This is a genomic window from Salegentibacter salarius, from assembly GCF_900168265.1.
Classification (GTDB): domain Bacteria; phylum Bacteroidota; class Bacteroidia; order Flavobacteriales; family Flavobacteriaceae; genus Salegentibacter; species Salegentibacter salarius.
In genome coordinates, this window is sequence record NZ_FVZF01000024.1 from 1 (window position 1) to 57,671 (window position 57,671).

The 57,671-nt window shown below is 37.2% G+C and carries 52 protein-coding genes and 1 other RNA gene; 17 read left to right on the top strand and 36 right to left on the bottom strand.

Annotation, left to right across the window (positions count from 1 at the left end; genetic code table 11):
• Positions 1–350: transposase (locus tag B5440_RS12435; RefSeq protein ID WP_200805511.1), on the top strand; the 350-nt coding region annotated here is incomplete at its 5' end.
• A 93-nt stretch (positions 351–443) separates the two neighbouring features.
• Here the strand turns inward: B5440_RS12435 and B5440_RS15505 are convergent.
• The 5 genes from B5440_RS15505 to B5440_RS12455 all read right to left on the bottom strand — a co-directional run bounded on the left by B5440_RS15505 (position 444) and on the right by B5440_RS12455 (position 5,440).
• Positions 444–701, bottom strand: coding sequence for a hypothetical protein (locus tag B5440_RS15505; RefSeq protein ID WP_141728127.1), 258 nt, complete (start codon positions 699–701; stop codon positions 444–446).
• A gap of 63 nt (positions 702–764) precedes the next feature.
• Complete coding sequence (locus B5440_RS12440) at positions 765–1,079, bottom strand: hypothetical protein (RefSeq protein WP_070054133.1); 315 nt, start codon at positions 1,077–1,079, stop codon at positions 765–767.
• A gap of 228 nt (positions 1,080–1,307) precedes the next feature.
• Entirely contained in the window at positions 1,308–2,657 is a 1,350-nt protein-coding gene (locus B5440_RS12445) for a M28 family metallopeptidase (protein WP_070054134.1), read from the bottom strand.
• A 141-nt stretch (positions 2,658–2,798) separates the two neighbouring features.
• Positions 2,799–3,086, bottom strand: a complete 288-nt coding sequence (locus B5440_RS12450) for a YtxH domain-containing protein (protein WP_070054136.1) — start codon at positions 3,084–3,086, stop codon at positions 2,799–2,801.
• 140 nt (positions 3,087–3,226) lie between these two features.
• Positions 3,227–5,440, bottom strand: coding sequence for a bifunctional alpha,alpha-trehalose-phosphate synthase (UDP-forming)/trehalose-phosphatase (locus B5440_RS12455; RefSeq protein ID WP_070054138.1), 2,214 nt, complete (start codon positions 5,438–5,440; stop codon positions 3,227–3,229).
• 96 nt (positions 5,441–5,536) lie between these two features.
• Between B5440_RS12455 and B5440_RS12460 the strand changes: the two genes are divergently transcribed.
• Positions 5,537–7,336, top strand: a complete 1,800-nt coding sequence (locus B5440_RS12460; RefSeq protein ID WP_070054139.1) for a glycoside hydrolase family 15 protein — start codon at positions 5,537–5,539, stop codon at positions 7,334–7,336.
• Here B5440_RS12460 and B5440_RS12465 read toward each other — a convergent pair.
• The 12 genes from B5440_RS12465 to B5440_RS12520 form a co-directional block, all read right to left on the bottom strand.
• Positions 7,333–8,373, bottom strand: a complete 1,041-nt coding sequence (locus B5440_RS12465; protein WP_070054140.1) for a mechanosensitive ion channel family protein — start codon at positions 8,371–8,373, stop codon at positions 7,333–7,335. The two genes, B5440_RS12460 and B5440_RS12465, sit on opposite strands and share 4 nt — an antisense overlap.
• A 7-nt stretch (positions 8,374–8,380) precedes the next feature.
• A complete protein-coding gene (locus B5440_RS12470) occupies positions 8,381–10,153 on the bottom strand; it encodes a mechanosensitive ion channel family protein (RefSeq protein ID WP_070054141.1) in 1,773 nt (590 codons plus the stop codon).
• 115 nt (positions 10,154–10,268) lie between these two features.
• Positions 10,269–12,083, bottom strand: a complete 1,815-nt coding sequence (locus B5440_RS12475; protein WP_070054143.1) for an acyl-CoA dehydrogenase family protein — start codon at positions 12,081–12,083, stop codon at positions 10,269–10,271.
• Positions 12,084–12,149: 66 nt separating this feature from the next.
• On the bottom strand, positions 12,150–12,509 hold the full coding sequence (locus B5440_RS12480) for a four helix bundle protein (RefSeq protein ID WP_070054144.1): 360 nt from the start codon (positions 12,507–12,509) through the stop codon (positions 12,150–12,152).
• A 33-nt stretch (positions 12,510–12,542) separates the two neighbouring features.
• The gene (locus B5440_RS12485; protein WP_070054145.1) at positions 12,543–13,736 is read right to left on the bottom strand and encodes an acetyl-CoA C-acyltransferase; all 1,194 of its coding nucleotides are present in this window, start codon (positions 13,734–13,736) and stop codon (positions 12,543–12,545) included.
• A gap of 39 nt (positions 13,737–13,775) precedes the next feature.
• Positions 13,776–14,129, bottom strand: a complete 354-nt coding sequence (locus tag B5440_RS12490; RefSeq protein WP_070054146.1) for a four helix bundle protein — start codon at positions 14,127–14,129, stop codon at positions 13,776–13,778.
• A 29-nt stretch (positions 14,130–14,158) separates the two neighbouring features.
• Positions 14,159–16,567: a 3-hydroxyacyl-CoA dehydrogenase/enoyl-CoA hydratase family protein gene (locus B5440_RS12495; protein WP_070054147.1), complete on the bottom strand. Its 2,409-nt coding sequence runs from the start codon at positions 16,565–16,567 to the stop codon at positions 14,159–14,161.
• Between the two features lie 86 nt (positions 16,568–16,653).
• Positions 16,654–17,106, bottom strand: coding sequence for a MarR family winged helix-turn-helix transcriptional regulator (locus tag B5440_RS12500; protein ID WP_070054148.1), 453 nt, complete (start codon positions 17,104–17,106; stop codon positions 16,654–16,656).
• Between the two features lie 161 nt (positions 17,107–17,267).
• Positions 17,268–19,049, bottom strand: a complete 1,782-nt coding sequence (locus B5440_RS12505) for an AMP-dependent synthetase/ligase (RefSeq protein WP_070054150.1) — start codon at positions 19,047–19,049, stop codon at positions 17,268–17,270.
• A gap of 249 nt (positions 19,050–19,298) precedes the next feature.
• Positions 19,299–22,976 (bottom strand): phosphoribosylformylglycinamidine synthase, encoded by a 3,678-nt coding sequence (gene purL / locus B5440_RS12510; protein ID WP_070054151.1) that lies wholly within the window; start codon positions 22,974–22,976, stop codon positions 19,299–19,301.
• 308 nt (positions 22,977–23,284) lie between these two features.
• The gene (locus B5440_RS12515) at positions 23,285–23,854 is read right to left on the bottom strand and encodes a lamin tail domain-containing protein (RefSeq protein ID WP_141728128.1); all 570 of its coding nucleotides are present in this window, start codon (positions 23,852–23,854) and stop codon (positions 23,285–23,287) included.
• Between the two features lie 73 nt (positions 23,855–23,927).
• Positions 23,928–25,145, bottom strand: a complete 1,218-nt coding sequence (locus tag B5440_RS12520; RefSeq protein ID WP_070054153.1) for an RsmB/NOP family class I SAM-dependent RNA methyltransferase — start codon at positions 25,143–25,145, stop codon at positions 23,928–23,930.
• 180 nt (positions 25,146–25,325) lie between these two features.
• Between B5440_RS12520 and B5440_RS12525 the strand changes: the two genes are divergently transcribed.
• Complete coding sequence (locus B5440_RS12525; protein WP_070054155.1) at positions 25,326–26,390, top strand: WD40/YVTN/BNR-like repeat-containing protein; 1,065 nt, start codon at positions 25,326–25,328, stop codon at positions 26,388–26,390.
• A 109-nt stretch (positions 26,391–26,499) separates the two neighbouring features.
• Here B5440_RS12525 and B5440_RS12530 read toward each other — a convergent pair whose 3' ends face one another.
• Genes B5440_RS12530 through B5440_RS12540 form a run of 3 tightly spaced genes read right to left on the bottom strand, consistent with a single transcriptional unit; the run spans position 26,500 to position 28,050 of the window.
• On the bottom strand, positions 26,500–26,949 hold the full coding sequence (locus tag B5440_RS12530) for a hypothetical protein (RefSeq protein ID WP_070054185.1): 450 nt from the start codon (positions 26,947–26,949) through the stop codon (positions 26,500–26,502).
• A 1-nt stretch (position 26,950) separates the two neighbouring features.
• The gene (locus tag B5440_RS12535; protein ID WP_070054156.1) at positions 26,951–27,472 is read right to left on the bottom strand and encodes a hypothetical protein; all 522 of its coding nucleotides are present in this window, start codon (positions 27,470–27,472) and stop codon (positions 26,951–26,953) included.
• A 32-nt stretch (positions 27,473–27,504) separates the two neighbouring features.
• A complete protein-coding gene (locus B5440_RS12540) occupies positions 27,505–28,050 on the bottom strand; it encodes an RNA polymerase sigma factor (protein WP_070054186.1) in 546 nt (181 codons plus the stop codon).
• A gap of 426 nt (positions 28,051–28,476) precedes the next feature.
• Here B5440_RS12540 and B5440_RS12545 point away from each other — a divergent pair, with 426 nt between their 5' ends.
• Positions 28,477–28,830 carry a hypothetical protein gene (locus B5440_RS12545; RefSeq protein WP_070054158.1) on the top strand — a complete coding sequence of 118 codons (354 nt, stop codon included), beginning with the start codon at positions 28,477–28,479 and terminating at the stop codon, positions 28,828–28,830.
• 68 nt (positions 28,831–28,898) lie between these two features.
• Here B5440_RS12545 and B5440_RS12550 read toward each other — a convergent pair whose 3' ends face one another.
• The 4 genes from B5440_RS12550 to B5440_RS12565 are packed head-to-tail and all read right to left on the bottom strand — an operon-like array spanning position 28,899 to position 34,014.
• The gene (locus B5440_RS12550; protein WP_070054159.1) at positions 28,899–30,728 is read right to left on the bottom strand and encodes an ABC transporter ATP-binding protein; all 1,830 of its coding nucleotides are present in this window, start codon (positions 30,726–30,728) and stop codon (positions 28,899–28,901) included.
• 12 nt (positions 30,729–30,740) lie between these two features.
• Positions 30,741–32,471: a phospho-sugar mutase gene (locus B5440_RS12555; protein WP_070054160.1), complete on the bottom strand. Its 1,731-nt coding sequence runs from the start codon at positions 32,469–32,471 to the stop codon at positions 30,741–30,743.
• 48 nt (positions 32,472–32,519) lie between these two features.
• Complete coding sequence (locus B5440_RS12560; protein WP_070054161.1) at positions 32,520–33,479, bottom strand: glycosyltransferase family 2 protein; 960 nt, start codon at positions 33,477–33,479, stop codon at positions 32,520–32,522.
• A gap of 4 nt (positions 33,480–33,483) precedes the next feature.
• Positions 33,484–34,014: a DUF4199 domain-containing protein gene (locus B5440_RS12565; RefSeq protein ID WP_070054162.1), complete on the bottom strand. Its 531-nt coding sequence runs from the start codon at positions 34,012–34,014 to the stop codon at positions 33,484–33,486.
• 148 nt (positions 34,015–34,162) lie between these two features.
• Here B5440_RS12565 and B5440_RS12570 point away from each other — a divergent pair, with 148 nt between their 5' ends.
• The gene (locus B5440_RS12570; protein ID WP_037314972.1) at positions 34,163–34,414 is read left to right on the top strand and encodes a type B 50S ribosomal protein L31; all 252 of its coding nucleotides are present in this window, start codon (positions 34,163–34,165) and stop codon (positions 34,412–34,414) included.
• A gap of 254 nt (positions 34,415–34,668) precedes the next feature.
• Positions 34,669–35,841, top strand: a complete 1,173-nt coding sequence (locus B5440_RS12575) for a GlmU family protein (RefSeq protein ID WP_070054163.1) — start codon at positions 34,669–34,671, stop codon at positions 35,839–35,841.
• Positions 35,842–36,042: 201 nt separating this feature from the next.
• Here B5440_RS12575 and B5440_RS12580 read toward each other — a convergent pair whose 3' ends face one another.
• Positions 36,043–37,737 carry a M23 family metallopeptidase gene (locus tag B5440_RS12580; protein ID WP_070054164.1) on the bottom strand — a complete coding sequence of 565 codons (1,695 nt, stop codon included), beginning with the start codon at positions 37,735–37,737 and terminating at the stop codon, positions 36,043–36,045.
• Positions 37,738–37,921: 184 nt separating this feature from the next.
• On the opposite strand from B5440_RS12580, the gene B5440_RS12585 reads away from it, so the two are divergent.
• From B5440_RS12585 to rny, 4 genes are all read left to right on the top strand, one after another.
• Complete coding sequence (locus tag B5440_RS12585; RefSeq protein WP_070054165.1) at positions 37,922–38,212, top strand: DUF4164 family protein; 291 nt, start codon at positions 37,922–37,924, stop codon at positions 38,210–38,212.
• A 5-nt stretch (positions 38,213–38,217) separates the two neighbouring features.
• Positions 38,218–38,511 carry a cell division protein ZapA gene (locus B5440_RS12590; RefSeq protein WP_057480773.1) on the top strand — a complete coding sequence of 98 codons (294 nt, stop codon included), beginning with the start codon at positions 38,218–38,220 and terminating at the stop codon, positions 38,509–38,511.
• Between the two features lie 52 nt (positions 38,512–38,563).
• Positions 38,564–38,671: non-coding RNA, 6S RNA (ssrS, locus tag B5440_RS12595), on the top strand.
• A gap of 50 nt (positions 38,672–38,721) precedes the next feature.
• Positions 38,722–40,284, top strand: a complete 1,563-nt coding sequence (gene rny, locus B5440_RS12600) for a ribonuclease Y (RefSeq protein WP_070054166.1) — start codon at positions 38,722–38,724, stop codon at positions 40,282–40,284.
• Positions 40,285–40,424: 140 nt separating this feature from the next.
• Here rny and B5440_RS12605 read toward each other — a convergent pair whose 3' ends face one another.
• Together B5440_RS12605 and xerD are read right to left on the bottom strand one after the other, a co-directional pair.
• Positions 40,425–41,387 (bottom strand): aldo/keto reductase, encoded by a 963-nt coding sequence (locus tag B5440_RS12605; protein ID WP_070054167.1) that lies wholly within the window; start codon positions 41,385–41,387, stop codon positions 40,425–40,427.
• A gap of 125 nt (positions 41,388–41,512) precedes the next feature.
• Positions 41,513–42,409, bottom strand: coding sequence for a site-specific tyrosine recombinase XerD (gene xerD / locus B5440_RS12610; RefSeq protein ID WP_070054168.1), 897 nt, complete (start codon positions 42,407–42,409; stop codon positions 41,513–41,515).
• 116 nt (positions 42,410–42,525) lie between these two features.
• Here xerD and B5440_RS12615 point away from each other — a divergent pair, with 116 nt between their 5' ends.
• From B5440_RS12615 to B5440_RS12630, 4 genes are all read left to right on the top strand, one after another.
• A complete protein-coding gene (locus B5440_RS12615; RefSeq protein WP_070054169.1) occupies positions 42,526–43,131 on the top strand; it encodes a porin family protein in 606 nt (201 codons plus the stop codon).
• A gap of 146 nt (positions 43,132–43,277) precedes the next feature.
• A complete protein-coding gene (locus B5440_RS12620; RefSeq protein WP_070054170.1) occupies positions 43,278–43,772 on the top strand; it encodes a hypothetical protein in 495 nt (164 codons plus the stop codon).
• A 138-nt stretch (positions 43,773–43,910) separates the two neighbouring features.
• Complete coding sequence (gene aroQ, locus B5440_RS12625) at positions 43,911–44,333, top strand: type II 3-dehydroquinate dehydratase (RefSeq protein ID WP_070054171.1); 423 nt, start codon at positions 43,911–43,913, stop codon at positions 44,331–44,333.
• Positions 44,334–44,429: 96 nt separating this feature from the next.
• Positions 44,430–45,155 (top strand): Dph6-related ATP pyrophosphatase, encoded by a 726-nt coding sequence (locus B5440_RS12630; RefSeq protein WP_070054172.1) that lies wholly within the window; start codon positions 44,430–44,432, stop codon positions 45,153–45,155.
• A gap of 153 nt (positions 45,156–45,308) precedes the next feature.
• Here the strand turns inward: B5440_RS12630 and lpdA are convergent, their stop codons facing one another.
• The 5 genes from lpdA to B5440_RS12655 all read right to left on the bottom strand — a co-directional run bounded on the left by lpdA (position 45,309) and on the right by B5440_RS12655 (position 49,421).
• Complete coding sequence (gene lpdA / locus B5440_RS12635; protein WP_070054173.1) at positions 45,309–46,700, bottom strand: dihydrolipoyl dehydrogenase; 1,392 nt, start codon at positions 46,698–46,700, stop codon at positions 45,309–45,311.
• 241 nt (positions 46,701–46,941) lie between these two features.
• On the bottom strand, positions 46,942–47,508 hold the full coding sequence (locus B5440_RS12640; RefSeq protein WP_070054174.1) for a collagen-like triple helix repeat-containing protein: 567 nt from the start codon (positions 47,506–47,508) through the stop codon (positions 46,942–46,944).
• Between the two features lie 19 nt (positions 47,509–47,527).
• Entirely contained in the window at positions 47,528–47,920 is a 393-nt protein-coding gene (gene msrB, locus B5440_RS12645; protein WP_070054187.1) for a peptide-methionine (R)-S-oxide reductase MsrB, read from the bottom strand.
• 37 nt (positions 47,921–47,957) lie between these two features.
• Entirely contained in the window at positions 47,958–48,452 is a 495-nt protein-coding gene (gene msrB, locus B5440_RS12650) for a peptide-methionine (R)-S-oxide reductase MsrB (RefSeq protein WP_070054175.1), read from the bottom strand.
• Positions 48,453–48,551: 99 nt separating this feature from the next.
• On the bottom strand, positions 48,552–49,421 hold the full coding sequence (locus B5440_RS12655; RefSeq protein ID WP_070054176.1) for an alpha/beta fold hydrolase: 870 nt from the start codon (positions 49,419–49,421) through the stop codon (positions 48,552–48,554).
• A 192-nt stretch (positions 49,422–49,613) separates the two neighbouring features.
• Here B5440_RS12655 and B5440_RS12660 point away from each other — a divergent pair, with 192 nt between their 5' ends.
• Entirely contained in the window at positions 49,614–50,435 is an 822-nt protein-coding gene (locus B5440_RS12660; protein WP_070054177.1) for a M48 family metallopeptidase, read from the top strand.
• A gap of 82 nt (positions 50,436–50,517) precedes the next feature.
• Positions 50,518–51,855 carry an MFS transporter gene (locus tag B5440_RS12665; RefSeq protein WP_070054178.1) on the top strand — a complete coding sequence of 446 codons (1,338 nt, stop codon included), beginning with the start codon at positions 50,518–50,520 and terminating at the stop codon, positions 51,853–51,855.
• 21 nt (positions 51,856–51,876) lie between these two features.
• Here the strand turns inward: B5440_RS12665 and B5440_RS12670 are convergent, their stop codons facing one another.
• The 4 genes from B5440_RS12670 to B5440_RS12685 all read right to left on the bottom strand — a co-directional run bounded on the left by B5440_RS12670 (position 51,877) and on the right by B5440_RS12685 (position 54,943).
• Positions 51,877–52,629 carry a head GIN domain-containing protein gene (locus B5440_RS12670; RefSeq protein WP_070054179.1) on the bottom strand — a complete coding sequence of 251 codons (753 nt, stop codon included), beginning with the start codon at positions 52,627–52,629 and terminating at the stop codon, positions 51,877–51,879.
• Positions 52,630–52,658: 29 nt separating this feature from the next.
• Positions 52,659–53,744, bottom strand: coding sequence for a hypothetical protein (locus B5440_RS12675; protein ID WP_070054180.1), 1,086 nt, complete (start codon positions 53,742–53,744; stop codon positions 52,659–52,661).
• Positions 53,728–54,294: a hypothetical protein gene (locus B5440_RS12680; protein WP_070054181.1), complete on the bottom strand. Its 567-nt coding sequence runs from the start codon at positions 54,292–54,294 to the stop codon at positions 53,728–53,730. The genes B5440_RS12675 and B5440_RS12680 overlap by 17 nt, the downstream gene beginning before the upstream one ends.
• Positions 54,295–54,364: 70 nt before the next feature.
• Positions 54,365–54,943, bottom strand: coding sequence for an RNA polymerase sigma factor (locus tag B5440_RS12685; protein ID WP_070054182.1), 579 nt, complete (start codon positions 54,941–54,943; stop codon positions 54,365–54,367).
• A gap of 217 nt (positions 54,944–55,160) precedes the next feature.
• Here B5440_RS12685 and lon point away from each other — a divergent pair, with 217 nt between their 5' ends.
• Positions 55,161–57,611 (top strand): endopeptidase La, encoded by a 2,451-nt coding sequence (gene lon, locus B5440_RS12690; RefSeq protein WP_070054183.1) that lies wholly within the window; start codon positions 55,161–55,163, stop codon positions 57,609–57,611.
• Positions 57,612–57,671: the final 60 nt, after the last annotated feature.

Here is a 57,671-nt window from a genome sequence, read left to right on the forward strand (position 1 = left end):
CTGTGGTCATTGAAAGCTGGCAGCGTAACTGGGAGCAGTTATCCCAGTATTTTCAGTACACCCAACCCATTAGAAAGATCATTTACACCACCAATGCCGTGGAGGGCTTCCATCGTCAGATCAGGAAAGTTACCAAGACCAAAGGAGCATTTACCAGTGATATGTCCCTGCTTAAACTAGTCTATCTAGTGACAAAGAATATTGAGAAGAAATGGACCGCCCCATTACATAATTGGAGCCTTACGATTCAGCAATTTTATATTAAATTTGGAGACCGTATACCACTGGAAATAAACGCAAATTCCTCTGGGGCTAGCCCCAGAGGAATTGAAACATCAGACAGAGTTTAATTTACAGACCCGTTCAGCTTTCTTTAGTAGATTAAAAAAGACCCTGGAATAATTTTAATTTCAGAGTCTTTTTAACCGTCTTTGTTGGTGTAGCTATTGTCTCCAAAATGTACTTTGAAATTCCTCTTCTTTTGGATCGATATCCTCAGTTAAATCTGCAAACAATTTATCCAATTCAGAACTGTGGTAATTTGTTCCTTCTAGCTCCTTTTTTGTTTCCATCAAAATTCTCGTGTTTATTAAAAAGTTGAAGAAATGAATAAAAGATTGTACTAAAATTATGTCCTCTGTAGGATTAAAATCCTTAATAGATAATTTTTGGTCTTGTCTTAAATATGGATAATATTTCAATAACTCTTTTTTCGGAAACAGACGATTGTGCTTAATGGAATTTGATATTAAACGTAATCTGTCTCAGTCCTGAAATAGCTTTTTCTTATTTTTTGTATCAATTCCAATTTTCTCCAGGTCTTTATAGTTTGTCCGATTTAAAATATTATAATGACCTAAAATTTCATTTTCGTAATTCTCGATTTTATGATAAAAACCAACATAAAACAAAAGAGTTATTTCGTCAGATAGGGAATGTTTAGGTTTTTCCAGAACTTCATTAACTACATCCAACAATTCTTTTTCAGCTGGGGTATGTTCTTTTTTGAGTTTAGAACTGTAGAAATTTTCAGTTACTGAGAAAATCTTATCAATGTAAATTTCTTTGAATAAATCCAATTCAAAAATTATGGATTTAGTTCATATTTTTAATTGAACTAATTCGGTAAGCGATTCGAAAATTTTTTGTCCAATTTCTTCTCCAAATTTATCAGTTAACTCTTTTTCTAATTTTATGTAGTCCGATAGAAATTTGATCAACATTTTTTCTTAAATCTTTTTGATAATTACAACCAACTTTTGCTAAAGAGTATAGATATTTCTTCGTTCTCTTCGCTATTTTTTGTTCTACCTAAACACTCCTGAAGGAAAAACTACTACACTTTCGTTGCCGTCTTTTCCTACGGCTGCAACACCAAAAAAGTAATTGTCTATAACAATGCCTTCTAGCGTAAATTCATTTACATTTCCTACAAAACGGGAGTATTGCCATTGTGCCTCGGTGGTTTCTCTCCAGTAAATCTTATAACCGGCAATATCGCCTTCAACTTTATCCCATCTTAGTTTTGCTGAAGGTTCTACAATTCCACCTATTTCAACATTTTTTGGAGCAGGAGGTGCCCAGGCGAGACTCGCCATGTTTATAGCGTTTACCGCCGTAAGTTTTTCAGCATAATCAAAATTCACACCTTCTAATACATCGCCATATTCAATGCCATCTTCAGTGCGAATATCCTGGTGTTGTCGGTTATAATTTTCGTGAGCTTCCATAATCCTAATTCCTGCAAAGCCAAGGTCGTTAAAAGGACGATGGTGCCCACCGCGACCAAACCTATCTAAACGATAGATCATCATCGGGTTCATTTCTGGCATATAAGTTTCCGTAGTTTTATGAACATAGCGAGCAAGCTGACGCGAAATACCATCTACTTCACCGCCGTAAAACCTACGCATAGTTCGTTCTCTTTCGGTTTCATTTGGTGGAACCGGTTCGGAGAATATTCTGAAAGTACGGTTGTCAATTACGCCATCTACTCCCTCAATATTTCCAATCATATCATTATTTAAAACGCCTATGATTTCCCAATTGTTTTCTTTAGCATATTCGGCCAGTCCTTTTCCTCCAAAAAGACCTTGTTCTTCTCCAGAAAGTCCAACATAGACCACGCTGCTTTCAAACTCATATTGAGATAAAACCCTGGCAGCTTCCATAGCACCAGCCATACCGCTGGCATTATCGTTTGCGCCGGGAGCATCGGTTTCAAAATCCATCGTGTTGCTGGCGCGAGAATCTATATCGCCACTCATAATTATATATCGGTTAGGATACTTGGTTCCTTTTTGAACGGCTACAACATTCACTACCCAGGCATCGTGTGGAATCCGCTCCCCATCTTCTGTAGTTACAAAGTCTTTTTGATAAAAAACATCAAGACAATTATCGCAGTTTTTAGAAAGATAATCGAATTCAGATTTTATCCATCGTCGGGCTGCACCTATTCCACGGGTATCAGAGACTGTGTCGCTAAAGGTATTCCTTGTGCCAAAACCTGTAAGTTTGCGTATATCGGCTTCAATACTATCTGCTGAAACTTTGTCGATTATTTCATAGATACGCTGATCTGTTTGTGCATTTGTTTGTTGAAAAATTAATCCTGAAAAAAGGAGTAGGGCAAGAGTGGATATATTTTTAAGCATATAAAAATGTGGTTTAAGCTTCTAAAATACCTAAAGTTTCTGTGATATTACAAATAATTGCGGTTTTGATAAGATTCTAAACAAAAAAATCCCGACAATTATGCCGAGATTTTTATATTGTATTCTAATTAAAATTAGAATTTAGCTTGCTTTCATATTATGGATTTCAGCTTTTGCTTCGTGAGCTTTTTGGTCAGCTTTTGAATTAGAAAGACTGGCTTTAGTCTTATTTTTCAGGGCATCAACTTTATGACTTAGAGAGTCAGAAAATTCATTGAATTTTCCTTTAGTCCCTTCTAAAGCCTCATTGCTTGAATCTGAAATCGCCTTTCTCGTATCTGCACCTTTTTTAGGAGCAAATAATAATCCTACTGCTGCTCCTGCAACTGCTCCTGATATTAATCCTAATAACATTTTTCCTGATTTCATCGATCTAAGTTTTTTTAGTTTTGGTTCGTAATATTGTTTAATGTAAAATTAGATGATAATGGAGTCTCTGCCATATTTTTGGAGTTAAGTTATACATAAACTTTACTGAAAAATGTCAAGGATTTTAACACTTTCAGGTCTTAAGAATTTTCAGCGAAATCTTTTAAAATATCCCTAACTTTAGAAGTGTCTTCTATATAATAGCGGGCACTGGTTTTCTTCATCCCAACTTTAACGGTGAAAGACTCTTCAGGGAGTTCTTCAAACATATATTCATCTGTCCAGTCATCACCAATAGCAAAAATAAAATCGTAATCTTTGCCTACCAGTTTTTTATTGGAAGCCTTTCCTTTATTCACTCCGCTACTTTTTATTTCCAGTACCTTATTTCCTTCAAGAACGCTAAGTCCGCGATTTGAGATCAATTCCTTTAAAACATTAGAAAGCTCATTGGCCCTGATTTCCCCAAGTTCGGGATCGGCTTTTCTGTAATGCCAGGCCAGGGAATAATTCTTGTCTTCTATAAAAGTACCGGGCGTTCTATCAACAAAGGTTTCAATTACCGGTCTCACCGCGCTCATCCAATCGTTATTCACATTTTCAGAAAGCTCCCATTCACTATCTTTTTGGCGCATCCAAACCCCGTGTTCAGAAATAAGTTCTACAGGAATTTCCTGCCACCAGGAACCAAGGGTGTCTTTATCCCTACCGCTAATAAGAACTACATCTGTATTTGCTGATTGATTTAATTTGTGAACTAAATCTATTAATTCCTGGTCTGGTTTTGCTTTTTCGGGTTTATCAGTGAAATTCACCAGTGTTCCGTCATAATCAAGGAATAGAATTCTGTTCTTCGCATTTTTAAATTTCTCTAAAATCTCTCCTGAAACTTTAGAGGAAATTCTAGTGGCTTTAAAGGCATCACGATCCTGACTTGTATTATGTAGGGCTTTCATAAAATCATTTGCCCATTTTTCTACGCTATAGCGTTTTAGTCGCTTCTGAAGCGTTTTATTACGTTGTTGTTGCTCTTCTACCGGCATTTCTATAGCCTGGATCAAAGTTTGTGAAATTTGCTCGAAATTATTCGGATTGATAATTAAAGCTTCATTCATTTCGTGTGCTGCACCGGCCATTTCACTTAAAATAAGTACTCCGGTTTGATTTATTCTGGTTGCTACGAATTCTTTGGCAACCAGGTTCATCCCGTCCCTAATTGGTGTTAACAAGGCGATATCGCAACTTGTATAAAGGTCAATTAGGTTTTCAAAAGGCATAGAGCGGTAAAAATACCAGATAGGCGTCCAGCTTACGGTAGAGAACTTACCGTTTATTCTTCCTACCAGTTCATCTATTTCCCTTTTTAATCGTTGATACTGCGGAACGTTAGATCTTGATGGTACGGCAAGCATCACCAATCTTACTTTTTCAATAAATTCTGGATGGTTATCAAGAAAATATTCAAAAGCACGAATTCGGTTGGCGATTCCTTTAGTATAATCTAAACGGTCTATGCTTAATATAAGTTTCGCTTCAGGCGTGTCATTCGAATGGTGATCAAGCCTGCGCTGTAATTCGGTACGCTGTTCTTCGGTATTTTTAAAATGATTTTGAGCGGCATCTTCAAACTTAGTGTAATCTATTCCCATTGGGAAAGAATCTACTTTTACAATACGCTCCGGAAGGGTGATTTCATTAAAATTCACCTGGTGACGTAAAATACGACTCACAGAACTTAAAAAGTGTCTTTCATAATCGTAGGTGTGGAAACCAATTAGATCGGCTCCAAGCACTCCTTTTAAAACTTCATCACGCCAGGGTAGGGTTCTAAAAACTTCGTAAGACGGAAAAGGTATGTGATTAAAGAAACCAATAATTGCTTCTGGTTGTTGTTCCCTAATCATATTTGGAACTAAAAGCAGCTGATAATCGTGCACCCAAATATGATCTCCATCTTCATAATGTTTAAGGACTTCATCGGCATATTTTTTATTTACACTTTTATAGGTTTCCCAGTGATCTTTATCGGCTTCGGTATATTCCATAAAATAATGGAAGAGTGGCCAGATAGTACGATTACTGAATCCATAATAAAATCCTTCAATTTCTTCTTCGCTAAGATTTACAGCAACACAATCTTCTTTTCGGGCCTTTTCTTTAACATCTTCTAAAAGATTTTCAGGAATTTCCTCTTCGGTAAGTCCGCTCCAACCAATCCAGATACTATCACCATCCTTATGGAATGATTTTAAGCCAGTTGCAAGTCCGCCTACACTTGGTGTGACTTCCAGATTATTGTTTTCTAAGCTAATTTGTAATGGTAAACGGTTGGAAATTATTATTGTCTTACTCATAATTATATGTGAATGCTGTTGTTGCGAAATTGATTTTTATTAAATTTCCGAAAATCATTTTACACGACAAGCCTTTTTAAAGAATTTTAAGAGTATATGGATAATTTAGATTACGGGATTATAGGGAATTGCAAGAGTGCTGCGTTAATTTCAAAAACAGGTTCGCTGGAATGGTGTTGTTTGCCAAATTTTAATTCGGCAGCGGTTTTTGCAAAACTTCTGGATGAAAAACGCGGAGGAAGTTTTGAATTTATTTTAGACGATTCCTATAAAATTACCCAGGAATATCTTTGGGAAACCAATATTTTAAATACCCTGTTTGATGATGGTGAAAATTCATTCCAGGTTATAGATTTTATGCCACGGTACGAACGGGAAGATAGTACGTACTACGCTCCGCCAGATGTAATTAGATTTATAAGGTTAATTAGTGGGAAGCCTAAATTTAAGGTTAAATACGATCCTCGTTTAGATTTTGCAAGGGAAAAAACATATAGTGAACATAAAGGGAATTACATAAAGAGTTTTACAAACGAAGGTAAATACGATTCGCTTTTTCTCTATTCCAGTTTAGACCTAAATGACGTTTTAGAACAAAATGAAATTGAATTAACCGGAAACGCATATTTTCTGCTCGGTTATCACGAAAAGCTCATCACTCAATCTTTAGATCGTTCTTATTTAAAATTTCAGCGTACCAAGACGTATTGGATGAATTGGAGCGCGAAAACTACCCGTTATACCCATTATGAAAAGGAAATAATGCGTAGCGCCCTGGTTTTAAAATGTCTTAGTTACAAGAAATCGGGTGCAGTTTTAGCAGCGGCAACCACTTCTTTGCCAGAAACTATTGGGGAAGAACGAAACTGGGACTATCGTTTTTGCTGGATTCGCGATGCTTCTATGGTAATTAAAGTAATGGCAGGGCTTGGCCATATAAAATCTGCTAAAGATTTTCTTCAATTTATTATTGATATAATCCCTGATAAAGATGAGAAAATCCAGATTATGTACGGTATTAATGGTGAAAAAGAACTCACCGAGCATATTTTAGACCATTTATCAGGGTATAAAGGTTCCCATCCCGTGAGAACCGGAAATGCCGCGTATATCCAAAAGCAAAACGATATCTATGGAATTTTGATGGAGGTGATCTATCAGCAATTCAATCAGTTTGAAACTTCTTTGGAAAATTCTGAAGAACTTTGGACAGTAGTGCGCGGAATTGTAAAAATCGTAGAAGAAAACTGGCAAAAACCAGATAAGGGAATTTGGGAGTTACGTACCGAAGACCGACACTTCGTATTTTCAAAGCTATTATGCTGGGTGGCGATAGACCGTGCCATAAAGATTGGAGAAGTTTTAAGAATGGGTATTAATGATACGCATTGGAAATCTTTACGTGCAGAAATTTATAACGACATTTATAAAAATGGCTGGAACGAAGAAGTTCAGGCTTATACCCAGTATTACGGTTCTAAAGATTTAGACGCTTCAACTTTATTAATGGAGCAATATGGATTTATTGAGGCTAAAGATCCGAGGTTTGTGAGCACCGTTCAGGCAACTGAAAGAGAATTGTGCAAAGACGGATTAATGTATCGTTATAAGAATAAGGATGATTTTGGTGAACCAACTTCTTCTTTTACTATTTGTACGTTTTGGTTAATCGATAGTCTTTTCAAAATAGGGGAGAAGAAGAAGGCAAAACAAATGTTCGACCAGCTGCTTTCTTATAGTAATCATTTAGGTTTATTTAGTGAAGATATAGACTTTGAAACCAAGAGATTGTTGGGTAATTTTCCGCAGGCATATTCACATTTAGCTTTGATAGAAACCGCTGCTAATTTTAGTATAGGAACAACTTCAGAAGAAAGCTGGCTTAGCGAATTCTAAGTTTTCGATTCATTGATCGTAACGCGGCTTTTAGGGAGACTCTCGGGATAATTCTCTTTGAGGAAATCTATAAGTTTCTCCCTAATAAATACGCGTAGATCAAAAGCCGTGGGAGAATCTTTGGCGCTCACCAAAATCCTTATTTCCATAGCTCTATCGGTAGCATCAGTAACCTGTACTACTTTGGCTTGTTTATCCCAAAGTGGAGTGATTTCAAGCAACCTGTCCAGTTCTTCCCTAATCTTATCTACCGGCACGGTGTAATCTGTATAGAGAAAAACCGTCCCTAAAAGATCGGCCGAATTTTTGGTCCAGTTTTGAAATGGAGTTTCAATAAAATAGGTAGACGGCACTACCAGTCTTCTTTTATCCCATACTTTTATTACCACATAAGTGAGTGTAATTTCTTCGATCCAGCCCCATTCGCCTTCAACAATTACTGCGTCCTGTAACCTTATAGGTTGAGTAAAAGCAATTTGAATTCCCGCAAGTAAAGTTCCAATAGCTTTTTGGGCCGAAAATCCTATAATAATTCCCGCGATTCCTGCTGAAGTTAAAACGCTTACCCCTACAGAGCGTATACTTTCAAAACTCATTAAAGCAATGCCTATTGCAAGAATTATAATGATAAAAATGATAATATTTTCCAGGATATTAAACTGTGTATAGATTTTCCTGGCCTTTAAATTATCTGAAGTATTCACATCATACTTCTTCAACATTCGGTTTTTTAAAATCTTAAGTGTTAGAATAATCAGCCAGGTGGCGCTTAGGATTAGCCCCAGGGTGCTAATTGGTTGAAGAATGTTGTAAGTATATTCATATATAAAAATCTTGCTTAGCAGGGCGACTTTTAAAATTAACGCAGCCAGAAAAATTAAAAGTGGAATCCAAACCCTCTGTGCGAAATTCACCGGCAAGATGTTTTTTGGATCTTTACCTATTTTCTTTAGAATATAAAAAGCTATTACGAAGCTTACAAGAAGTGTAATTACACCAGCAAAAATATACCTGAACAATAAAGGGTCTGAGGTCATAAATAAATTATTTATCCGACTTTTCTATGTTTTCGGGATTAAAATGAGGTTCTTTTAATTCTACCCTGGAGCGCGTAAAATAAATACCTTCTTCCAATTCTTTAATATATGCCACCATTTGCTCCCTTAATTTACAATGAAGTTCCCAGGCAATAACGCCGGTACGGGCACTACAAATAGCCCTTAATTTCAAGGATTTTTCGGTCATTTCTGTAACCTGCAGCATTGGTGGATGTTCCTCATCCCATTCTTCAGAATTTTCAAGCAATTCTTTAAATTTCACCCTCAGTTTGTCTACATCTACTCTATAATCTACATAAAGTTCAATTTCATTTATAGAATGAGGACTCGTGATAGAAAGATTCTCAAAAGTTTCAGAAATCACCGTTTTTAAAGGGACAATTAGCCTTCTAAGATCCCAGGTTCTTACAATCATATAAGTAAAGCGTATATCTTCAACATAACCCCAACGATCACCAATAATAACCGTATCGCCAATTCTCGCAGGTTTTGTTAGTGCAATCTGGACTCCTGCAATGATGTTACCCAAAGTGCTTTGGGCAGCTATACCTAAAATTATGGTAGCCAGACCTGCGGAAGCCAACATGGAAACCCCTAATTTTTCTAAAGATCTGAATTGAGAAAAGATAATTGATGTACCAATAATCACCACGGTAAAGGTTAGAATTCTTCTGGCAACAGATAAATAAGTAAAAAGCTGACGAGATTCATGGCTGTTTTCCGAAGTGACATCGCCAATTTTATGCTCGGCAACATAACGCATGGCAAAATCTAAGATTCGCATAAAAAACCAGGTACCGGATGCAATTACAATAGCCAGTAAAATAGCATAAATGGTACTTGAGTAAGCACCGGAATAAGAAATAAGTTCGTTAAGACTAATATAGAAAAACAAGACTCCGGAAGCTAAAGCAGCCGGGATACCCAATCTTTTAGATAAAGCCATAATTATTGGCCTATCAAATGACTGCGCGATTCTTCTTATTAAAAGAATAACTACTTTTCCAAGAATGTAGGAAACTATAAGAAGCAAAAATGTTAGGACCGGCTTCCAAAGGGGTACTGTGCCTACTCTTGCCTGGGACCAGGTTGGCATATGCCGATCTAAAAATGTTGGCCCGTAAACCTGGTATAGCTCTTCGGTATTCTCTACGGTATTTGCAGAAATTAACCAAAAAGCTCCATAATCCTGGTATTTTACTCTTTGTAACCTAAAAATTATATCACGATTTTTTATTTGAGTTTCCCCAAAAACCACGCTTCTTCTTGCCTCTCCTGCTACCGCCTGGTTGGTAGTGGTTCTAATATCTACCTGGCCATCTGGACGGTCTGGCAAACCATCCCAATTAATCGCCACCCGTTGATCCATCACAAAATATAATTTCTGCGCAATATTAATCGCCTCTTTCTCTGTGATATTGTCAGGAAACAAGTTGAAGTTTAATGCATAGGCGGCTTCTTTAAAATTTTTATTTCTACAACTAATCACAAAATGCTCTAGCGTAGCCTGAGGCGTTTGTAAATTAAATTTATTAGGCGCTAAGCCTAATGGATTATTCAACCGAGTAAGCTGGTAATAAGCTTTATTATAATCTTTTAAGCTATTTGGAAGATAGTTAGACTGGTTTGGTTCATCTATTTTTTCTTCTGAAGGAAGCGTATCTTCAGTACTTATTGAATCTTGTTGAAAAGCAAGAACCGAAAGGGGAAGCAAAAATATGCTGAAACTTAAAAATAACAATCTCATTTGGTTGGTCATACCTAATTATTGAAGTCTTTTCTAAAATTTTTGATTGGAATAATTTTAAAATTAAGGAATAAAAAAAGACCGTCTAAATTTGACGGCCTTTTTTAAAAGAGATTTATCAGAATTTTTAGAAACAATATTTATTTTCTGAAGTAAGTTTTTCAGCAATAGTGTTTCTTAACTCTACCACATTTGGCATTCTGTCGTATTTGGTGAAACGCTTAAGTCCCATTAGCATCATACGTTGCTCATCACCTTCAGCAAAAGAAGCAATTCCCTCTTTTGCTTTCTGATTTACGGTATCTACAGCGTGGTATAGATATAATTTAGCCATTGCGATCTGCTCTTTTTGGGCATCGTCACCAAAACGTTTTACATTCTTTTCAGCTCTTAGAATTCCAGATTCAGCCATATAAGCTTCAATAAGAATATCTGAAGCAGCTAAAAGTAATTGCTGGTGTTCTTCCAGATCCTGGCCAAATTTTTGAACTGCACTTCCTGCTACCATCAAGAAAACTTTTTTCAGTTTCTTAATCATATCCTTTTCTTCAGCGAATAATTCGTTGAAATCTGGCTTGTCCATAGAAGGGATTCCGGTAAGTTCTTCGCCCACAGCCTGCGCGGGCCCTAAAAGATCTACGTGACCTTTCATCGCCTTCTTTATCAACATTCCAACGGCTAACATTCGGTTAATCTCGTTGGTACCTTCGTAAATTCTGGCAATTCTGGCATCTCTCCATGCAGATTCCATAGGGGTATCTGCTGAAAAGCCCATACCACCTAATACCTGAATACCTTCATCACTACAATTCTGAACATCCTCAGAGCAGGCAACTTTAAGAATAGAGCATTCTATTGCATATTCTTCAAAAGTCTTTAATTCTGCATCAGAATGTGACTCTCCTGCTTCCTGACGAAGGTTAATTCTGTCTTCAATATTCTTTGCTGCACGGTAACTTGCTGCTTCCCCAACCCAGGCTGAGGTAGCCATTTCTGCAAGTTTCAATTTAATTGCACCAAACTTTGCAATTGGCGTTTTAAACTGAACCCGATCATTCGCGTATTTCACGGCAACATCGGTCACTCTTCGCTGGGCTTCCAGAGAAGCTGCGGCAAGTTTAATTCGTCCAACGTTTAAAGCATTCATCGCGATTTTGAAACCATTTCCTCTTTCTGAAAGCATATTTTCAGCAGGTATCACGGTATCATTAAAAAATACCTGTCGGGTAGAGGAAGCGTGGATTCCCAGTTTCTTTTCTTCTTCCCCAAAGGTGATACCATTAGGGTTTTCCTTATCGTATTCCACGATAAATCCGGTAATATTTTTATCGTCCTGAATACGTGCAAAAACGATAAAAACGCTAGCAAATCCCGCATTGGAGATCCACATCTTTTGTCCGTTTATTTTGTAACTTTTTCCGTCTTCGGTAAGCTCAGCTTTTGTTTTTCCTGAATTGGCATCACTTCCGGCTCCCGGTTCGGTAAGGCAATAAGCGCCAAACCACTCTCCCGTAGCTAACTTCGGGACATATTTTTTGCGTTGCTCTTCATTTCCGTAAAGTAAGATTGGTAAAGTTCCAATTCCCGTATGTGCTCCAAATGCAGTGGCGATAGAGCCGGTAGCTCCGGAAATATAATCGCAAACCAGCATTGTAGAAACGAAGCCCATTCCAAGTCCGTCATATTTTTCTGGTACGGCGACTCCCAAAAAGCCAAGTTCCCCGGCTTTGCCCATTACTTCTTCGGTAAGTGCATAATTTTTCTTTTCAAATTCTTCCTTTTTCGGCCAGATTTCACGATCTACAAATTCCTTAACCGAATCACGCATCATTTTTTGCTCCTCAGTAAAATCTTCAGGAGTAAATATATCTTCTGCTTTGGTTTCCTTAACAAGGAATTGCCCACCCCGTAGAAGTTCTTTTTTATTTTCTGTTGTTTCCATTATTCTGTTGTTATTTTTAATTTTCTTAGGATAAGAATATAGAGAAGAGAAAAAAGAAAATAGACTTTATAATCCGTTTTGAAAGCCCATTGTCATTTTTTGAAATTCTTCTATTTTCTCTTCTAAACTTTCTAATTTTTCCTGATTAATATATTTTCTATGCTTAGCTACTAATAATTGAGTTCCTAGTTCAAATGAAGAGCCTAAAGAAATGTCTAAAAAATGGCTGAAAGATTTATCTGTTCTCGCAGAACCTTCCGCAATATTGCTCGGCATTGAAATCGAACATCTACTTATTTGAGAGCTAAGATCATATTTTTCATAAGCTGGAAAGTCGATAAGTATATCTGAAACTTCATTGGAAATTTCTAAACCAAGTTTCCAAATCTTGAGATTCTTATAATTATGTCTTCTCCGGGCACTCATTTTTTCTCTTCTCTCTACTCTTTGTTCTTTTATCTAAGAAAGAAATTCATAGATCCCCGCAGCTCCCTGTCCGGTTCCTACACACATGGTTACCATGGCGTATTTATCTTTTAGATTGCGTTTACGCATTTCATCAAAGATCTGCACCGAAAGTTTAGCTCCTGTACAGCCCAGTGGGTGGCCCATAGAAATAGCACCTCCATTTGGGTTTAAGGTTTCGGGGTTCAAGCCAAGTTCTCTAATCACGGCCAGAGATTGTGAAGCAAAGGCCTCGTTAAGTTCTATAAGCTGCATGTCATCTTGCTTTAATCCAGCTTGTTTTAAAGCTTTCGGAATTGCGTGAACCGGTCCTATACCCATAATTTTAGGATCTACACCTACCGGTGCATAGCTTACCATTCTGGCGATTGGTTCTAGATTAAATTCTTTTACCATTTCTTCACTCATCACCATTACAAAGGCAGCACCATCACTCATTTGTGACGAATTACCAGCAGTCACACTTCCACCTTCGGCAAAAACAGGTCTTAATTTCCCTAAAACTTCTTTAGAAGTATCGGCACGCGGACCCTCATCTTTGTTTACGGTATAAGTTTTAGTCTGTTTTTTCCCGTCTTTTCCAACAAAAGTTTCCTCAACATCTATCGGTGCGATCTGGTCCTGAAAACGATCTTCTTCCTGAGCTTTCAACGCTTTTTGATGGGAATTAAAGGCAAATTCATCCTGGTCTTCCCGGGAAACCTTGTATTTCTCGGCGACTGCTTCAGCGGTAAGTCCCATTCCCCAGTAATAATCTTCGTTGCCTTCTTTAGCGGCATTGTAATTAGGAACTGGTTTGTAACCGCCCATTGGGATATAGCTCATACTTTCTGCTCCACCGGCGATAATACAGTCGGCCATTCCACTTTGAATTTTAGCCGAAGCAATCGCGATAGTTTCGAGTCCTGAAGCGCAATAACGGTTAACCGTCATTCCTGGAACCTTATCGGTGTCTAAACTCATTAGTGAGATTAAACGCCCAACGTTAAGGCCTTGCTCTGCTTCTGGCATCGCATTCCCTACAATTACATCATCGATCCTGGTTTTATCAAAATCGGGTAATTGCTTCATCATATATTCTATGGTTTCGGCAGCCAGATCATCTGGACGCTTAAACCTGAACACACCACGGGGAGCTTTCCCCACGGCTGTTCTGTATGCTTTTACTATGTATGCTGTCTTGTTCATTTTTTAGATTTTAGATGTTAGATGTGAGATAATAGAAATTCAAGATGAAAACTTTTTTATCAAAGTATAATTCATTTTCTGAATTTCTATCAAATCATCAATAACAGGTTGAATTTTATCTTCGGAAATTAAATTGAGACGATATGATAGAATTAACTGAGTGCATAACTCATTTGAAGAACCATTTGCAATACCAAGAAAGTTTTTAAATTCTCCATTGGTATTTCTTCCTGCTCCTTCAGCAATATTAGAAGCAATTGAAATTGCACTTCTTCGAATCTGACTAGTAAGACCATATTTTTCTTCTGAAGGAAATTTAGAAGAAATAACATAGACCTCTTTTGCAATGTCCATCGCTTTTTGCCAAATTTTAAGATTTTGAAAATTATGCATCACTTAATTTTATGTCTAATATCTCAACTCTAATTTCTTAATGGTTTCCCTTTCTTCAACATATGCTGAAGTCTTTCCAGGGTTTTGCGTTCTCCGGTTAGGGAAAGGAAAGCTTCTCTTTCCAGGTCTAACAGGTATTGTTCGCTTACCATTTGTGGTTCAGATAGATCACCTCCAGCCATTACATAGGCTAGTTTGTTGGCGATTTTCTTATCGTGATCGCTAATGTATTTCCCGGCGTTCATTTGGTCGGTTCCTACTAAGAAAGCTCCTAAAGCTTGTTTTCCAAGAACTTTAATATCTTTTCGAGCAATTGGTTTAGTGTATCCATTCTCAGCCATCAGTAAAGCGTGTTTCTTGGCGATAGTGAGTTGTCTTTCCTGGTTTACTACCACGATATCTTTTCCTTTTTGAAGAAGGTTTAAATCGAATGCTTCGTGTGCAGAGGTAGAGACTTTGGCCATTCCAATAGTTAAGAAATGTTCCCTTAATCTATTTAATTCTACATCGTCTTTTTCAAAAGTATCAGCTGCACGAACGGTCATTTCTTTAGAACCACCACCGCCGGGAATTACACCAACGCCAAATTCAACCAGACCCATATACGTTTCGGCTGCTGCCACAACTTTATCGGCGTGAAGTGAAAGTTCACATCCACCACCTAAAGTCATGGAGTGAGGTGCAGCTACCGTTGGAATAGAAGAGTAGCGCATACGCATCATCGTATCCTGGAAATATTTAATCGCCATATTAAGCTCTTCATATTCCTGCTCTACGGCCATCATAAAGATCATCCCAATGTTTGCACCAACAGAAAAGTTCTTTCCGTTATTCGCAATTACTAATCCCTGGTAATCTTTTTCAGCCATATCTATGGCTTTGTTGATGCCGTCTAGAACATCACCACCAATGGCGTTCATTTTACTGCGGAATTCTACATTCAGGATTCCATCGCCTAGATCTTCAACTACAACCCCGCTGTTGCTGAAAACTTCTTTTGATTCGCGAATATTATCTAAAATGATAAACGCATCCTGACCAGGAATTTTCGTGTAATCTTTTTTCTGAATATCGTAATAATAGGTATTTCCTTCTTTTACAGTGTAAAAAGAATCTTTACCATTTTCCAACATCTCGTTCACCCAGGCCGCCGGTTCTTTACCTTCGGCTTTCATCATTTCAACACCTTTCTTTACGCCTAGCGCATCCCACATTTGAAATGGGCCGTGCTCCCAACCAAATCCGGCTTTTACGCCATCATCGATTTTATAAAGTTCGTCTGAAATTTCTGGAATTCGGTTAGAAACATAAGCGAATAATGCTGCAAAGTTCTTACGGTAGAATTTACCGGCTTTTCCTTTATCACCTACTAAAACTTCATAGCGGTCTTCAAGTTTATCTATAGTTTTGGTTTGTTCCAATACATCGAATTTCGCGCTTTTTCTATCGCGATATTCCATTTTATCTAAGTCTAAAGACTTGATTTCGCTGGAGCCATCCTCTTTTTTTATTTTTTTGTAAAATCCGGTATTGTTTGTCTTGCTACCCAGCCATTGATTATCCATCATGGTCTGGATAAAATCTGGTAGAGCAAAAAGATCGTTCGCTTCATCGTCTGGAACACCTTTATGAAGCCCATTGGCTACGTGTACCAAAGTATCTAAACCAACTACATCTACAGTACGGAAAGTAGCCGATTTTTGACGGCCAATAACCGGCCCCGTCAGTTTGTCTACTTCCTCTATGGTCATATCCATATCTTTAACCATATGGAATAGGCTCATAATGCTGAAAATACCAATTCTGTTCCCAATAAAAGCCGGAGTGTCTTTAGCTAATACCGATTTCTTACCAAGGTATTTTTCGCCGTATTCATTTAGGAAATCCAGAACTTCCGGTTTTGTATCTGGTCCCGGGATAATTTCAAATAACTTCAGGTAACGAGGCGGATTAAAAAAGTGAGTTCCGCAGAAATGTTGCTGAAAATCTTCACTTCTTCCTTCATTCATCTGTTGAATAGGAATTCCCGAAGTATTAGAAGTTATAAGTGTTCCTTTTTTACGATGTTTTTCCAGTTTTTCAAACACCTGCTGCTTGATATCCAGGCGTTCTACTACTACCTCAATAATCCAATCTGCTTCAGAAACCTTAGAAATATCATCTTCCATATTTCCGGTTTCTATACGATTGGCAAAATCTTTATGGTAAATAGGAGAGGGCTTAGATTTTAAAGAAGCTTGCAAAGATTCGTTTACCAGGCGGTCTCTTACTTGTTTATCTTCTAAAGTGAGACCTTTTTTCTTTTCTTTCTCGTTGAGTTCCCGCGGGACGATATCCAGCAAGAGAACCTCTACGCCAATATTGGCGAAGTGGCAGGCAATACCGCTACCCATAATTCCGGAGCCGATTACTGCTACTTTGTTAATTCTTCTCTTCATAATTGTTATCTGGTTTTACTATAAGGTTTTCGATTCTAAATAAAACTTTACCGATTTTGAAGTCAGTAAGGTCTATTACTTATTATTTACTTTAATTTAATCTCTTCTTTGTAAATTTTCTTTTCTGAAATAAGATTCAGGATTGTATTGGCTACTTCTATAAAGGTTTTTAGATCTTCTTCTGATACGTTTTCCTTTACAGCATCATCAAAGCGCAACACCACTTTTTTGGAATATTCACGCATTTCTCTTCCAAAATCGGTTAAATATATAAGTACGCTTCGGCCATCTTTTGGATTTTTTTTCCGAAGAATTAATTCTTTATCTTCCATCGTTTTAAGGATTCTGGATAAGCTCGTGGCTTCCATTCCCATTTTGGGGCCAAGGGAGGTAGAAGGAGTTCCGTTTTCAGGATCTATACTTAATAGTGCAAAACCGGTAGACATTGTACTCCCAGCCTTACCAGCTTCTTCATTATACATTTTCGAGACCGCCATCCAGGTGGCCCTTAATACATAATCAATTGTTTTTTCCTTCATTCTTGAATGTTGATTCTCAAAGTTAAGAAAAATATATTATGCACGCATAATAAAATAGAATAAATAATGAGAGCTTTATATTTATTACCTGAATTTATAAGAATTGCATAAAAAAACCCTCCATAGTGAAGGGTTTTAACTTTAATTTTAAATTATTGAGATTAAATAGGTCTGTAGATTTTCTCGTATAACTTTTTATAGCGATCTTTTATATTTCTTCTCTTTAGCTTCATAGTAGGAGTGAGGTGGCCTTCTTCAATTCCCCAAACTTCGCCGGTAAGCTCTATTACTTTTATACGTTCCCACTTACCGAATTTCTCGTTGTAAAAATCTACCTCTTCCTGAATACGTTCTTTAACCTGGGTATTTTCGGCAATAGCCTTTTCAGAACCATCGCCTATATCAATATTTTTACGTCTGGCCCATTCCTCAACAAACTCGAAATTTGGCTGAATAAGTGCTGCTGGCATTTTTTCGCCATCTCCAATTACCATAATTTGTTCGATAAAACGTGATTGCTTCATCGTATTCTCAATAATTTGAGGAGCTACATATTTTCCACCTGAAGTTTTAAACATTTCCTTTTTACGATCGGTGATCTTTAAAAATCCGTCCTTATCTAATTCTCCAATATCGCCGGTATGGAAAAATTGATCTCCGTTTAAAACATCTTTAGTTTTTTCTGGCTCTTTATAGTAACCAAGCATTACATTGGGTCCTTTTGCAAGGATTTCACCGTCTTCTGCAATTTTTACTGTTACATTATCTATAGGTCTTCCTACCGTTCCAATTCGGAAACCTTTATCTCTTTGGTCATTTACCGCAATCACGGGAGAAGTCTCTGTTAATCCGTAACCTTCCATCACAGGAATATCGGCTGCAGCAAAAACACGTGCCAAACGCGGCTGTAATGCAGCGGAGCCTGAAACTATCAGCTCAATATTTCCACCTAAAGCTTCTTTCCATTTCGAGAAAATAAGTTTTCTGGCAAGTTTAAGTCGGGTTTCATACCACCATCCGTTTGCACCGTATGGTTCATATTCTAATCCGAGTTCAACCGCCCAGAAAAATAATTTCTGTTTAATGCCTCCAACAGTAGAACCTTTAGCTATAATTTTGTCGTAAACTTTCTCTAAAAGTCTTGGAACTGCAGTAATTACGTGTGGTTTTACTTCTTTAAGGTTGTCACTAATTTTATCTATAGATTCAGCAAAATGAATGGAAACCGAATAATACTGATATAAATAAAGTATCATGCGCTCAAATACGTGGCAAACGGGTAAAAAGCTAAGTGCAACATACGTTCCTCTTTCGAAAGGAACACGCTTAGAGCTATCTATTACATTACTCACAAGGTTATTGTGAGAAAGCATCACACCCTTAGGCCTTCCTGTAGTTCCCGAAGTATAGATTAAAGTAGCAAGATCGTCTGGCTTAACAGCTTTCTTAAGTTGTTCAACTTCATCCTGGTTACTTTTATCATCTCCCAGTTCCAAAACTTCAGTCCAGTTTTTTGAACCTTCTATTTCATCAAAAGTATATACCTCTCTAAGTTTGGTGTCTTGTTTAATTGAATTTAGTTTGTCCAGCACCTCTTTATCTGAAACAAAACAGAATACTGCTTCACTGTGATCAAGAACATACTGATAATCTTCTTCAGAAATTGTAGGGTATATTGGTACGGTTTGCGCCCCGGTTTGCAATACCCCAATATCCATAATATTCCATTCAGTTCGATTACTGGTTGAAATTATGGCGATTTTATCATTTGGTTTTATGCCCAGTCGTAATAATCCCCGGCTTACGGCATTTGCCCTGTCTATATATTCCTGAGTAGAAATAGCCTTCCAGGTACCATTATATTTAGTGACTAAAGCTTTTTCTAAAGCGTGTTTTTCCAGCTGAAAATATGGGAAATCAAATAGTCTTGTTGGTTTATCCATTTAGGTGTAGAATTATTATATGCTTTGCAAAATAGCAAATTTGTAACCTATTTCAAATTGAAATATTAAAATAAACGTAGATATATTAATAAGTATATAAATTGTTTGACAAATGAAAGTAATAAAATAGAAATGAAGGTCCTTATGAATGTTGATTTATTAATTTGACAATCACCTTGTTAATTCAGAAATTAAAACGCCCGATAAAAAATATTATCGGGCGTTTTAATATAAATATTGTTGAAGATTTTATTTTTTCTCCAGCCACTTTCTGGCATTTACAAAAGCCTCCAGCCACGGGCTCACTTTGTCATCTTTCCTGTCTTTAGGATAATATGCCCAGTTCCACGGGAAAGTAGAACGTTCTAAATGCGGCATCATTACCAAATGTCTTCCGGAATCATCGGTTAACATCGCGGTGTTGTGATTGGAGCCGTTAGGATTAGCCGGATATTTATCATAACCGTATTCCCCAACAATATTATAATGCTCTTTTTTATAAGGAAAGCTAAATTTCCCTTCGCCGTGTGCTGCCCAGATTCCGAGTTTACTTCCGGCAAGTGAGCCAAGCATCACAGAATTGTTCTCTTTTATTTCTACCGAAGTAAAATTACACTCAAACTTATGAGAAGCGTTATGAAGCATTTTTGGCTTTTCTTCATCGTCAGGATTTATTAATCCTAATTCTACGAATAGCTGACAACCATTACAAACGCCCAGAGACAAAGTATCTTTTTTACTAAAGAAATTGTCAAGAGCGGTTTTTGCCTTTTCATTATATAAAAATGCACCGGCCCAACCTTTGGCACTTCCTAAAACATCCGAATTTGAGAAACCACCAACAGCGGCGATAAACCTAATATCTTCCAGGGTTTCCCTGCCCGAGATCAAATCGGTCATATGCACATCTTTCACATCAAAACCTGCCAGATGCATTGCCCTGGCCATTTCGCGTTCAGAATTAGAACCTTTTTCCCTAATAATCGCTGCTTTAATTCTTTTGCCCGACTTCTCGACTCCGCTCGAAGTGACAGGAAGTTTTCCCGTAAAATTCTTTGGAAATTTAAATTCTAGCGGCTGATTCTTATAATTATTGAATCGCTCTGTGGCTCTATCTACACCACTTTGTTTTTGATCTAAAAGGAAAGAAGTTTTATACCAAACATCACGTAATTCAGAAATATTGAAATTGAGGTTTTCTGAACCGTTTTTAATTTGCAGTTCGTTTCCTTCAGTAACCTTTCCTATTTTAAAGAATTCAATCTTATTATCGCTCAGTACTTTTTCAGCAGTATCGTCTTTTGCCTGGAAAACAATTCCGCAGTTTTCATTAAAAAGCAATTTAACGCTGTCTTTTTCATTTAACGCTGAAAGGTCTAAATCTGCGCCAAGATTATTATCGGCAAAACACATTTCTAAAAGCGTGGTAATTAATCCGCCTGAAGCCACATCGTGCCCGGCAAGAATCAAATCCTGTTTTATTAAGCCCTGGATGTTATAAAAAGCATCAGCAAATTTCCTATCATCTTTTATCGTAGGTACTTCTTTTCCAACCTTGTTTAAGATTTGCGCAAAAGAAGAACCCCCAAGTTTGAAATTGTCTTGCGAAAGATTGATGTAATAAATGTCTCCTCCATTTTTCTGTAAAACAGGTTCTACTACTTTAGTAATATCATCACAATGCCCGGCTGCAGATATTATTACCGTTCCCGGTGAAAGCACTTCGCCATCTTTATAGCGTTGCTTCATAGAAAGTGAATCTTTCCCGGTAGGAACATTTATTCCCAGGGAGATCGCGAAATCTGAAACCCCTTGCACAGCTTCATAAAGCCTGGTATCTTCACCTTCATTATTGCACGGCCACATCCAGTTTGCTGAAAGCGAAACAGATTTTAAACCTTTTTCCAGCGGCGCCCAAATAATATTGGAAAGCGCCTCGCCAATTGAATTTTTAGAACCCGCAACAGGATCAACTAATGCCGAAACCGGGGAATGACCAATTGAGGTTGCCACACCTTCTTTCCCGTTATAATCCAGCGCCATAACACCGCAATTGTTTAGCGGAAGCTGCAATGGTCCTGCGGTTTGCTGTTTTGCAACGCGCCCGGTCACACAACGGTCTACTTTGTTTGTCAACCAATCTTTACAAGCCACAGCTTCAAGCTGTAAGACTTGCGTTAAATAATCTTTTATATTTTCTGAAGAATAAACTACATCTTCATAATTTCGATTAACCGATTTATCTTCCATTATGGTCTTTGGTGAACTTCCAAACATATCAGAAAGTTCCAGATCCATAGGTTTTTGTTTAGATTTAGAGCCTTCAAAAGTAAACCTGTGATCGCCGGTTACATCGCCAACCTGGTAAATAGGGGAGCGTTCGCGTTCTGAAATCCTTCTTAATATTTCATAGTTTTCACCGCCAATTACCAAGCCCATTCTTTCCTGGGATTCGTTTCCTATTATTTCTTTTGCTGAAAGAGTAGGATCACCAACAGGTAATTTATCCAAATCTATTTTTCCGCCGGTTTCTTCAACGAGTTCGCTAAGGCAGTTTAAATGCCCGCCGGCACCGTGATCGTGAATAGAAACAATAAGATTTTCTTCGCTTTCTACCATGCCGCGCACCGCATTAGAAGCACGTTTTTGCATTTCGGGGTTGGCTCTTTGGATAGCGTTTAATTCAATACCGCTACCAAATTCCCCGGTATCTGCGGAAGAAACTGCGGCACCGCCCATTCCAATCCGGTAGTTTTCACCACCAAGAATCACGATTTTATCGTCTTTCTTCGGAATATCTTTTTGTGCCTGGTTCGCTTTGCCATAACCAATTCCACCGGCCAGCATAATTACTTTATCGTAGCCTAAACTTCTTTGATGCTCTGAATGCTCAAAAGTCAATACAGAACCAGAAATTAAGGGTTGCCCGAATTTATTTCCAAAATCTGAAGCTCCGTTAGAGGCTTTGATCAAAATATCCATCGGGGTTTGATAAAGCCATTCGCGTTCTTTCATCCCGTTTTCCCATTTTCGGTCTTTATCAAGTCGGGAATAAGATGTCATATAAACCGCGGTTCCGGCTAAAGGCAAAGAACCTTTTCCACCGGCAAGTCGGTCGCGAATTTCACCACCGCTCCCGGTTGCAGCGCCATTAAATGGTTCTACCGTGGTGGGGAAATTATGGGTTTCGGCTTTTATAGAAATAACCGAATCAAAATCTTTGTTTTCGTAAAATTCAGGAACGTCTGGAAGTTTTGGAGCAAATTGTTGCACTCGTGGTCCGTTAATAAAAGCCACATTATCTTTATATGCCGAAACGATCTCGTTCGGATTTTCTTCCGAAGTTTTCCTGATCATTTTAAACAATGAGCTTGGTTTTTCTTCTCCGTCAATCACAAAAGTGCCATTGAAGATCTTGTGCCGACAATGTTCAGAATTTACCTGGGAGAAACCAAAAACTTCAGAATCAGTGAGTTTTCGGCCTAATTTATCGGCTAATCCCTGTAAATAAGCAACCTCTTCTACATTAAGTGCGAGACCTTCCTGTTGGTTGTATGCTGCGATATCATCAATTTCAATGATCGGCTCGGGATTAATATGAATATCAAAAATATCCTGGTCTAAACCTTCATATTTCTGGGAAAGCATCGGGTCAAAATCGTGATAATTCTTATCTATTCGCAAGAATTCCTCAATCCTGATAATTCCGTGGATGCCCATATGCTCGGTAATTTCTACCGCGTTGGTGCTCCAGGGCGTGATCATTGCGGCACGGGGCCCAACAAAAAAATCTGCCAGAGCAGATTTGTTGATTTGTTGTGTATTGCCAAAAAGCCAGTTTAATTTTGTGATGTCTTGAGCCGTAAGATTGGTATGCGTTTCTACCGCAAAAACCTTGGTGGCCTGGTCTCCAAAGAAAAGGATCATTCTATGTTGTTTTGTGTTGTTCGAGAAAGCACAAATTTAGGTTTTTTAAAGGAAATATTTCAGGAAGTTAATACAGAAAATATTGTGAGGGTTTTGCCACGAATTCACGAATACTTTTAATCTTTTGAGTTATTTGTAAAGACCGGAAAAATATGCACTGACTTCTTACAAGGTCAAAAAAAGACCTTGCAGGAAAAATGCACCAATAAAAGATTCGTGTATTCGTGGCAACTTGTTTTTAAGAAATATCCTAATTTCCTTCTGATATTGATATCCAAAAACCTATTAGAAAAGAGAATAAAATAACTTTAATAGCTACCCAGGCCATCTACAGTATTCATTTCGAAGATTTCCCATTCTTCGAAATTGTATTCAATAGAAGGTTCAGTTATAGATTTTTTCTTTCGTAGCGTTTGATCTTTGGCAAAATCTACGGAATTGTTATGTGTTCCAATTATATCTATTAATTCTCCATCTTTAAAAAGCCCTACAGGATCGTTGCCGTTAAAATCTAAGGGCGCACCGGTTTTTAATTGATTGGATTTAGAAGTGATTTCAGAAATATCTGCAGACTCATTAGCGATAACGAAAGTTGAATTGTGAGCTATATTACCTTGAAGTATAACCTCTCCCATCCAGTCGCCTGCGCCATTGGATTGTTTTTTAATTGAGTAAGCTTCAGCTTCCAGATCGATATTTTCTCCGGTAAGATTTACAATTTCCAATGCTTTATTGAAGGAGGTGCCCTCAATATATTCTGAAAAGAAGATTTCAGTAGAAAAATTATTTTCTGGAGGAAGTTCTTCAGAGACCGAAGACTCATCTTCGGAACAGGAATAAATAAGTATAGAAAGGAGTATAAAGTAGTATTTTTTCATCAGAATCAATTTCAGGGAAAATAACAGGATTCCACCTAAAATTGATTCGATCAAAAAATTTGGGTATAAACCCCTAAGCCTTTTTCTCTAAAAGTGCCATATAGAAACCATCAAAACCGGTTTCAGAAGAAAGTATTTTTTGTTCTTTAACCAATTTGAAATTTTTTCCTTCTTCGGTGTTCTTTAGGAAATTTTCTACTTGTTTCTCGTTTTCAGAAGGTAAGACCGAACAGGTTGCGTAAACCATTTTTCCTCCCGGTTTTACAATACGAGAGTAAGTTTCAATTATTTCGGCCTGGGTTTTTATAAGCCTGTCAATAAATTCAGGTTGCAATTTCCATTTAGCATCTGGATTTCTGCTTAATACTCCGAGTCCGCTACAAGGGGAATCTATAAGTACGCGATCTGCAGTTCCATAAAGTTTTTTGATCACTTTTGTAGAATCAATTGCACGCGGATCTATATTGTGAGCACCTGCACGTTTTGCACGGCGTTTAAGTTCTTTAAGTTTATTTCCGTAGATATCGGTAGCGATAATCTGGCCTTTGTTTTCCATTAAAGCAGCCAGGTGAAGCGTTTTTCCGCCGGCCCCGGCGCAAGTATCTACAACGCGCATTCCGGGTTCTACTTCAAGAAATTCTGCTACCAGTTGGGAAGATGCATCCTGAACTTCAAAAAAGCCATTCTTAAAAGCCTGGGTTCTAAAAACATTTCCACGTTCTTCCAGTTTTAAAGCGCTTTTGTATCCTTTTAGGGGTTCAGAAATTATTTCTTCATCTTTTAGCACACTACGTAATTTGTCTTTAGTAGTTTTAAGTGTATTGGCTCTCAATATTACCGGTGCTTGCAAGTTTAGCGCTGCAATCTCTTTTTCCCAAACTTTTTCACCAAGTTCTCTTACTCCAAGCTCATCCATCCAATCTGGAATAGATTCGCGGTATTTTCTAATTTTACTTAAACTATCAAATTTCCCTTTAATTCTTCGGGTAGGAGTGCCTTCAAATTGTGGCCAGTCTGGTAAGGTAATTCCTCGCAAGGTAGCCCAAACGGTAAATAATCGAAATAAATTTTCGCGATCAAACGGTTCTTTTACTTCAGCAATTTCAGCATAAAGTCTTTTCCAACGAACAATATCGTAAACGGTTTCGGCAATAAAACTACGATCTCTCGAGCCCCAACGCTTATCACGTTTTAGGGTTTGCTCAATGACCTTATCGGCATATTTACCATTATTAAAAATTTCATTTAAGGCATCCATGGTCGCGAAAACCAAATTCCTGTGTAACCGCATAATTAAATTTTGAATTTGCAAAGGTATGTTTTTTAGTCGATAATTGAGATTTAAATGCTTCCAGGCTTAGATCAAATTTAAAATGACCTTTCTTTGAGTACTTGGGAGATTACTATGGGTTGATTTACTTCGGAAAAATTTATCTTTGAATGGATTTACAAAATGATTTAAACTCTACCTATGAACAGACTTATTGTTTTTTGCCTGATTTTGATATTTAGTAGCTGTAAAAATGAAAAAGACGCTGAAAATAAAATACAGCAGAAAGCGAAAATTGAATATTCTTCAGTAGAAATAGAAAGTATTCTAGAAGATGATTCTCTGAGTATTAGGGCGATTGAAATAATTGGGAATAACCTTGCTTTTGCTGCCAATAAAGGAACATTTGGAATGTATAACTTTGGGAATAGTACCTGGCGCACCAATACCCAGAAATATGACAGCCTGGTTCCTGAATATAGAGCGGTAGCGTCTACAGATACAGATTTCTTTATGTTGAGTGTTGGAAGCCCTGCTTTACTTTATAAAACTGGAGATTCCGGTGCTATGGAATTAGTTTATAAAGAAGAAAATGAAAAAGCTTTTTATGATGCGATGGCTTTTTGGAATAATAAAGAGGGAATCGCAATGGGCGATCCTACCAATAATTGTATTTCCATAATCATTACCCGTGATGGCGGAAAAACCTGGAAAAAATTAAGTTGTGATCTTTTGCCTGAGGTTATTGAAGGTGAAGCAGCTTTTGCGGCGAGTAATTCTAATATTGCTATTGAGGGCGATAAAACCTGGATTTTATCAGGAGGTATGACTTCACGTGTATATTTTTCGCCTGATAAAGGCGAGACCTGGGAGGTTTTTGATACTCCACTACTTGATGGGAAATCAACTACCGGCGGATATACCATGGATTTTTATGATGAAGACTTCGGAATTATTCTGGGTGGTGATTATACCAATCCTGAAGGAAATACCGGGAATAAAGCTATTACAAAAGATGGCGGTAAAACCTGGGAATTAATTGCAGAAGGGCAAGAGCCGGGCTACAAAAGTAGTGTGCGATTTATCCCAAAAACAGGAGGTGAAAAAATTATTGCCACCGGTTTTAGCGGAATTTCAATTTCTAAAGATTCAGGTAAAACCTGGAAAGAACTTTCCAAAGAAGGTTTTTATACGCTGAGGTTTAAAAACGATTCGGTTGCTTATGCTGCCGGAAAAGGACGAATTGCAAAACTCACTTTTAGGTAAAAAGAATCCCGGAAGGCCTAAACCCACCGGGATACTAACTACTAACTAACCAAAAAACTAAATTTTACTCGATAATCGAAGCTTAAATGCTCGGAGGCACCGAGGCATCCTATTCTTCTTCCCGCTTTTCGCGCTCTTTACGGGCGCGGTATTCTTTAATTAATTTTTTATGAAATTCATCTTCCAGCTTATGAAGCTTAATGATTTCCTGGGCGGTCATTATTTCTTTTAGATCATTAAAGAGCTTCTGTTTTAGAATATAATCCTGTCTTTCTATCGCTACATATTCATCTAACATATCTTCGGCATCACCTTCGGTAATACATTCCAGATTTGGAATATCTCTATGTTCTCGCTTTCTTAATTCGTGCAAATCAGACTCATATTCGTTATAAATAGGCCAGAATTGCTGTGCTTTCTTCTTATCAAGGTTTAATTCCTGAGTAAAAAATGCGGTTTTCAACTCTTTGATTTTTTCACGATGGGGATCGTCTTTTTCCTGTGACTGCATTTGCCACAATCCAGAAAACATTAGTAATATTATAAGTAGGTTTTTCATATTAATCTTCATCTAAAATATAAAGAGGTTCTTCTAAATTTTCATCAAGATAATTCATCATTGCTTCAGAGTCTACTTTATCTAAATCGGTATCATCTACAATATAACCTTGTTGAAAAATATAATTTGAAATCTCACCGGTAGAGAGATCTATATTATTATTGTCTATATAGCTCTCCATTACAGAAACTTCTAAGTTTTCCCAACTGGTTTGGGTTTCAGGATTTATATAGAAGGTACTGGCAAAGGCAATAACCATTGCTGCAATGCTCGCTGCATAAAGGAAAACCTCTTTGGTAACCAATTTGCGTACTTTAGGTTCAGTTTTAGTTACTTTTTCAAAAAACTCATCTTCCAGCCCATCAAAATATCCTTCTGGCGCCTTGAAACCTGCAGATTTTTTCTCTCCCAGGGTTTCAGAAAGCTCCATTTTTTCCAGCAATTCCTGCTCAAAACCCTCAAAATAACCTGATGGGGTTTTGAAACCAGACTTGGGATTATATGATATTTTTTCTTTCTTCATTTGTTTATTTGACTATAAAAAGAACAAAAGGTTTAATTTGTTTTTAAGTATTCCTCTATTTTTTTAGCAGCGTGGTGGTAAGAAGCTTTTAGCGCTCCTTCACTGGTTTCTAAAATTTCTGACATTTCCCGGTATTTTAATTCCTGAAAGTATTTCATATTAAAAACCTGTTGTTGTTTTGCGGGAAGACTGGCAATTGCTTTTTGTAATTTCAGCTGAATTTCATCACCTTCAAAATAAACATCACTTTCTAAATTAGCAATAAGCTGTTGTTGCAGATCTTCTGAAGAAATCTGATTACGTTTAGCTCTTTTGTTTAAAAAGCTGATCGCTTCGTTAGTAGCAATGCGATACATCCAGGAAAACAACTTACTTTCTCCTTTAAAATTATGAATATTTTTAAAAACCTTAATAAAGGTATTTTGAAGAACATCATGAGTATCCTCATGGTCTTTGACCATGTTACGTATATGCCAGTATAGACGCTCTTTGTATAAAGATACCAGTTCTTTAAAAGCTTCTGAAGAAGTCTTTTTTTCCTGTAAGCGTTTAATAAGTAGATCTTCGGACGTTTTCAAAGGGATGCTAGTCTTAATAAATTTTATGGAATCCCGGGTAACGGAAGCCAAAGGTAGTTAAAACTTTATTCTTCTTAAAGTCAGCGTATAAAAGTATTGAACTAAGAAATCCTTCTTTGCAAGAATGTATTTCATCGATAAAATGCATAAAAAACGGATAAAGTGCATTTTTTATTTGGTAAATAGGTTTTTCTAATCTACATTTACAATATCAAAATGATTTAGTCTTTTTTTGCCTCAAACGAAAACGAATTAAATCTTTTATTCTTATTTGCCCCAAAATGAGAATAATTATAAAAAAGGATGGAGTATTCTCCGTCCTTTTTTTATGCCTGAATATTAAGCTGTGAAAATTTTTTAAAAACGTTTTAAAATTGCATATCGGTAATTTTCTATGTATATTTTTGTAAAATAAAATTTAATGTTATGAGAAATATACTATTAATTCCGATTATGTTAATGTTCGCCTTACAGGTGGAGGCACAAGACCAAACTGAGCCGGTGAAGGTGGGAGATGTTTTAGTGATTAATCAAGCTGAAGATCAAAATTTTAAATCTTTAGATTTACCAAAGGCTAACTTTATTATTAAAAAGGGCGGAATCGCCAATTACAAGAGTCTTGTAGGAAATAGGGTAGAAGTAGCCGAAGTTAATACCAATGATGCCGGTGAAACTACTGTAGTTTTAAAAAGAGAAGATGGAAGAAAATTCTTTCGAACTCACACCTCTATTAGCGCTAATTTAGATGAGGCATTGAAAAACGGAGAGTTGATTCTGTAGAAATAAGAATCATTGAAATAAAAAAAAGCTGTCTGGGAAATTCTTAGACAACTTTTTTATTTTATCATCTAATCAAAAGATTGCATCTCTACCAGTTTTTGATAAGTGCCTTTTTTGGCAAGTAATTCCAGGTGTTTTCCCTGTTCCACAATTTCACCGCGATGTAATACAATAATCTTATCGGCATTTTGAATTGTTGAAAGTCTGTGGGCAATCACGATAGAAGTTCTATTTTTCATCATATTCTCCAGGGCTTTCTGTACCAGTTTCTCGCTTTCTGTATCCAGGGCAGAAGTTGCTTCATCGAGGATCATAATCGGTGGATTTTTAAGTACCGCACGGGCAATTGAAAGGCGTTGTTTTTGCCCACCACTTAATTTATTCCCACTATCTCCAATATTGGTTTCAAGTCCTTCAGGAAGCTCCTTAACGAACTCCCAGGCGTTGGCCACTTTTAGGGCATCAATAATCTCCTCTTCCGTGGCATTATCTTTACCTAAGGCGATATTGTTTTTTACCGTATCGTTAAAAAGTATAGAATCCTGGGTTACAAGTCCCATTAAATTACGAAGAGATTTTTTGGTAATACCTTTAATATTATGCCCGTCAAGTTTAATGACACCTTCGTTAACATCATAAAAACGGGTTATTAAATTGGCGATGGTAGATTTCCCACTTCCCGACTGGCCCACGAGGGCAATCATCTTTCCTTTTTCAACCTGCATAGAGAAATTCTTCAGCACATTCTCTTTTTCATACCTAAAGTTGATATTTTCTACTTCAATATTCTCATCAAAGCTTTCTTTCTTCACCGCATTTCTATCGTCCTTTATAGTCGATTCGGTTTCCAGGATCTCCAGGATTCGCTCTGCACTGGCATTTCCTTTTTGTATAGAGTATGTTGCTTTAGAGATGGCTTTTGCCGGGGTTAGAATATTGTAGGTTAAAACAAGAAATCCTATAAAAGTAGAGGCATCCATTGTATTATCAATAAGCACCATTCTTCCACCAAACCATAAGATTATAGTAATTACCACCACGCCTAAAAACTCACTCATAGGCGAAGCGAGGTTCTGGCGATGCAAAAGCGTATTTAAAATTTGATTTAAACGGCCTGTACTGCTATAAAATTTTCTTTTGAATTTATCTTCAGCATTAAAGCCTTTAATAATTTTTAAACTGGAAAGCGATTCTTCAACTATAGTTAGAAAATTCGCGTTTTCCTGTTGAGCCTGGGTAGATTGCGATTTCAGTTTCTTCCCTATTGTGGAGATTAATAAACCTGCCAAAGGAAGAAAAACCAGCACAAAAAGCGTTAATTTCGGGCTAATCCCAATCATAAAAACTAACGTAAAGATGAGGGTAAGCGGTTCTTTTACGAATAGCTCTAACATGCTTAAAAACGAAGTCTGGATTTCCTGAACATCACTTGTGATCCTGGAAATAAAATCTCCTTTTCTTTTTTCAGAAAAGAAAGAAACCGGTAATTCTACAATTTTATCGTAGATACGGTTTCTAATATCTTTAAGCATGCCGTTTCTAAGATTGGCAATAAAATAAAGTGCCAGGTAATTAAAGAGGTTTTTTAGAAAAAATAATACAATTACCGTGATGCAAATACTTACCAGCGCGGCAACCTCTCCATATTGTTCAACCTGTTGATTTAAAAAGTAATTAGAATAATCATTTGCAAAATCTTTAATATTCCCAAATTTTCCATTCCAAACCGGTTTCGTGCTAATAGGCTTTTCTTCCTGGAAAAGCACCCGAAGCATTGGGATGAAAGAGATAAACGCCAGGGTGCTAAATAGCGCGTAGAAAACGTTACTAATAATATTAAGTATTGCAAAACTCTTATAAGGCTTTGCAAACTGAAGAATCTTCTTTAAATACGTCATAAATACGAGCGATTAGCCCAGTTGTAATTCATTTTTAATTCTCTGGATCTTATCGGCTAGTTTTGCATTTTCAGTATTAAAATCTTCAACTTTATCCAGTTGCGAATTCACACTAAAATAGAATTTGATCTTTGGCTCTGTACCGCTTGGCCGGGCAGCGATCTTTGTTCCATTTTCGGTATAATAAATAAGCACGTTAGATTTTGGAATATTTATCTCTTCTTCAATGCGTTCCTGAAGGTTATTTGCTTTTGAAGTGTGATAATCTTCAATAAGTACCACTTTCTCTGCGTCTATCTCTTTCCAGGGATTTTCTCTAAGATCTACTAACATTTGCTTTATTTCTGCCTCACCTTCAATTCCTTTTTTCACTAAAGAAGTAAGTTCTTCGCGGTAAAGTCCGTGTTCGGTATAAAGTTGTAGCAATTGTTCGTAGAAAGAGCTTCCTTTTGCTTTCATTTGTGCAGCGATCTCGCAGGCGAGTAGGGTAGCGGTTGCAGCGTCTTTATCGCGTACAAAATCACCTACCATATAGCCGAAGCTTTCTTCACCACCACCAACAAAATCAAGCCCTGGATTATCTTTTATCAATTTCGCGATCCATTTAAAGCCGGTTAAGACTTCGTGATATTGCGCGCCGTAGCTTTCTGTAATATTTTTGAGCATTGGCGTAGAGACAATAGTGGAAGCCACAAAAGAGTTTTTAGAAAGTTTGTTTTGCTCTTTATGTTTTTCCAGAAGAAACCACGTCATCATAAGCATAGTTTGGTTTCCGTTAAGCAGAATCATTTTTCCGTTTAGATCTCTAACGGCAACTCCTAAACGATCACCATCGGGATCGGTGCCAATAACAATATCGGCATTTTTTTCTTCCGCGAGGTCCAATGCCATTTTTAAGGCTTCTGGTTCTTCCGGGTTTGGTGACTTTACCGTTGGAAAGTTTCCGTTAGGTTCTTTTTGCTCTTCTACCAAGAAAACATTTTTATAGCCTGCTTTTTCTAAAATCTGCGGATTGGTCTTACAAGCCGTTCCGTGTAGAGATGTAAAAACAATTTTTAGATTATTTTTAGCTGAAGACGAAGTATTAAAACTTCCGTTTTCTACTGAAGCTTCCTGAAATGCTTTATCTACTTCACTATCTATCTTATGAATAAACTCTGGCTTTGCTTTAAAATTAACCTCGTTATACTCCAGCTTATTAATAATATCTACTAGCTTGGTATCTTGCGGCGGAACCAATTGGCCACCATCCTGCCAATACACTTTATAGCCGTTATATTCGGGAGGATTATGGCTTGCGGTCAATACGATCCCGGCGTGACAGTCCAAGAATTTAACTGCGAAAGAAAGCTCTGGTGTTGGCCTTAATTCTGAAAATAAATAAACCTCAATCTCATTGGCCGAAAATACTTCAGCCACCATTTGCGCCAACTCTTTAGAGTTATTTCTACAATCGTAAGCAATGGCTACTTTTAATTTTTCTCCTTTGAATTCGGTTTTCAATAAATTAGAAAGTCCCTGGGTGTTTTTTCCGAGGGTATATTTATTGATCCTGTTGGTGCCCACGCCCATGATGCCGCGCATACCACCGGTACCAAAAGCTGCATTTTTATAAAAAGACTCCTCCAGTTCTTTTGGATCGTTTTCTATAAGATTGTTGATCTCCTTTTGGGTGTCTTCGTCAAATATATCGGTAAGCCAGGCTTTAGCCTTAGCCAGGATTTCTGGTTTATTTTGAGCCATAATTAAAAGTTTAGATAAACAAAAATAAGGATTAATGCCTTAATGGCATTATAAATTTGAAGTGGTTTTATTGATTAGGTAACGTTCCTTTTCCCGCTTAGAGCGTAAAATGAGCTCTCCAAGAAAACCTGCAAGGAAAAGTTGAGTTCCAATTATCATTACCGCCAGCGCGATATAAAACCAGGGATTTGAAGTTACCAGAACATTGGGTAAGCCGTGGTAAAGTTTGTAGAGTTTGGAAATACCGATCCATCCGGCCGAGATAAAACCGAAAATAAACATGAGCACTCCCAAAGCGCCAAAAAGGTGCATAGGCCTTCTGCCAAATTTAGAAAGGAACCAAATGCTGATAAGATCTAAAAAGCCATTAAGAAAACGTTCGGCACCAAATTTTGTTTTTCCGAATTTCCTGGCCTGGTGTTGTACTTCTTTTTCGGTGATCTTTGAATAGCCTGCATTTTTTGCCAAAACAGGAATGTAGCGATGCATTTCGCCGTAAACATCAATGTTCTTGATTACTTCTTTTCTATAAGCTTTAAGTCCGCAATTGAAATCGTGCAGTTTTACTCCAGAAGTTTTTCTTGCGGCTGCATTAAAGATTTTTGAAGGAATATTTTTTGAAATCACCGAATCATAGCGTTTCTTTTTCCAACCAGAAACCAGGTCGTAACCTTTCTCTTTAATAAGTTGATAAAGTTCAGGAATTTCTTCTGGATTATCTTGTAGATCTGCATCCATAGTGATGATCACATCTCCCTGGGCTCTCAGGAAACCGGCGTGTAAAGCCTGTGATTTTCCGTAGTTTCGGTTAAATTTAATTCCTTTAACCGCTTTGTCGTTTTCTACAAGAGCTTCAATGGTTTTCCAGGAATCATCGGTACTGCCATCGTCAATAAAAATGATCTCGTGTGAAAAGGAATTGGACCGCATTACTTTTGCGATCCAATTATACAATTCGGTTAGAGATTGTTCTTCGTTTAAAAGAGGGATAACGACGGAAATCTGCATGTATTTATACGTCTTGTGGATTCTTATTTTTCATAATTAAACCGGCTATAAGAGCTATTATAAAACCAAAAAACAAGTTACCAATAATTGCAAAAGCGGCAATGATCCAAGGAGAGGAGAATTTTGCATTCATTTCCATAGCATCGTTAATTTGAGACTCGCTCATATTTGGAAAATTCTCTGTCATTTGAGTTCGTTGCACATCAGCCATTTGACTCATATAATCAGGTTCAAGAACATTCATTAAAATTAACTGCCAAACTACGCTAATTAAAGCTCCAATTAATGCAATTCCTAATCCTAGTTTAAAAGCTTCTTTTAAAGATAAATAATTGTTATTCTGAGATTTGTAAGCTTTTATCCCTAAAACAATAGCGACCACTATCATTATAAAACCAATTGTCCCGTAAACCCAACTCGGATTTAAGTAAGCATTGGTAACATACATTATTACGCCAAGAACTACAGATAAAATACCAAGTAGTACTCCATAATTAAGGATTACACTTTTAGAATTTGCTTTAGAATTTTCCATTTTGTTTGATTGTTTAGTTACAACCGGTTAGTAAGCAAATATAATAAAACGTTACATTGCATAAGAATTAAAAATAATTTTGTCTAATCCTTGTTTTTATAATTGAATTACTTAAATTTGCACCTCGAAAATTAAAAGAACTAAAGCGATGAAGCAGGGAATCCATCCGGAAAATTATAGATTAGTAGCATTTAAAGATATGTCTAACGAAGATGTATTCATTACTAAATCTACCGCGAACACTAAAGAAACTATTGAAGTAGAAGGTACAGAATATCCACTTATCAAGTTGGAGATCTCCAGAACTTCTCACCCATACTACACCGGGCAAACCAAATTGGTTGATAGCGCCGGGCGTATTGACAAGTTTAAAAACAAATACAAGAAATTTAAGAAATAAGTTTTTTGTTATATATAATTTCAAAAAGTCGTCTTTTATAAGGCGACTTTTTTTGTGCTTAATTCTTTCTGCAAATCACTGCATTTGCAAATTTAACGGCATTTAAAAAAGTCAAGCTTTTCAGTTTTATTTTGCTCAATAATTGAGATTTATCTACTCTAAGCCTGTTTCGAAATCAAAAAATCCCGTTTAACATCTCATTGGCTTGTCCCGAGGTAGTTTCCTTTGTAACTTTGAGCCCTAAATTTGTGCGGATGAATTATATATTATTTGACGGTTCTGCCAGGAACCGCTTACTCCCTTTTACCTTTACGCGGCCTGTTGCCGATATTAGGGTAGGAATTCTCACTATTCGAGAAAAATGGGAATTACTTTTAAAATCTACTACTTCTACAATTACCGAAGATTATTTAGCCGAAAAATGGCCAATGGTGGAATTGGAGGAAAATGTAATGATTAATGCTTCCTTTTTGCCAAATGCTGAATTTTTAAAGCAAATAAAAAACCTAAAACCTAACCAGGCGATCTTTCATCAGGAAGATATTGTGGCTTTTCATGCTTACGAAGACCAGGAGGTTGCTTTAGATGATTACGAGCAAATAGAATTGGCTGAAGAAGTAATTCAAATAAATAACTCCTGGGATATTTTTTCGAAAAACGGCAAAGCTATTGAAGCCGATTTTGATCTTTTAACCAAAGACCGGAAATCTCAACCTATCCACGAATCTAACTACGTTAAAAACCCTGAAAGAATTTTCCTGGAAGAAGGTGCTGAGGTAGAGAACTGCTCGCTTAACGCTTCTACCGGGCCAATTTATGTAGGTAAAAATGCTAAAATACTGGAAGGCAGTCTAATTAAAGGCGCTTTAGCGGTTTGCGAAGGTGCATTAGTAAAGATGGGCGCCAAGATCTATGGCCCAACTACTTTAGGTCCCGGATGTCGCGGTGGTGGTGAAATAAATAATGCAGTACTTTTTGCGAATTCCAATAAAGGCCACGATGGGTATTTAGGGAATTCAGTTTTAGGGGAATGGTGTAATCTTGGTGCTGATACCAATAATTCTAACCTAAAGAATAATTATGCTGAAGTTCGTATCTGGGATTATGAAACCGAAGGTTTTGCTAAAACCGGACTGCAATTTTGTGGTTTAATGATGGGAGATCACAGTAAATGTGGTATCAACACCATGTTTAATACAGGAACGGTAGTAGGTGTTAGCGCGAATATTTTTGGAGCAGGATTTCCACGGAATTTTGTGCCTAGTTTTAGTTGGGGTGGCAGCGCCGGAACCACGGTTTACAAAACCGAAAAAGCTTTTGAAGTTGCTGAAATCGTTATGAAACGCCGAGACATAGAATTTTCTGAAGAAGATAAAAAGATTTTGGAGCACGTTTTTGAGGAAACGAGTAAGTGGAGAAGAGGTTAGTTTATTAAAACATCACTTTCCAAAAGATTATTAATAAAGGCTATCTGAAATATCTTTAACACGTCATCCTGAATTTATTTCAGGATCTAAGCTGTATTCAATTATAATATGCTAGAAGCTGAAACAAGTTCAGCTTGACGAAAATTGGATATTTCAGATAGCCTTTTATTTTTTTCATTAAAAACTTATTTACTTCTGTTTTTAAGAATTCTTCCTAAAAAATGTTGCTTCATAGGTATTGCTATTCCCAACATTGTCGGTTACAATAATTTTCAACTTATTTTCGGTTTCAGTGACTACGCCATCGCTAAAATCGTGAGTTAATGTATTGTTTTTGTATTCATATTCCATCAATATGAATTTACCATTAACTGTAGCGCGATAACTCTTAATGCCTGATAGATCATCGCTTATCTTAACCTGCAGAGTGTTGTTATTGGAGATCCACTGGCCATCATTAAAATTCGTGGGCCATATTTTTGGCGGTGTAACATCTGAAGCCAGCGTGTATTCCCCAAAAGTTCTTGTCCTGGTGGTAAAACGGTTTGCTTTTTTATAAGTGGAAGAATAATTTGGGCGATCATTATAGCCTAGCCTTGCAATAAATAATTTATCTTTTTCTTCAGCAGAATATGCACTTACATCAAAACCTATGGTAATATTTGTATGTAGTGGAGTGTGATCGTTATGAACTTTCACTTTCTCCTCTCCAAATTCTATATCGAGGTAGGTGTCTTGGTAAAGACTTCCTTTTGGGATATAGATATCCATTCCGTTTGCTTCAGCAGCAAATGGCTGATTTGCCTGCGCAAAATAATCTGTTTTTTCTTCCTTTTTAGGCGGAATATCGTTGCGTTGCATTCCCTGGATAGGAACTCTTATTATTCGCTCGTTTCCGGCAAAATCGCTCACTTTTATAGTATAATTATAATTGAGACTATCCTGAATATATAATTCTCCTTTATTGACTACATCTTCATAAAGACTTAAGGGATTTCCGTTTTCAACAAAAAGTTTCTGAACGCGTTTTTTGTTTTTGCTGTAATATTCATAATCTATTAGTTGATTTAAATGTCGACTTTCAGCAAAAGAAAAACGTTTAAAGGGTAAAGTGAATACACGATCGCCATTTAGCTCGGCTTCAATTTGATAGACTCCGTTTCGGTTAGATGCTCCATCTTGCTGATCTACCGAGGAAACTCCGAATCCAATATTTCCGCAGGCATCAATTTCACTGGCAATATAACTACCATCTTCCAGAGGAATAAGGTTTATTTTTTGCCTGTCCCGGGAATTATTTACGTGGGCATCGGCATCTAAAGGATAAGCATATAAGCCATCTATTATCGGGGCGCGATTATCGTTGATTTCTATTCCGAAGAGTTTTGGATTCATGGGGCGCTGGCTGCCATCGCGAATTTCAAAATGCAGGTGAGGGCCGCCACTGCCACCGGTATTCCCGCTAAAAGCGATAAGCTCATCTGCTGCTACCGGTAGTTCGCCTGCTTCAGGGAAAAGTTCTATTTCATAGGTTTCGTTAGCATATTGGCGCTTCTTTACATAAGCTTCAATTTCAGGCGAGAATTCCTTTAAATGCGCATACACTGTGGTATAGCCGTTAGGATGCTGCACATAAAGCGCTTTTCCGTAGCCATAATGCTGAATATTGATGCGGCTAACATATCCTTTGGCCGAAGCTACTACATTTAACCCCTGTCTCTGTTGGGTTTTAATATCTAAACCACTATGAAAATGGTTAGAGCGTAATTCTCCAAAAGTTCCTGATAAAACCAAAGGTACTTCTAAGGGTTTCTGAAAATAATCTTTAGGAACATTTGACTGTGCCAGTGCTACTGTGCTAATAAATAAAAGAAAAACAGCTAAAATAGATTTCATATAAAATTCTTATTTGGGGTCTAATGGGGCTGTAAAGTTAATTAAAGTTTAACCAAAAATTAAAGCCTTAGTGCTTAGAAACTTAGCAATAGTCTTGCCTATTTTTAAAAATAGACGAAAAAACAATTGGCATATTAGAGTGCGAATGTTAACTTTGTGGGGATAAGCATTACATTTGGCTTTTATGAGTGAATTGACAGAAATCGTTGATAGCCTTGAAAATAGGATTAGTAAACTGCTTCATAAATATGAGAATTTAAAGCAGATTCATAGTTCTTTAGAGGCAGAAATGACCACTGTAAAAGAAGAAAATCAAAGATTAGCCCAAAAACTGGAGGGGTCTAATCTTGAAGTTCAAAATCTTAAAGCCGCCAATGCAATGCTGGGCAGTACCGAATTCAAAACAGAGACTAAGCTTAAATTAAACAGCTTAATAAGGGAAATTGATCAATGCATTGTTCAATTATCTGAATAAAATATATGGCCGATAAATTAAAAATAAAACTTTCTATTGCAGATCGTGTATATCCTTTAACTATTAATCCTCAACAGGAAGAAGGTTTACGCAAGGCTGCCAAGAAAATTGAGGCTATGATTAAGCAATTTGAGCAAAGTTATGCCGTAAGGGATAAGCAGGATGTATTGGCGATGTGCGCCTTGCAGTTTGCCGCCCAAACCGAGCAAAAAGATATAGATAGATCTACAGATACGCTTGAAGCAGAAAATAAACTAAAATCGCTTAATGATTTGCTGCAGAAGCATTTAGTATCGTAAACGTTCTTTAAATAAATAAAGGTTACTGCCTGTATTAGTGATATTTTGATAAACTCAACAGAGATTCTTTAAAGAGGGTGAGTCTAAGTTGTAAAAGCGCGCCGCCTTAGAGCGGATTCTTGATCAGCTTGTTAGCCCTAAACTTGTTTTTATGGAGTTTTATACAAAAACCTATCTAATACAGGCTTTTTTTATACATAAATTTTAAATATGGACATATTATTAAATATAGTTATTGGATTAGTTGGTGTAGCAATAGGATTTGCAATTGCCAAACAATTGGAGCGAAAGAGAGCTTCGCAAACCATTAAAAATGCCAAGAAAACGGCAGCCAACATTCTAAAAGAAGCGAAATCTGAAGGAGAAAGTATCAAGAAAGATAAAATTCTTCAGGCTAAAGAGAAGTTCATTGAGCTAAAATCGGAACATGAGAAAGTAATCATGAACCGTGATAAGAAGATGAATGATGCCGAAAAACGCATCAGGGATAAAGAGTCTCAGGTTTCAGGAGAACTTTCCAAAAACAAAAAACTCAACAAAGAGTTTGATGAGAAGCTGGCAGATTATAATCATCGTGTAGAATATCTAGAAAAGAAACAGGAAGAAATAGATAAACTTCATAATAGCCAAATTCAGCAATTAGAAGTGATCTCAGGCCTTTCTGCCGATGAAGCTAAAGCGCAGCTTACAGAAGCTTTAAAAGACAGTGCGAGAACAGATGCTATGGCCTTGATTCAGGATACCGTAGAAGAAGCCAAGTTAACTGCACAGCAGGAAGCCAAGAAAATTATTATTACTACCATCCAAAGAATAGGAACTGAGGAAGCTGTAGAGAATTGCGTTTCGGTATTTAACCTGGAAAGCGACGATGTAAAAGGTAGAATTATTGGCCGGGAAGGTAGAAACATTAGAGCTTTAGAAGCCGCTACCGGCGTTGAGATTATCGTAGATGATACCCCTGAAGCTATTATTCTTTCTTGTTTCGATTCGGTTAGAAGAGAAGTAGCTCGTTTATCGCTGCATAAACTGGTGACCGATGGTAGAATCCACCCCGCCAGAATTGAAGAAGTTGTTAAAAAGACCCGTAAGCAAATTGACGAGGAAATTATAGATATAGGTAAGCGTACCGTTATTGATCTTGGAATTCACGGTTTAAACCCTGAATTAATCAAATTAGTAGGCCGAATGAAATATCGTTCTTCTTATGGTCAAAACCTTCTGCAACACTCCAGGGAAGTCGCTAAACTTTGTGGTGTAATGGCCTCAGAGCTTGGTATAAACCCTAAACTTGCTAAACGTGCCGGATTACTCCACGATATTGGTAAAGTGCCGGAAACAGAGACTGAGATGCCTCACGCTATTCTTGGAATGCAATGGGCAGAGAAGCACGGTGAAAAACCAGAAGTTTGTAACGCCATTGGTGCTCACCACGACGAGATTGAGATGAACTCTTTATTGTCTCCAATTGTTCAGGTTTGTGATGCGATTAGCGGTGCAAGACCGGGCGCTAGAAGACAGGTGTTAGATTCTTATATTCAACGTTTAAAAGATCTTGAAGAGATCGCTTTCGGATTTGGTGGAGTGAAAAAAGCATACGCTATCCAGGCGGGACGTGAACTACGTGTAATAGTAGAGAGCGAAAAAGTAAACGATGAAAAAGCGAATAATCTTTCTTTTGAAATTTCTCAAAAGATCCAAACCGATATGACTTATCCGGGACAGGTTAAAGTAACTGTAATTCGTGAAACCAGAGCAGTAAATATCGCGAAGTAAGCAATATAATTTAATTCATAGGGCATAATTTTATAAGCCTTATGATTTGAAATAAGAACTAAAAAAATGCTTTAGAAGAATTTTCTAAGGCATTTTTTGTTGCTGTATGTTTTGTAAAAAGGCTTTGTAGTTTTAACTATTTAAGATTTGTAATCGTCATCATCATAGATGTTCTCGTAGGAATTACCTTGGGTAACAAAAAACTCCCCGGTTAAATATCTAAAATGCTTATCTAATTCCGCAATTTCTTTTAGATCTGATTCATCCAGGTTTACCCCTGTACTTTGCAGGTTTTCTCTAATACGACTCTCGTTCGTAGACTTCGGAATTACGGCAGTCCCACGGGTTTCGCTCCATTTGATTAAAACCTGGCCTGCGCTGGCTCCATGTTTCTTAACGATTTTCTTTATAACCGGGTTTTCCAATAGTGAAGGTTCATCTTTAGCTTTCATTCCATCGGGTCTATCGCCGCTGCCAAGAGGGGAAAATGCAGTAACGTGAATTTTGTTCTTACTACAAAATTCTAATAATTCATTTTGTTGAAGATAAGGGTGAAGTTCTACCTGGTTCATTTCAGGATCTTCGGTGGCTTCTTCCATTAATTCTTCCAACTTCATCGCGCTAAAATTAGAAACACCAACGTGTTTTACCAGGCCCTGCTTCTTGGCTTCCAGCATCATATTCCAGGTTTCAATAAGTGGCGCTTCTTCTAAGGATAAGTAGTCTTCGTCATTTTCAGGAAAACTCACATCGGGTTTAAAAGCTACCGGCCAGTGAATAAGATATAGGTCTAGATAATCTAATTGTAGGTCTTTTAAGGTTTTTTTAAGCGCAGGGATTACATCTTTCTTTTTATGTGCATTATTCCATAATTTTGAAGTAATCCAAACTTCTTCCCGTTTTATTTTTCCTTCATTAAAAACTTCAGAAAAAGCTTCGCCTACGGCGTCTTCATTCCCATAAGTTGCTGCACAATCTATATGCCTGTACCCATTATTTAAAGCAAATTTTACAGCTTTTTTTACTTCTTCTTTTCCAGATTTCCAGGTTCCTAAACCTATGGCTGGCATTTCATCGCCATTTTTAAATTTTAGTGTTTTCATTTTTTAGGTGTTTATAGGAAACATAGTTTCCATAGTAATTTTTTAAAATTGTTTTCATTGAAATTACTAATAAATAAAGGCAATAGGAAGATTAGAAAGCGCTTTAACCCAACTTTAATAGCATTTTAGCGTCTTGGGTGAAATTGCTCTACTACTTCCCGAAGATGTTTGCGATCTACGTGCATATAGACCTCGGTAGTGGTGATACTCTCGTGTCCTAACATTTGCTGAATTGCTCTTAGATCTGCGCCGTTTTCTAATAAGTGGGTGGCAAAGGAATGACGAAAAGTATGCGGACTTATTTTCTTTTTAATTCCGGCTTTTTCGGCTAAGCGTTTGATGATGGTAAAAATCATTGCGCGCGTAAGTTTATTTCCGCGCCGGTTTAAAAACAAGATATCTGAATCATCTTTATTTATTTTCTGGTGGATTCTAACTTCATCTTTATAGATATTGATAAACTTTTTGGTATAATCTGAAGTTGGTACGAGGCGCTGTTTATTACCTTTCCCGGTAATTTTGATAAAGCCTTCTTCAAAATAAAGGTCAGATATCTTTAAATCGGTTAATTCGCTAACGCGCAAGCCGCAGCCATATAAAGTCTCTAAAATAGCGCGATTGCGTTCTCCTTCGGCTTTGCTTAGATCTACCGTTTCTATAAGCAGGTCTATCTCTTCAGTAGAAATGGTATCTGGGAGTTTTCGGCCTATTTTAGGAGATTCTATTAAGTCCAGGGGATTATCTTTTCGGTAATCTTCAAAGATCAGGTAATTAAAAAATCCGCGTAAGCCAGATATTATGCGCGATTGTGAGCGGGCATTGACTTCTTTAGCGATCTCATAAATAAATTGCTGAACAGTTTCTTCGGAAATTTGGGTAGGAGAGACCTTATGTTTTTTAACGTTTAAAAAGTTGATAAGTTTCACAACATCCAACCGGTAATTGGTGATGGAATTTTCTGAAAGCCCGCGTTCTATGCGTAAATAGTTGCAATAATCCTGTAGTGCTGAAGCCCATTTCATACGTTAAATATATAAACAATTCGCTTTAATCTTAGTAATACTTTAGGTTTACATAACTTTTTTTTAAGAAGGCGGTTCCTACATTTGCGTCAGTTAAACAAACAAAAATAGAAATTATGAAAAAGTCGATTTTAATTGCAGTAATTGCCGTATTAGGTTTTACATCTACAGCAAGCGCACAGGAATTTGTATATTTTGGAGCAAAAGGTGGAGTAAGTTTCACCAACATGACTTCAGATGGATTTGAGGATGAAAAGAGTAGAACAGGTTTTCACCTTGGTTTACTATTTGAAATCCCTTTAAGTGAGCGTTTTTCTCTTCAGCCTGAGGTGCTTTATGCCACACAAGGACTTGAAGCCGATAGATCTTTTGCTGGGCAAACAGTAAACGGGGAATATCAACTGGATTATATCCAGGTACCTGTATTGGCAAAAATCTATTTAATTGATGGACTATCTATTGAAGCAGGCCCGTCTTTTAATTTCCTGGTAGAGGAAGAGTATGATTTTGAAAGCGGTATGGCTGATGCAGAATTTGATACAGAAGCCGGAAGTACTTTTGAATTTGGAGGAGCTATTGGTGCTTCATACAAATTTAACAATGGCTTTTTTGTCTCTGCAAGATACACACAAGGTTTTACCGATGTGTTTGACAGCGACAACTGGGATGATGATGCTATAAAAAATAATGGTATCCAAGCAGGGATTGGACTAATGTTCTAAATCTCTTAAAAAACATCTATGAAAATTAAAAGCGGAGGCCTTGGTTCTCCGCTTTTTTTATACCTGAAATCCTGTAATTATTTAATAGAGTGTTAGTTAATTGCTATTTGTGATATCTTTAGGTAAGTAACCAAAAATGTATAATTATGAAACGACTAGTACTTATTTTTTGTTTTACACTATTAGGAACCGCTGCCTTGCAAGCTCAAAGCGGATTGCGAGTTGGTGCCAACATTGGTTTACCCGTTGGAGATATTGAAGAAGTTAGCAATTTCCAGCTCGGTGCAGATCTAGCCTATATGGTGGGCGTTGCAGACATGCTCTATGTTGGACCTAAAGTGGGTTATACCCGCTTTTTTATAGAAGATATAGATAGTGAATTTGGCGATTTTGAAATTGATGATCCAGCATTTCTGCCAATCGCTGCTTCCGGTCGCGTTTCCTTAGTAAGAGGTTTCTTCTTTGGCGCAGATTTGGGGTATGCCGTTGGGCTTAATGATGGTAATGATGGCGGATTCTATTACAAACCGCAAGCAGGATTTAACTTCGGAAAAATTGGTCTCATACTTTCTTATACGGGAATTAGTGTAGACGGTGGTAGCTTTGACGCTATAAATTTGGGAATTGAATTTGGATTATAGATACAATTAGCCAGCCAAAATTACCCTTCAGAAAAATTAACCGTCTAATATGGAATGTTCGTTTTTCTGAAGGGTTTTTTATGCTTTAACTATATCTTATTTTTACCTTTACGAAGATAACCAGCTAATCGGTAAAAAATGAAGATAATGATTATCAACGGTCCTAACCTTAATTTATTAGGAACCCGTGAGCCCGATACCTACGGGAATAAAAGTTTTGAAACCTATTTTTCTGAACTTCAGTTTAAATTTAAAAATACAGAACTTTCTTATTTTCAAAGTAATATAGAAGGCGAAATCATTGATGAACTTCACAAAGCTGACCAGGATTTTGAAGGGATCGTTTTAAACGCCGCGGCTTATACACACACCTCAATTGGAATGGCAGATGCCGTAAAAGGCATAAAAACTCCGGTAGTAGAAGTGCATATTTCCAATACCCATGCCCGGGAAGAGTTTAGGCACAAATCTTATATCGCACCTAATGCTAAGGGAGTAATTCTTGGCTTTGGATTATTGGGTTACGATCTGGCAATTCAGAGTTTTTTAAACGAAAAATAATGAAACCAGCATGATGCTGGAAGCAAAAATTGGAAAGGTACAGGAAGTTGATTATAAACCTGTGATGTATTCATGCTACAGCGTTAAATTTAAAATATGAAAAAGACTTATTTAAATTGGAGTAGTGGTAAAGACGCAGCTCTGGCCTTATATAAGCTTCAACAGGATAATGAGTATTCGGTAGAAAAAATAGTGACCACGGTTAATACTGATTTCGATCGAATTTCCATGCACGGGATTAGAACCGATTTACTTATTAAACAAGCTGAAAATCTTGGTTTACCACTTCGTCAAATCAAATTACACGGGGTAGTTTCGATGGAGGAGTATAATAAGGTGATGGAAATGGAAACCAATAAACTTTTAGATGAAGGTTTTACCCATAGTGTTTTTGGGGATATTTTCCTGGAAGATTTGAAGCGTTACCGTGAAAAACACCTGGAGGAAATTGGTTTGCAAGCAGTTTTTCCGCTTTGGAAACAAAATACAGAAAAACTCTTAGAAGAATTTATAAGGGTAGGATTCAAAGCGATTGTTGTTTGCGTAAATACCGATAAACTCGATAGATCTTTCTGCGGAAGAATGCTGGATAAAGATTTGTTAAACGATTTACCAAAAGACGTAGATCCCTGCGGGGAAAATGGAGAATTTCACACTTTTGTTTTTGATGGTCCAATCTTTAAAAAGCCCATCAATTTTAAAATAGGAGAGCTGGTAGAGAAATCTTATAAACCTGCTAAAGAATCGGAAGACAATTGCTTTACTGACAATCAGAAATCCTGGGATACCGGTTTTGTGTATTGTGATTTACGCTTAAAATAAGGTGTCAATAGACTTTTTTCCGTCAAGCTGAACTTGTTTCAGCTTCTAACATAATTTAATTTTTTCTCTGAAATTAATTCAGGATGGCGTATAAAACAAAAATCCCCGAAACAATAATGCTTCGGGGATTTTAATTTTTAAAATATATGCTTCTTAAATATGAATTACTTCATCATAAGCAGCAGCAACAGCTTCCATTACCGCTTCACTCATCGTTGGGTGAGGGTGAACCGCTTTTAGAACTTCATGTCCTGTAGTTTCCAACTTACGTCCAAGTACAGCTTCAGCGATCATATCAGTAACTCCGGCACCAATCATATGGCAACCTAACCATTCGCCGTATTTGGCATCAAAGATCACTTTTACAAATCCTTCAGACTTTCCTGCGGCCTTTGCTTTACCTGAAGCAGAAAATGGGAATTTACCCACTTTAAGTTCATAACCAGCTTCTTTTGCTTGTTTTTCAGTCATTCCAACAGATGCAATTTCAGGCGTAGCATAAGTACAACCAGGGATGTTTCCGTAATCAAGTGGCTCTACATCCATTCCCTTTATTTTTTCTACACAAAGAATTCCTTCCGCAGAAGCAACGTGAGCAAGGGCTGGGCCGTGAACTACATCTCCAATGGCGTAAATCCCGTCTACATTAGTTTTATAGAAATCGTCTACAACAATTTTATCTTTGTCGGTCTTGATCTTTAGATCTTCAAGTCCTATATTTTCGATATTGGTTTTAATTCCAACTGCAGAAAGTACCACATCCGCCTCAAGCGTTTCTTCGCCTTTTTTGGTCTTCACCTTAGCTTTTACAGTTTTACCTGAAGTATCTACACTTTCTACCGATGAATTGGTCATTACCTTAATTCCGGCTTTTTTCATGCTGCGCTCAAATTGCTTGGAGATTTCTTCATCTTCCAAAGGCACAACATTTGGCAAAAATTCTACCACAGTAACCTCAGTTCCCATAGCGTTATAAAAATGCGCAAACTCAACTCCAATAGCACCAGAACCAACCACGATCATAGATTTTGGTTGTTTTTCTAGCGTCATTGCCTCACGGTAACCAATTACTTTTTTACCATCTTGCTTAAGGTTTGGTAATTCCCGAGAACGAGCACCGGTAGCCACAATAATATTGTCTGCCTGGTATTCTTTGGTTTTATCATTTTTATCGGTCACAGCGATTTTCTTGCCGGACTTTAATTTTCCGAAACCTTCAATGACATCAATTTTATTTTTCTTCATTAAGAACTGAACACCTTTGCTCATTCCCCCAGCCACATCGCGGCTACGTTTAATAACTTTTGAAAAATCTTTATCAGCTTTTTCAAGGCTTAATCCGTAATCTTCGGCATGTTTTAGGTAATCAAAAACCTCTGCACTTTTTAAAAGTGCTTTGGTTGGGATACATCCCCAGTTTAAACAAACACCCCCAAGGCTTTCTTTTTCCACAATAGCGGTTTTAAATCCTAATTGTGAAGCTCTAATTGCGGTTACGTAACCTCCGGGGCCACTACCTAAAACAATGATATCGTATTTACTCATATTCGGAAATTTTTATTAGGCTTAATAAATCATATCTCGCTTAGCGAGTGAAGTTGCGAATTTAAGGAATAATCGCTTAAACTGAAAAGTTTTCATTAGGAGTATGGTAACAGTGAAAATGTTAATAGATTAAAAAGGAAGGGATAATTATTTGTTTTGGTTTTTTGAAGCAAATAAAAACCTCACAGGTTCAAAAAAATCCTGTGAGGTCTTAAATAATTATACTTAAAATAAAAATCCTTTATTTAGTCATTTTTACTTTTTTAACATCGCTTTCTTTTAGATCTAGAGCGTTCATTACAGCTTTGTAACTTGCAACATCTACCCCGGTAGTTTCTGCGAAATCTGCCGGAACAATTACTATTCTGATTACCTGATCTTCTGTGAAAGCAGGATCGAGCGCAGAAAAATCTGCAGTTCCGTTCATAAAGATTCTTACATCAAAAAACGTAAAATCGAAATTGTACTGAACTTCTCCGTCTTCTACATAATAGGTTTGGGGGAGTTGCCTAAAAACTTCTACTGGTAAACCATCGGCCGTACCATCTTCACCGTCTTTTAAATAAACAAGCACAGCATCAGATTCAAAAACTTCAACACCATTGTCGTCGAAATTTATCAAAGCCGAATAGTCGTTTCCTTCTGTAAAATCTATCCCTTCAAACTCTATAGTGGTTCCAATTAGTCCGTCTTCACCGGCAGGGCCTTGTGGACCTTCAGGACCTTGCGGCCCACGTTCTCCATCATTGGAAGAACAAGCGGTGAATAAAAAGGTTGTCATAAATAAAATTGAAAATATTTTTTTCATAATTATAGGTGTTAGGTTGTTATTTATTAAAATTAATACTTGCGGAATTTACGCAATAGCGTTGGCCGGTATCGGTAGGACCATCATCAAAAACGTGGCCAAGATGGCCTCCGCAATTGGCACAAAGAATTTCTGTTCTAATCATGCCAAAGGTTTTATCCTGAACATATTCTACTTTTCCTTCTATAGCTTTATCAAAGCTTGGCCAGCCACAGCCACTGTCAAATTTTGCTTCGCTATCAAAAAGTTTTTCGCCACAACCTGCGCAAAAATATTCTCCATCTTCAAAATGCATGTTGTATTTCCCAGTATGTGGTGCTTCAGTACCTTTTTTTCTCAATACCCGAAATTGTTCTTCAGAAAGCTGTTCTTTCCATTCGGTTTCGGGTTTTTCTATACTGTATTTCTTCATTTTAATATTTTTAGTCATTTCCGCGAAGGCGGAAATCTTATTTTTCTTTAGGTTCAAAATCCATCGCTACTCCATTAATGCAATGTCTTTTTCCGGTAGTTTCTCTTGGGCCATCGTCAAAAACGTGTCCCAGGTGCCCACCACAGCGGGCACAGTGAACTTCGTTTCTTTGGTAGCCTAATTTTGAATCGGTACCATAGGCGACGCCGCCTTCAATTGCTCGATCAAAACTTGGCCAACCTGTACCACTCATAAATTTGTGTTCGGTTTCGTATAATTCATTTCCGCAGGCAGCGCAAACAAAAGTTCCGGGTTCTTTTATATCATTTAAAGGACTGGAGAACGAGGGTTCGGTAGCAGCTTTTCTCAAAACCCGGTATTCAGCATCGGTTAACTCAGCTTTCCACTCCTCTTCAGTTTTGGAAACTTCAAATTCCTCTTGCTTGTCCTGTGCTTCCTTTTGGTCTTTTTGGGCATTACCCTGGCAGCTTATAATAAAAACGGCCAGTAAAAACGGTAGAATCTTTTTCATTGCTTTTAAAATTAAATTTTTCCAAACAGGATTTAAAATGGTTGAAACACCAAGCCTTATTAAATATCCTTTATGGTTTTTTATTTAAAAGTACAAAGATTATACCGCGATGAACGTTGTGATTTTGTTAATTACCTCAGGATCGCCTAAGATGCGACGATGCCCTAAACCCTTGGTAGTGTAAAGTTCGCTGTTTTCCAATGCTTCATCAATATCATAAGCAGAAGATATTTCAACATCTACATCATTTTCATCATGGATAACAAGAGTAGGAGTTGAGACGTCTTTAGCTGAAATCGCTCCTGAATAACTATCCAGATCAATATCAAATTTCTTATCAAAGTGAGACTTCATTTTATCGGCCACCTTTCTATTCATTTTTAGGTTTTTTGCGAAATCACGGGTTATATGCGTAATACTATTCGCAGTACCTATTATAACGAGTTTCTTTGCTTTTAAACCTTCTTTTGCTGCTCGCAAGGTCGCCATTCCACCTAAAGAATGCCCAATAACGGCTTCAAAAGGGCCATATTTTTCGTCTAAAATTTGCACAGCGTCAATAAAATCCAACATCATACTTTTTTGTCCCGGGGCTTTCCCATGTGCGGGTGCATCAAAACTAACAGTACTGTATCCCTTATCTTTTAGTGCCTCAGCTATTTTAGCTAATTGCGTTCCGCGCCCGCTCCAGCCGTGAACCAGTAAGATTTTCTTGCTGCTTTTGCCAAATTCGTAAACTACAATTTCCCGATTTGTTTTAGGAATAGTAAGACGATGTTGTTTGGAAAGCTCGTCCATATTCTTCTCCCGGTCTGGAAGCTTGTATTTAAATGGAGTTAAGAAAAGCTGCGCTGCAAATCTGCTAGCCACGAAAGGGGAAAGTTTTGAAAGTACTTTTCCAGTATATCTTATATAATTAGGTACCAATAATCTTTGTACCGGGATTTGATCTTTTTTTTGCTGATTCATTTTTTCAAGGTAAGATCGTGCAATTTACATATTTCCTGAATGCTTAACACTTTTGAGTAGTCCCTTTCTATATTCTATAAGAGATAATGGTTTGGTATCATTTTTGAAAACCTATTAACTGTTAAATGATGCTTAAAACAATAAGCAGGCTTTGAAGGCTTTTGTAATTTTAACAAAACTAAACCAATAAAGATGAAACTTAAAAAATCAATTAGTATGGTGGCTGTTTTACTGCTCGTAGTGGCATGTAAAACCAATCCTTTTACTGGAGAAAAGAATTTGAATTTTGTTTCTAACGATCAATTATTTCCGAGCTCCTTTGAGCAATACGATCAGTTTTTATCTGAAAATGAAGTGGTAACCGGAACTGCTGAATCGCAAATGATTAAGCGAGTAGGTAATAAAATAGAAACTGCTGCTGAAAGATATTTAAACGCGAATGGTTACCAGGGTTTTCTAGAAGATTTTAGATGGGAATACAACCTGGTAAAAGATGATGCGGTAAACGCATTTGCAATGCCCGGTGGAAAAATAGTTTTCTACACCGGAATTTTACCCGTAGCTGAAACAGAAACAGGTGTTGCCGTAGTAATGGCGCACGAAATTGCCCATGCCCTTGCAGATCACGGTGCGCAAAGAATGAGTGCCGCACAATTGCAGCAACTTGGTGCTGTTGCCGGTTCTGTAGCCGTTAGTGGAAGAAGCCAGGAAACTCAACAAATTTTTGCACAGGCTTATGGTTTGGGCACACAATTAGGAGTGATGTTACCTTTTAGCCGTAGCCACGAAACCGAGGCCGATAGAATAGGCTTAACCTTAATGGCAATTGCCGGTTACGATCCCGATGAAGCTGCAGATCTATGGAGAAGAATGGCTGCTCAAAGTGATGGTCAGGCTCCACCTGAGTTTTTGAGCACTCACCCGTCTAACCAAACAAGGATTAACAACTTGCAACAATGGGCACCGGAAGCTAAGGCGGAAGCTAAAAAATATGGGGTTACAAGTTTTGAATAGAATATAACCTAGAAATTATATGAAAAAGCTGTCTTTTAAGGCAGCTTTTTCTATTTTAGGGTTCTGCAAAAAACCGTTATAAATGAAGGTACTTCCCAAAGGGCATAAAAAATTAGTACGTGCCTGGGCTTTTTATGATTGGGCAAATTCGGTTTACAGCCTGGTTATTTCATCAGCTATTTTTCCTATTTTTTATGGAGCTCTTACTATAGTAAAAGATGAAGACGGTACTATTCTAGATGATACTGTAGATTTTTTGGGAATAAGTTTTAATAACGATTCATTAATAAGCTATGTAACCGCAGCTGCTTTTTTGGTTGTTTCTGTTTTAAGTCCGTTTTTATCGGGAATTGCAGATTATGTGGGGAATAAGAAGAACTTCCTGAAGTTTTTCTGCTATTTGGGAGCATTATCCTGTATTGGTCTTTTTTGGTTCAACCTGGAATACCTTTGGTTTGGTTTGCTTTGTTATTTTCTTGCTCTTATAGGCTTTTGGGCCAGCCTGGTTTTTTATAATTCCTATCTGCCCGATATCGCTTTTCCAGAACAACAGGATAAGGTTAGCGCACAGGGATTTTCTTTGGGATATATTGGTAGTGTAATTTTATTGATCATTTGCCTGTTAATGATCTTAAATTACGAGACTTTTGGTTTTGAGAGTGAAGCTTTACCTACACGTTTGTCTTTTGTTTTAACGGGAGTTTGGTGGATTGGTTTTAGCCAATACACTTATGCTTATTTACCTAAAGGAAATAAAAAAGCCGCATTTACTAAAAATGTGCTTTTCAATGGGTTTAGAGAACTTCGCGGAATATGGATAACGCTTAAACACAATATTCAGCTTAAAAGATATTTGATCGCTTTTTTTGTTTACAGTATGGCTGTGCAAACCATAATGCTGGTTGCCACTTATTTTGGGATTGAAGAGCTGGAGTGGGGAGAGCAGGATGCTACTACAGGATTAATTATTAGTATTTTATTAATTCAGTTGGTTGCTGTGGTTGGGGCTACGTTAACTTCCAGGTTAGCAGTGAAATTTGGAAATATTAAAATCCTGATCTTTATCAACCTCATTTGGATAGCCATCTGTGGTTACGCCTTTTTTATTGTTAGTCCACAGCAATTCTATGTGGCAGCGGCTTCAGTAGGTTTGGTAATGGGCGGTATACAGTCCCTGTCCAGATCTACCTATTCTAAAATGCTTCCCAGTAATGCTATAGATACCGCAAGTTATTTCAGCTTCTATGATGTAGCCGAAAAAATTGGAATCGTTATAGGAATGTTCCTTTATGGAGTAGTAGCGCAAATCACCGGAAGTGTACGAAATTCAATTTTATTCCTAGTGGTTTTCTTTATAGCTGGAGTAATTTTGCTGTTACGTGTACCAATAAAAAATCCTGCCACAAAAGACAGGATTTAAGCAATTTTTCTTTTTCAATTATTATTTCTTCGGAAGGGATTGATGTGATGAAACCGAACCTGATCCCGAAGTTTTAAAATCCTGATTTTTAGGATTTCCTTTATATTTAATATCTCCCGAGCCCATTACCTTAGCTTTTAAGCTTGAATTTGCTGAAATTTGAATATCTCCAGATCCCATTACGGTAGCTTCCACATTTTCAGCTCTTAGATCGTAAGCTTTAAAATCTCCAGAACCGGTAACTTTGCAATCAAAGTCCCTGGCTGTTCCTGATAACAGGATGTCTCCAGACCCGGTAACTTGTCCCGAGAGATCTTCTACTTCCAACTCTAATTTAATATCTCCAGAGCCGGTTACTTTAGTGCTAAACTTTTTTGCATTTATTTTCGAGGTGTTCCAAACATCGCCAGAGCCGGTAACTTCCACAGCTGATAGATCCTTAAAGGGAACAGTGACTTTAATATCATTATTCCTGGAAGGTTTCAAATTATAACCTTTTTCTACAGAAATTTTCAAAGTACCGCCATTTACTTCGGTAGTGATATATTCTTGCAGGTTGCTTTCGGCCTCTACGATTAAATTGCCTTCGGTGCCTGAAACCAGTTGAACATCCATTGAACCTACCAGCGAGATCTCATCATAATCTGCAGTGTTTCTTTTTTCTGAAGTCATATCGCCATTACCTCTTACAGTTTCGTTGCTTCCCCACCATTGGCATTGTGCGGGAGTAGTTGCGATGAATGATATTGCTAATATTAAGAATAGATTTTTCATGATTTTGTGTTTTTTGATTGATAAATATTTTAGTTTTTATTAAAAGTTACATTTCCGTAATTAGTGTTGATGTAAATGGTATTTCCGCTATTTTCTTGCAGGTGATAACCTTCAAAGAGTTTACTGGTGTTTTCGTCGTGACGCTTCCTAATTTCCATCTCTTTCAGGCCTTTCGCATTTCCATAAGAAGATTTTATGGTAAAATTAAACGGGTGCTCACTATCGTAGCCTAGTTTTATTCCGGCGTAATCAGTGTTTATCTCTACCTTAGAAACTCCTTTTATAAGTTTTTCAATACTTGCTGAACCATAATCTAAATTTAGATCTAAAGATTCGAAAACACGCCCTATTTTGGTACTTAAGTAATCACCATTGCCAACGATTCTTTTCGCTTTTTCTATGGTAATACTACCATAATCGCAATTAAAATCAAGCTGGGCTACTTTTTTAATCCTGGAGTCGGTATAATCGGCATTTACATATAGTTTTCCGGCTTCTTCAATTTGGTATCCGCTGTAATCGGCATTTATTTCAGCATTTTTCACGTAACCTATATGGCTGTTTCTAGTATAATCAAAATTTAGCTGATTAGAGTTTCCTCTTAATTCTCCAATATCTACTTTCCCATAATCGCAGTTAATTTTGGCATTACCTAACAGCCGGTCTATATAAATTCCGCCGTAATCATTTTTAATATCCACACTGTGTTTTTCCGGAGCTTTTATCACATAATTAATCTCCATATTTACATTGTTAGAGCTATTAAAAAGTGAGCTCCACCAGGATTGTTCTTCCCTTTTAAAATGGGTTTTAGCTCTCACCCCAGAAGAAGATTGATTAAATTCTATATTAATTTCGTCTAACTTCTTTTGTACTTTTTCCTCATCGTCACCATTGGTCTTTATGTTCACTTCTATCACTACTTTATTTTGGTTCCAGGTAGAAATATCTACATTCCCGTAACTGTTATCGATAGTTAGCATATCGCTGGCGCTAACATTGTAAGATTTAGTGACTTTTTTGGTCTTGGTATGCCGGCCGTCTAAATCGCCGTTACAGTAACTTACTGCGGGAACTAATAGCGCTAGTATAATGATATTAAATATAGTTTTCATCGCTTTTATTTTTTAGGGATTTAATATTTTCTATTTGATCGAGTACTTGTTTTAAAAGATCTATTCTTTGCTGAAAATTGGAGATCATGGCATAAATTACACGTTCATCCTGCCCGCTATTTCGCAAGTCTTTTTGAAGTTTTTTATATTCTGTTTCCAGTTTTTCCAGCTGGGTTAAAGCATCTTCAACAATAGCTTCAGTTCCCGGGGCATTTTCAGCTTTTAAGTTTTGCAGCTCGGTTTCAATAAGCTGGGTGTAAAACTGTTTCGTTTCTTTCATTTGAGGAGAAACACTAGCTAAATCGCCTTGATTTTTATAGGAGTTTTCACTGAAAAATCCTGCAAAAACCATAAAAGCTATAGCAAGTATCGCAGCCACCGAAAGCATTGGCGCCCATAAGCCTCTCTTATTTGAGCCTTTAACTGAATTTCTGGAATGGCTATTTTGTTCTTCCAGCTTTTCCAGGAACCTTTCCTTATGCCCGGTTGCCGGTTCCTTATTATCGAAATCCAGCTCTTTAAAAAGCTCGTTTATATTATCTCTTTTCATAATTTTATAGATTGAAATAATCCAGTAAGTTTCTCACAGACTAATTATTTTCACCTGGTTTTTTGCCAGTTTATGTGTCCGGCATCATGCCGGTTTCATCTTTCAATAATTTTTTTCTTAGACTTTCTTTAGCCCGGGAGATCGTTGTTCGGCAATTTGCATAGCTAAGGTTTAAAACCTTACCAATCTCTTCGTAATCGTAACCTTCAATTAAGTGCAGCGTTAAGGCAACACGGTAATTTTCCTTAAGACTATTAAGCGTTTTTAAAATCTTTTTTACTTTTTCATCTTTTGAATCATTTTCAAGAATAATTCCCTTACTTTCATCTGCTTGGTTTTTCAATTCATCGTTATAGGTGACTTCATTTAATTTTACCTTATGGTTGAAGGAATTGATGCTTAGATTCACAACTATCCTTTTTAACCAGGCACCAAAAGTGGAAACTTCCTGTAAAGTGTTTATTTTTGAAAAAGCCTTCAAAAAAGCTTCCTGCATAATATCTTCTGCTTCGGCGGTATCTTTTACGATACGCACCGAGGTATTGTACATTGCCCTATAGTAGCGCTCATACACTTCCATTTGCGCGCGCTGATCGCCTTTTTGGCAACGTGCAACAAGATCATTGATATGTGTGATGGTTGGTGTCAATTAAAAAACTATCTAGTTTCTATAATAAAGATAGCTTTGATTTTGATTTGTTACAGTTTTGAGAAAAAAAATATAAAAAAGATGGTGGCACAGGAATTGACTACTTCTAATAGAAATTGCATAAAAAGCCGCTTAGAATACTAAGTTCAAGGCTTTACCGAAAAAGAAAAGATTAAGAACCATAAACTGTTTGTGACAGTTTGACCTAAAATAAATTATGGCTAAAACGAAATTAACAAGTTTTGACAGTTTGTCATTGCAAGATATAGATCAGGACGCAGATTTAATTCCTTTAATGACGCCGGAAGATGAAGAGGAAATAAACCGTGAAGAATTACCCGAAACTTTACCAATTCTTCCTTTAAGAAATACCGTATTATTTCCGGGAGTTGTAATTCCTATCACCGCTGGAAGGGATACTTCTATTAAATTGATTAATGAAGCGAACAACGATTCTAAGATTATTGGGGTGGTTGCTCAGAAAGATGAAGAAGTAGAAAACCCTACAGCAAAAGATATTTACCGTACCGGTGTTGTGGCGCGCATTTTAAGAGTATTAAAGATGCCTGATGGAAATACCACCGTTATTATTCAGGGTAAGAAACGATTTGAAATAGACGAGATTGTAAAAGAGGAACCTTACTTAACAGCGAGTATTAAAGAAGTTCCCGAGGCAAGACCTGAAATTGATAATAAAGAATTTCCTGCAATTATAGATTCTATAAAAGAACTTGCTCTTCAAATAATTAAGGGAAGTCCAAATATTCCAAGTGAAGCTTCTTTTGCTATTAAGAATATAGAAAGTTCTTCTTTCCTTATCAATTTTGTTTCCTCTAATATGAATCTTGCTGTGGAAGACAAGCAAAATTTACTGGAAACAAACGATCTTAAAGAGCGCGCCCTGGCAACTTTGCGACATATGAATGTTGAGTACCAAAAACTGGAACTTAAAAACGACATTCAAAGCAAGGTGCAAAGTGATATGAGCCAGCAGCAGCGTGAATATTTTCTTCATCAGCAAATGAAAACCATCCAGGAGGAACTTGGTGGGGTTTCGCAGGAAGATGAACTTGAAGAAATGAAGCAGCGCGCCAAGAAGAAAAAATGGGGCGAAAAAGTACAGAAGCATTTCAATAAGGAAATTTCTAAAATGCAACGAATGAATCCGCAGGTTGCTGAATATTCCATTCAGAGAAATTACCTGGATCTGTTTTTAGACCTTCCCTGGAATGAATTCAGTAAGGATAAGTTCGATTTAAAAAGAGCGAAAAAAATACTTGATCGGGACCATTACGGCCTTGACGATGTGAAACGCCGAATTATAGAATATCTGGCAGTATTAAAACTGCGTAACGATATGAAGTCTCCAATTCTTTGTCTATATGGGCCTCCGGGAACTGGTAAAACTTCCCTTGGTAAATCTATGGCCGAAGCATTGGGTAGAGAATATGTGAGAGTTTCACTTGGTGGTTTACGTGACGAAGCTGAAATACGTGGACATAGAAAAACCTATATTGGTGCAATGCCGGGTAGAATTATTCAATCTCTTAAAAAAGCAGGAACAAGCAACCCTGTTTTTGTCTTAGATGAAATTGATAAATTAAGTATTGGACATGCCGGAGATCCTTCTTCAGCTTTATTAGAAGTATTAGATCCTGAGCAAAACAGTGAATTCCACGATAACTTCCTGGAAATGGGCTTTGACCTTTCTAAGGTAATGTTCGTGGCTACGGCAAACACTTTAAGTACCATTCAACCGGCGCTAAGAGACCGTATGGAAATAATAAACGTGACCGGTTATACTATAGAAGAGAAAGTGGAAATTGCCAAACAACACCTGCTTCCAAAGCAATTGGAAGAACACGGCCTTACTAAAGAACATATTAAAATTGCAAAGCCTCAATTAGAGAAAATCGTTGAAGGTTATACCCGGGAATCTGGTGTTCGTGGATTGGAAAAACAAATCGCAAAAATGGTGCGTCATGCGGCCAAAAATATTGCGATGGAAGAAGAATATAATGTTAAGGTTACCAATGAAGATATTATAGAAGTTCTGGGTAGCCCAAGACTGGAGCGCGATAAATACGAGAATAATGAAGTTGCCGGTGTGGTTACAGGTTTAGCCTGGACACAAGTTGGTGGCGATATTCTATTTATTGAATCTATACTTTCTAAAGGAAAAGGGAACCTAAATATTACCGGGAACCTTGGGAAGGTGATGAAAGAATCGGCTACCATTGCGATGGAATATATGAAATCTAACGCCGAAGAACTTGGTTTAGATCCTACAATTTTTGAAAAATATAACGTTCATATTCACGTGCCGGAAGGCGCAACACCAAAAGATGGGCCTAGTGCCGGGATAACGATGCTTACCTCTTTAGTTTCGTTATTTACCCAACGCAAAGTGAAGAAAAGTATCGCGATGACCGGGGAAATCACCCTTAGAGGTAAAGTGCTTCCGGTAGGAGGAATCAAAGAAAAAATTCTTGCAGCCAAACGTGCTCGCATTAAAGAGATTATTCTTTGTAGAGAGAATGAACGCGATATAAAAGAGATCAAAGAAAATTATTTAAAAGGACTTACTTTTCATTATGTAAATGATATGAGTGAAGTTATTGATCTTGCAATCACCAAGCAAAAGGTGAAAAACGCCAAGACGCTTTAATCAGTATAGAAGCTGTCTGGAAAGTCCAGTTATCGTCAACCTGAACTGGTTTCAGGTTCT

Bases quoted from the DNA above. Each gene is read 5' to 3' on its own strand.
- B5440_RS12660 (WP_070054177.1), top strand. From the start codon at position 49,614: ATGAAACTTAAAAAATCAATTAGTATGGTGGCTGTTTTACTGCTCGTA.
- B5440_RS12445 (WP_070054134.1), bottom strand. From the start codon at position 2,657: ATGCTTAAAAATATATCCACTCTTGCCCTACTCCTTTTTTCAGGATTA.
- B5440_RS12545 (WP_070054158.1), top strand. From the start codon at position 28,477: ATGAGAAATATACTATTAATTCCGATTATGTTAATGTTCGCCTTACAG.
- msrB (WP_070054175.1), bottom strand. From the start codon at position 48,452: ATGAAAAAGATTCTACCGTTTTTACTGGCCGTTTTTATTATAAGCTGC.
- msrB (WP_070054187.1), bottom strand. From the start codon at position 47,920: ATGAAGAAATACAGTATAGAAAAACCCGAAACCGAATGGAAAGAACAG.
- B5440_RS12615 (WP_070054169.1), top strand. From the start codon at position 42,526: ATGAAAAAGTCGATTTTAATTGCAGTAATTGCCGTATTAGGTTTTACA.
- B5440_RS12640 (WP_070054174.1), bottom strand. From the start codon at position 47,508: ATGAAAAAAATATTTTCAATTTTATTTATGACAACCTTTTTATTCACC.
- B5440_RS12460 (WP_070054139.1), top strand. From the start codon at position 5,537: ATGGATAATTTAGATTACGGGATTATAGGGAATTGCAAGAGTGCTGCG.
- purL (WP_070054151.1), bottom strand. From the start codon at position 22,976: ATGATCCTTTTCTTTGGAGACCAGGCCACCAAGGTTTTTGCGGTAGAA.
- B5440_RS12525 (WP_070054155.1), top strand. From the start codon at position 25,326: ATGAACAGACTTATTGTTTTTTGCCTGATTTTGATATTTAGTAGCTGT.
- B5440_RS12555 (WP_070054160.1), bottom strand. From the start codon at position 32,471: ATGGCTCAAAATAAACCAGAAATCCTGGCTAAGGCTAAAGCCTGGCTT.
- B5440_RS12475 (WP_070054143.1), bottom strand. From the start codon at position 12,083: ATGGAAACAACAGAAAATAAAAAAGAACTTCTACGGGGTGGGCAATTC.
- B5440_RS12550 (WP_070054159.1), bottom strand. From the start codon at position 30,728: ATGACGTATTTAAAGAAGATTCTTCAGTTTGCAAAGCCTTATAAGAGT.
- B5440_RS12455 (WP_070054138.1), bottom strand. From the start codon at position 5,440: ATGAGTAAGACAATAATAATTTCCAACCGTTTACCATTACAAATTAGC.
- B5440_RS12530 (WP_070054185.1), bottom strand. From the start codon at position 26,949: ATGAAAAACCTACTTATAATATTACTAATGTTTTCTGGATTGTGGCAA.
- B5440_RS12570 (WP_037314972.1), top strand. From the start codon at position 34,163: ATGAAGCAGGGAATCCATCCGGAAAATTATAGATTAGTAGCATTTAAA.
- B5440_RS12675 (WP_070054180.1), bottom strand. From the start codon at position 53,744: ATGAAAACTATATTTAATATCATTATACTAGCGCTATTAGTTCCCGCA.
- B5440_RS12670 (WP_070054179.1), bottom strand. From the start codon at position 52,629: ATGAAAAATCTATTCTTAATATTAGCAATATCATTCATCGCAACTACT.
- lpdA (WP_070054173.1), bottom strand. From the start codon at position 46,700: ATGAGTAAATACGATATCATTGTTTTAGGTAGTGGCCCCGGAGGTTAC.
- B5440_RS12515 (WP_141728128.1), bottom strand. From the start codon at position 23,854: ATGAAAAAATACTACTTTATACTCCTTTCTATACTTATTTATTCCTGT.
- B5440_RS12470 (WP_070054141.1), bottom strand. From the start codon at position 10,153: ATGACCAACCAAATGAGATTGTTATTTTTAAGTTTCAGCATATTTTTG.
- B5440_RS12655 (WP_070054176.1), bottom strand. From the start codon at position 49,421: ATGAATCAGCAAAAAAAAGATCAAATCCCGGTACAAAGATTATTGGTA.
- lon (WP_070054183.1), top strand. From the start codon at position 55,161: ATGGCTAAAACGAAATTAACAAGTTTTGACAGTTTGTCATTGCAAGAT.
- B5440_RS12585 (WP_070054165.1), top strand. From the start codon at position 37,922: ATGAGTGAATTGACAGAAATCGTTGATAGCCTTGAAAATAGGATTAGT.
- B5440_RS12505 (WP_070054150.1), bottom strand. From the start codon at position 19,049: ATGGATAAACCAACAAGACTATTTGATTTCCCATATTTTCAGCTGGAA.
- B5440_RS12590 (WP_057480773.1), top strand. From the start codon at position 38,218: ATGGCCGATAAATTAAAAATAAAACTTTCTATTGCAGATCGTGTATAT.
- B5440_RS12630 (WP_070054172.1), top strand. From the start codon at position 44,430: ATGAAAAAGACTTATTTAAATTGGAGTAGTGGTAAAGACGCAGCTCTG.
- B5440_RS12620 (WP_070054170.1), top strand. From the start codon at position 43,278: ATGAAACGACTAGTACTTATTTTTTGTTTTACACTATTAGGAACCGCT.
- rny (WP_070054166.1), top strand. From the start codon at position 38,722: ATGGACATATTATTAAATATAGTTATTGGATTAGTTGGTGTAGCAATA.
- B5440_RS12485 (WP_070054145.1), bottom strand. From the start codon at position 13,736: ATGAACAAGACAGCATACATAGTAAAAGCATACAGAACAGCCGTGGGG.
- B5440_RS12520 (WP_070054153.1), bottom strand. From the start codon at position 25,145: ATGCGGTTACACAGGAATTTGGTTTTCGCGACCATGGATGCCTTAAAT.
- B5440_RS12575 (WP_070054163.1), top strand. From the start codon at position 34,669: ATGAATTATATATTATTTGACGGTTCTGCCAGGAACCGCTTACTCCCT.
- B5440_RS12535 (WP_070054156.1), bottom strand. From the start codon at position 27,472: ATGAAGAAAGAAAAAATATCATATAATCCCAAGTCTGGTTTCAAAACC.
- B5440_RS12560 (WP_070054161.1), bottom strand. From the start codon at position 33,479: ATGCAGATTTCCGTCGTTATCCCTCTTTTAAACGAAGAACAATCTCTA.
- aroQ (WP_070054171.1), top strand. From the start codon at position 43,911: ATGAAGATAATGATTATCAACGGTCCTAACCTTAATTTATTAGGAACC.
- B5440_RS12500 (WP_070054148.1), bottom strand. From the start codon at position 17,106: ATGAAGGAAAAAACAATTGATTATGTATTAAGGGCCACCTGGATGGCG.
- B5440_RS12495 (WP_070054147.1), bottom strand. From the start codon at position 16,567: ATGAAGAGAAGAATTAACAAAGTAGCAGTAATCGGCTCCGGAATTATG.
- xerD (WP_070054168.1), bottom strand. From the start codon at position 42,409: ATGAAATGGGCTTCAGCACTACAGGATTATTGCAACTATTTACGCATA.
- B5440_RS12680 (WP_070054181.1), bottom strand. From the start codon at position 54,294: ATGAAAAGAGATAATATAAACGAGCTTTTTAAAGAGCTGGATTTCGAT.
- B5440_RS12665 (WP_070054178.1), top strand. From the start codon at position 50,518: ATGAAGGTACTTCCCAAAGGGCATAAAAAATTAGTACGTGCCTGGGCT.
- B5440_RS12465 (WP_070054140.1), bottom strand. From the start codon at position 8,373: ATGACCTCAGACCCTTTATTGTTCAGGTATATTTTTGCTGGTGTAATT.
- B5440_RS12565 (WP_070054162.1), bottom strand. From the start codon at position 34,014: ATGGAAAATTCTAAAGCAAATTCTAAAAGTGTAATCCTTAATTATGGA.
- B5440_RS12490 (WP_070054146.1), bottom strand. From the start codon at position 14,129: ATGCATAATTTTCAAAATCTTAAAATTTGGCAAAAAGCGATGGACATT.
- B5440_RS12480 (WP_070054144.1), bottom strand. From the start codon at position 12,509: ATGAGTGCCCGGAGAAGACATAATTATAAGAATCTCAAGATTTGGAAA.
- B5440_RS12580 (WP_070054164.1), bottom strand. From the start codon at position 37,737: ATGAAATCTATTTTAGCTGTTTTTCTTTTATTTATTAGCACAGTAGCA.
- B5440_RS12605 (WP_070054167.1), bottom strand. From the start codon at position 41,387: ATGAAAACACTAAAATTTAAAAATGGCGATGAAATGCCAGCCATAGGT.
- B5440_RS12450 (WP_070054136.1), bottom strand. From the start codon at position 3,086: ATGAAATCAGGAAAAATGTTATTAGGATTAATATCAGGAGCAGTTGCA.